At 63.2% G+C, this 57,034-nt stretch carries 53 protein-coding genes and 1 pseudogene (2 of these 54 running past the window's edge); 24 read left to right on the forward strand and 30 right to left on the reverse strand.

All coding sequences use genetic code 11. The annotated features are described in order from the left end of the window. Positions 1-873: the 5' portion of a LysR family transcriptional regulator gene (locus NKI95_RS13525; protein ID WP_352717280.1), read on the reverse strand. The gene continues 36 nt to the left of window position 1, outside the view; 873 of the gene's 909 nt are visible here — the first part of the coding sequence; the start codon lies at positions 871-873; the stop codon falls past the left edge of the window. 95 nt (positions 874-968) lie between these two features. Here NKI95_RS13525 and NKI95_RS13530 point away from each other — a divergent pair, with 95 nt between their 5' ends. From NKI95_RS13530 to NKI95_RS13540, 3 genes and pseudogenes are all read left to right on the forward strand, one after another. After that, positions 969-1,787 carry a class I SAM-dependent methyltransferase gene (locus NKI95_RS13530; protein ID WP_352717281.1) on the forward strand — a complete coding sequence of 273 codons (819 nt, stop codon included), beginning with the start codon at positions 969-971 and terminating at the stop codon, positions 1,785-1,787. 23 nt (positions 1,788-1,810) lie between these two features. Continuing rightward, on the forward strand, positions 1,811-2,305 hold the full coding sequence (locus NKI95_RS13535) for a DUF8737 domain-containing protein (protein ID WP_352717283.1): 495 nt from the start codon (positions 1,811-1,813) through the stop codon (positions 2,303-2,305). A gap of 65 nt (positions 2,306-2,370) precedes the next feature. Continuing rightward, positions 2,371-2,548, forward strand: a pseudogene (locus NKI95_RS13540) (transcriptional regulator); the annotation flags it as partial. A 161-nt stretch (positions 2,549-2,709) separates the two neighbouring features. On the opposite strand, the gene NKI95_RS13545 reads toward NKI95_RS13540, so the two are convergent. From NKI95_RS13545 to puuE, 14 genes are all read right to left on the reverse strand, one after another. Beyond that, positions 2,710-3,147: a YybH family protein gene (locus NKI95_RS13545; protein ID WP_352717284.1), complete on the reverse strand. Its 438-nt coding sequence runs from the start codon at positions 3,145-3,147 to the stop codon at positions 2,710-2,712. A gap of 362 nt (positions 3,148-3,509) precedes the next feature. After that, positions 3,510-4,961 (reverse strand): S8 family serine peptidase, encoded by a 1,452-nt coding sequence (locus NKI95_RS13550; RefSeq protein ID WP_352717285.1) that lies wholly within the window; start codon positions 4,959-4,961, stop codon positions 3,510-3,512. Further along, the gene (locus NKI95_RS13555) at positions 4,951-5,619 is read right to left on the reverse strand and encodes an anti-sigma factor (RefSeq protein WP_352717287.1); all 669 of its coding nucleotides are present in this window, start codon (positions 5,617-5,619) and stop codon (positions 4,951-4,953) included. The genes NKI95_RS13550 and NKI95_RS13555 overlap by 11 nt, the downstream gene beginning before the upstream one ends. Then, complete coding sequence (locus NKI95_RS13560; RefSeq protein ID WP_352452243.1) at positions 5,616-6,179, reverse strand: sigma-70 family RNA polymerase sigma factor; 564 nt, start codon at positions 6,177-6,179, stop codon at positions 5,616-5,618. The genes NKI95_RS13555 and NKI95_RS13560 overlap by 4 nt, the downstream gene beginning before the upstream one ends. Positions 6,180-6,315: 136 nt before the next feature. Further along, positions 6,316-7,155, reverse strand: coding sequence for an alkaline phosphatase family protein (locus tag NKI95_RS13565; RefSeq protein ID WP_352717288.1), 840 nt, complete (start codon positions 7,153-7,155; stop codon positions 6,316-6,318). Positions 7,156-7,257: 102 nt separating this feature from the next. Then, complete coding sequence (locus NKI95_RS13570) at positions 7,258-8,928, reverse strand: ABC transporter ATP-binding protein (protein WP_352717290.1); 1,671 nt, start codon at positions 8,926-8,928, stop codon at positions 7,258-7,260. After that, the gene (locus tag NKI95_RS13575) at positions 8,928-9,755 is read right to left on the reverse strand and encodes an ABC transporter permease (protein ID WP_352717291.1); all 828 of its coding nucleotides are present in this window, start codon (positions 9,753-9,755) and stop codon (positions 8,928-8,930) included. Before NKI95_RS13575 ends, NKI95_RS13570 begins: the two co-directional genes overlap by 1 nt. Positions 9,756-9,766: 11 nt before the next feature. Then, on the reverse strand, positions 9,767-10,726 hold the full coding sequence (locus NKI95_RS13580; protein ID WP_352464556.1) for an ABC transporter permease: 960 nt from the start codon (positions 10,724-10,726) through the stop codon (positions 9,767-9,769). Positions 10,727-10,742: 16 nt separating this feature from the next. Next, positions 10,743-12,329, reverse strand: coding sequence for an ABC transporter substrate-binding protein (locus NKI95_RS13585; protein ID WP_352464554.1), 1,587 nt, complete (start codon positions 12,327-12,329; stop codon positions 10,743-10,745). A 155-nt stretch (positions 12,330-12,484) separates the two neighbouring features. Next, positions 12,485-14,467, reverse strand: a complete 1,983-nt coding sequence (locus tag NKI95_RS13590; RefSeq protein ID WP_352717293.1) for a CocE/NonD family hydrolase — start codon at positions 14,465-14,467, stop codon at positions 12,485-12,487. 85 nt (positions 14,468-14,552) lie between these two features. Beyond that, on the reverse strand, positions 14,553-15,146 hold the full coding sequence (locus NKI95_RS13595) for a nucleoside deaminase (RefSeq protein WP_352717294.1): 594 nt from the start codon (positions 15,144-15,146) through the stop codon (positions 14,553-14,555). Further along, positions 15,146-15,649, reverse strand: a complete 504-nt coding sequence (locus NKI95_RS13600) for an ureidoglycolate lyase (protein WP_352717295.1) — start codon at positions 15,647-15,649, stop codon at positions 15,146-15,148. Before NKI95_RS13600 ends, NKI95_RS13595 begins: the two co-directional genes overlap by 1 nt. Further along, on the reverse strand, positions 15,646-16,494 hold the full coding sequence (locus NKI95_RS13605; RefSeq protein ID WP_502909153.1) for a bifunctional allantoicase/(S)-ureidoglycine aminohydrolase: 849 nt from the start codon (positions 16,492-16,494) through the stop codon (positions 15,646-15,648). Before NKI95_RS13605 ends, NKI95_RS13600 begins: the two co-directional genes overlap by 4 nt. Positions 16,495-16,557: 63 nt before the next feature. Beyond that, positions 16,558-17,991: an allantoinase PuuE gene (puuE, locus tag NKI95_RS13610; protein WP_352717298.1), complete on the reverse strand. Its 1,434-nt coding sequence runs from the start codon at positions 17,989-17,991 to the stop codon at positions 16,558-16,560. A 173-nt stretch (positions 17,992-18,164) separates the two neighbouring features. On the opposite strand from puuE, the gene uraH reads away from it, so the two are divergent. The 5 genes from uraH to NKI95_RS13635 all read left to right on the forward strand — a co-directional run bounded on the left by uraH (position 18,165) and on the right by NKI95_RS13635 (position 24,104). Further along, entirely contained in the window at positions 18,165-18,539 is a 375-nt protein-coding gene (gene uraH, locus NKI95_RS13615; protein WP_352717300.1) for a hydroxyisourate hydrolase, read from the forward strand. A gap of 1 nt (position 18,540) precedes the next feature. Then, entirely contained in the window at positions 18,541-20,022 is a 1,482-nt protein-coding gene (xdhA, locus tag NKI95_RS13620; RefSeq protein ID WP_352717301.1) for a xanthine dehydrogenase small subunit, read from the forward strand. After that, positions 20,022-22,373, forward strand: coding sequence for a xanthine dehydrogenase molybdopterin binding subunit (gene xdhB / locus NKI95_RS13625; protein ID WP_352717302.1), 2,352 nt, complete (start codon positions 20,022-20,024; stop codon positions 22,371-22,373). Before xdhA ends, xdhB begins: the two co-directional genes overlap by 1 nt. A gap of 62 nt (positions 22,374-22,435) precedes the next feature. Beyond that, a complete protein-coding gene (gene xdhC, locus NKI95_RS13630) occupies positions 22,436-23,530 on the forward strand; it encodes a xanthine dehydrogenase accessory protein XdhC (protein WP_352717375.1) in 1,095 nt (364 codons plus the stop codon). A gap of 70 nt (positions 23,531-23,600) precedes the next feature. Further along, entirely contained in the window at positions 23,601-24,104 is a 504-nt protein-coding gene (locus NKI95_RS13635) for a hypothetical protein (protein ID WP_352717304.1), read from the forward strand. 43 nt (positions 24,105-24,147) lie between these two features. Here NKI95_RS13635 and dps read toward each other — a convergent pair whose 3' ends face one another. The 4 genes from dps to NKI95_RS13655 all read right to left on the reverse strand — a co-directional run bounded on the left by dps (position 24,148) and on the right by NKI95_RS13655 (position 28,037). Further along, positions 24,148-24,636 (reverse strand): DNA starvation/stationary phase protection protein Dps, encoded by a 489-nt coding sequence (gene dps / locus NKI95_RS13640; protein ID WP_023676226.1) that lies wholly within the window; start codon positions 24,634-24,636, stop codon positions 24,148-24,150. Between the two features lie 147 nt (positions 24,637-24,783). Then, positions 24,784-26,037, reverse strand: a complete 1,254-nt coding sequence (locus tag NKI95_RS13645) for an LLM class flavin-dependent oxidoreductase (RefSeq protein WP_352717306.1) — start codon at positions 26,035-26,037, stop codon at positions 24,784-24,786. Then, a complete protein-coding gene (locus NKI95_RS13650; RefSeq protein WP_352717307.1) occupies positions 26,034-27,041 on the reverse strand; it encodes an LLM class flavin-dependent oxidoreductase in 1,008 nt (335 codons plus the stop codon). The genes NKI95_RS13645 and NKI95_RS13650 overlap by 4 nt, the downstream gene beginning before the upstream one ends. A gap of 75 nt (positions 27,042-27,116) precedes the next feature. Further along, the gene (locus tag NKI95_RS13655; RefSeq protein ID WP_352464534.1) at positions 27,117-28,037 is read right to left on the reverse strand and encodes a LysR family transcriptional regulator; all 921 of its coding nucleotides are present in this window, start codon (positions 28,035-28,037) and stop codon (positions 27,117-27,119) included. 139 nt (positions 28,038-28,176) lie between these two features. On the opposite strand from NKI95_RS13655, the gene NKI95_RS13660 reads away from it, so the two are divergent. From NKI95_RS13660 to NKI95_RS13675, 4 genes are all read left to right on the forward strand, one after another. Continuing rightward, positions 28,177-29,394 (forward strand): urate hydroxylase PuuD, encoded by a 1,218-nt coding sequence (locus tag NKI95_RS13660; RefSeq protein ID WP_352717309.1) that lies wholly within the window; start codon positions 28,177-28,179, stop codon positions 29,392-29,394. 1 nt (position 29,395) lies between these two features. Further along, complete coding sequence (gene guaD / locus NKI95_RS13665; RefSeq protein ID WP_352717310.1) at positions 29,396-30,709, forward strand: guanine deaminase; 1,314 nt, start codon at positions 29,396-29,398, stop codon at positions 30,707-30,709. 74 nt (positions 30,710-30,783) lie between these two features. Further along, positions 30,784-31,287: a heme-degrading domain-containing protein gene (locus NKI95_RS13670; protein ID WP_352717312.1), complete on the forward strand. Its 504-nt coding sequence runs from the start codon at positions 30,784-30,786 to the stop codon at positions 31,285-31,287. Continuing rightward, entirely contained in the window at positions 31,284-32,549 is a 1,266-nt protein-coding gene (locus NKI95_RS13675; RefSeq protein ID WP_352717314.1) for a glycerate kinase type-2 family protein, read from the forward strand. The genes NKI95_RS13670 and NKI95_RS13675 overlap by 4 nt, the downstream gene beginning before the upstream one ends. A gap of 2 nt (positions 32,550-32,551) precedes the next feature. Here NKI95_RS13675 and NKI95_RS13680 read toward each other — a convergent pair whose 3' ends face one another. The 3 genes from NKI95_RS13680 to NKI95_RS13690 form a co-directional block, all read right to left on the reverse strand. Further along, positions 32,552-33,274, reverse strand: a complete 723-nt coding sequence (locus tag NKI95_RS13680; RefSeq protein ID WP_352717377.1) for a UdgX family uracil-DNA binding protein — start codon at positions 33,272-33,274, stop codon at positions 32,552-32,554. An 87-nt stretch (positions 33,275-33,361) separates the two neighbouring features. Next, positions 33,362-34,783, reverse strand: a complete 1,422-nt coding sequence (locus tag NKI95_RS13685; RefSeq protein WP_352717315.1) for a glutamine synthetase family protein — start codon at positions 34,781-34,783, stop codon at positions 33,362-33,364. 14 nt (positions 34,784-34,797) lie between these two features. Then, the gene (locus tag NKI95_RS13690; protein WP_352717317.1) at positions 34,798-36,180 is read right to left on the reverse strand and encodes an aspartate aminotransferase family protein; all 1,383 of its coding nucleotides are present in this window, start codon (positions 36,178-36,180) and stop codon (positions 34,798-34,800) included. A gap of 154 nt (positions 36,181-36,334) precedes the next feature. Here NKI95_RS13690 and NKI95_RS13695 point away from each other — a divergent pair, with 154 nt between their 5' ends. Next, complete coding sequence (locus tag NKI95_RS13695) at positions 36,335-36,790, forward strand: hypothetical protein (protein WP_352464520.1); 456 nt, start codon at positions 36,335-36,337, stop codon at positions 36,788-36,790. A gap of 8 nt (positions 36,791-36,798) precedes the next feature. On the opposite strand, the gene NKI95_RS13700 is transcribed toward NKI95_RS13695, so the two are convergent. Continuing rightward, positions 36,799-37,773 (reverse strand): WD40 repeat domain-containing protein, encoded by a 975-nt coding sequence (locus NKI95_RS13700; RefSeq protein ID WP_352717318.1) that lies wholly within the window; start codon positions 37,771-37,773, stop codon positions 36,799-36,801. 153 nt (positions 37,774-37,926) lie between these two features. After that, positions 37,927-38,982 carry a CobW family GTP-binding protein gene (locus tag NKI95_RS13705; RefSeq protein ID WP_352717319.1) on the reverse strand — a complete coding sequence of 352 codons (1,056 nt, stop codon included), beginning with the start codon at positions 38,980-38,982 and terminating at the stop codon, positions 37,927-37,929. 200 nt (positions 38,983-39,182) lie between these two features. Here NKI95_RS13705 and NKI95_RS13710 point away from each other — a divergent pair, with 200 nt between their 5' ends. Both NKI95_RS13710 and NKI95_RS13715 read left to right on the forward strand, forming a co-directional pair. Continuing rightward, positions 39,183-39,905, forward strand: coding sequence for an intradiol ring-cleavage dioxygenase (locus NKI95_RS13710; RefSeq protein WP_352717320.1), 723 nt, complete (start codon positions 39,183-39,185; stop codon positions 39,903-39,905). Positions 39,906-40,108: 203 nt separating this feature from the next. Then, positions 40,109-40,591, forward strand: coding sequence for a MarR family winged helix-turn-helix transcriptional regulator (locus NKI95_RS13715; RefSeq protein ID WP_352717321.1), 483 nt, complete (start codon positions 40,109-40,111; stop codon positions 40,589-40,591). A gap of 2 nt (positions 40,592-40,593) precedes the next feature. Here the strand turns inward: NKI95_RS13715 and NKI95_RS13720 are convergent, their stop codons facing one another. Next, complete coding sequence (locus NKI95_RS13720; RefSeq protein WP_352717378.1) at positions 40,594-41,466, reverse strand: AraC family transcriptional regulator; 873 nt, start codon at positions 41,464-41,466, stop codon at positions 40,594-40,596. A gap of 51 nt (positions 41,467-41,517) precedes the next feature. On the opposite strand from NKI95_RS13720, the gene NKI95_RS13725 reads away from it, so the two are divergent. The 5 genes from NKI95_RS13725 (at position 41,518) to NKI95_RS13745 (ending at position 45,611) form a co-directional block, all read left to right on the forward strand. Then, a complete protein-coding gene (locus NKI95_RS13725; protein ID WP_352717323.1) occupies positions 41,518-41,925 on the forward strand; it encodes a DUF2000 family protein in 408 nt (135 codons plus the stop codon). A gap of 187 nt (positions 41,926-42,112) precedes the next feature. Further along, positions 42,113-42,997, forward strand: a complete 885-nt coding sequence (locus NKI95_RS13730; protein WP_352717324.1) for a DMT family transporter — start codon at positions 42,113-42,115, stop codon at positions 42,995-42,997. Positions 42,998-43,065: 68 nt separating this feature from the next. Next, positions 43,066-44,088: a LacI family DNA-binding transcriptional regulator gene (locus tag NKI95_RS13735; protein WP_292658373.1), complete on the forward strand. Its 1,023-nt coding sequence runs from the start codon at positions 43,066-43,068 to the stop codon at positions 44,086-44,088. Then, on the forward strand, positions 44,085-45,065 hold the full coding sequence (locus NKI95_RS13740; protein WP_352717325.1) for a 2-hydroxyacid dehydrogenase: 981 nt from the start codon (positions 44,085-44,087) through the stop codon (positions 45,063-45,065). Before NKI95_RS13735 ends, NKI95_RS13740 begins: the two co-directional genes overlap by 4 nt. Positions 45,066-45,215: 150 nt before the next feature. Beyond that, positions 45,216-45,611, forward strand: coding sequence for a hypothetical protein (locus tag NKI95_RS13745; RefSeq protein WP_352717327.1), 396 nt, complete (start codon positions 45,216-45,218; stop codon positions 45,609-45,611). Positions 45,612-45,625: 14 nt separating this feature from the next. Here NKI95_RS13745 and NKI95_RS13750 read toward each other — a convergent pair whose 3' ends face one another. Beyond that, positions 45,626-46,399, reverse strand: coding sequence for a gamma-glutamyl-gamma-aminobutyrate hydrolase family protein (locus NKI95_RS13750; protein WP_352480083.1), 774 nt, complete (start codon positions 46,397-46,399; stop codon positions 45,626-45,628). A gap of 285 nt (positions 46,400-46,684) precedes the next feature. Between NKI95_RS13750 and NKI95_RS13755 the strand changes: the two genes are divergently transcribed. Next, positions 46,685-47,794 (forward strand): TRAP transporter substrate-binding protein, encoded by a 1,110-nt coding sequence (locus NKI95_RS13755; protein WP_352492671.1) that lies wholly within the window; start codon positions 46,685-46,687, stop codon positions 47,792-47,794. A 390-nt stretch (positions 47,795-48,184) separates the two neighbouring features. Here NKI95_RS13755 and NKI95_RS13760 read toward each other — a convergent pair whose 3' ends face one another. From NKI95_RS13760 to NKI95_RS13775, 4 genes are all read right to left on the reverse strand, one after another. Then, the gene (locus NKI95_RS13760) at positions 48,185-49,210 is read right to left on the reverse strand and encodes a zinc-dependent alcohol dehydrogenase family protein (RefSeq protein WP_352717328.1); all 1,026 of its coding nucleotides are present in this window, start codon (positions 49,208-49,210) and stop codon (positions 48,185-48,187) included. A 16-nt stretch (positions 49,211-49,226) separates the two neighbouring features. Beyond that, positions 49,227-51,005: a TRAP transporter large permease gene (locus NKI95_RS13765; RefSeq protein ID WP_352717379.1), complete on the reverse strand. Its 1,779-nt coding sequence runs from the start codon at positions 51,003-51,005 to the stop codon at positions 49,227-49,229. After that, entirely contained in the window at positions 51,005-51,589 is a 585-nt protein-coding gene (locus tag NKI95_RS13770) for a TRAP transporter small permease subunit (protein ID WP_352717329.1), read from the reverse strand. Before NKI95_RS13770 ends, NKI95_RS13765 begins: the two co-directional genes overlap by 1 nt. Positions 51,590-51,794: 205 nt before the next feature. After that, positions 51,795-52,700 (reverse strand): branched-chain amino acid ABC transporter permease, encoded by a 906-nt coding sequence (locus NKI95_RS13775; protein ID WP_352717331.1) that lies wholly within the window; start codon positions 52,698-52,700, stop codon positions 51,795-51,797. Positions 52,701-52,841: 141 nt separating this feature from the next. On the opposite strand from NKI95_RS13775, the gene NKI95_RS13780 reads away from it, so the two are divergent. From NKI95_RS13780 to NKI95_RS13790, 3 genes are all read left to right on the forward strand, one after another. Continuing rightward, a complete protein-coding gene (locus NKI95_RS13780) occupies positions 52,842-53,450 on the forward strand; it encodes a CGNR zinc finger domain-containing protein (RefSeq protein WP_352717332.1) in 609 nt (202 codons plus the stop codon). Then, positions 53,443-53,973 (forward strand): hypothetical protein, encoded by a 531-nt coding sequence (locus NKI95_RS13785; protein ID WP_352717333.1) that lies wholly within the window; start codon positions 53,443-53,445, stop codon positions 53,971-53,973. Before NKI95_RS13780 ends, NKI95_RS13785 begins: the two co-directional genes overlap by 8 nt. A 224-nt stretch (positions 53,974-54,197) precedes the next feature. Next, positions 54,198-57,034 carry the 5' portion of an indolepyruvate ferredoxin oxidoreductase family protein gene (locus NKI95_RS13790; protein ID WP_352717334.1) on the forward strand. 643 nt of this gene lie beyond the right edge of the window, so 2,837 of the gene's 3,480 nt are visible here — the first part of the coding sequence; its start codon is at positions 54,198-54,200; its stop codon lies beyond the right edge, outside the window.

The following is a 57,034-nucleotide window of genomic DNA, read 5'->3' on the forward strand; positions in this document are numbered from 1 at the left end:
CAGCTTCGGCAGGACTTGGCGCTTGCCAAGATGGTAGAGAAAGACGCCCGGCGTCGTCGCAGCGATGTCGTCCAGCACCGGTCTGAGTTTTCCTTCGGCTATCGGACCTTCGGCGACGGGTCGAGGCGTCTGCGCCAGCCCAACGCCCTTTGTCGCAGCCCCGAGCAACGTTGGATAGTCGTGCGCGATCAGTGGGCCTGAGACGATCGCCTCGATAGCACCGTTGCCGTCGGCGAAGGTCCAGGGCGCGATGGCGCCGTTCGAGCGGCGCAAGCGTAGGCAGGCGTGGTGGCGCAAGTCGTCGACACGTTCGGGGTAGCCGTGGCGCTCGAGATAGTCAGGGCTGCCGACGACCACGAACGTGAACGGCGGCGTAAGCCGCACTGCAACCATGTCGGGCGCGATGAGCTGGCCGAGGCGGATGCCGGCATCGAACCCCCCGATCGCGAGATCGACCATCTCGTCGCTCGCGGCGATCTCCAGTTCGATCTCAGGATAGGCTTGGCAGAACGACGCGATCATCGGCTCCAGGATCAATGGCACGACGGCGCGGGGCACGGACAGGCGCAGCAGCCCGGTCGGCCGTTGGCCGACGTCTCGCGCAGCCTCGCCGGCCGCGGCGATCTCCTCGAAGGCAGGGCCGGCGCGCTCGAGGAAGCGCTGGCCGGCCTCGGTCAGACCGACGCTCCGCGTCGTGCGGGCGAACAGCGCCGCACCCATGCGGGCTTCCAGCGTGCGCACCGCCTGGCTCACGGCGGACGGCGTCACGCCGAGATCGGCGGCGGCACGGCGGAAATTGCGGTGCCTGGCGACAGCCAGGAACACCTCGACGCCCTCCAGTGCACCACGCCGGATTGTGTAGTCCTGCTTCATAGGTTGTTCTGATTACAGCGGATAGTCGGATTATGGAAGCGGGCTTAGGTAAGAGCTGCAAGCCAGGAGACATCTTGCCCAGGAGATATATTGCAATGACCGATGAACTTGATGGCGTGCGCGACCATTATCGCGCGACCGGCCTGACCGAGCGGCTGAAGATGGTACTGGCTGCCCTCGGCCCGGAGGATCAGCTCCTTACGCCCCAGCAATTGGGCACCCTCGACCAGTTTCACACCCGTGGGCTTGCCTCGACCGCCGAGATTGCCCAATTGGCGGGGATCGCGGCCGGCACGTCGGTTCTGGACGTCGGCTCGGGCGTCGGCGGGCCGGCGCGCTTTCTGGCTGCGACCTATGGCTGCCGGGTTACCGGCGTGGACCTCAGCGAGCCTTTCGTGGATGCTGCGCGCTATCTGACCGAGCGCACGGGACAAAGCGGGCAGCTGTCGTTTCAGACCGCCAGCGCATTGGAGCTTCCATTCGATGATAGCCGTTTCGACGTCGTGCTGCTGCAGCATGTGGCGATGAACATCTCCGACCGGGCGCGGCTCTACGGCGAGATCCGGCGCGTGCTGAAACCAGGCGGCAGGTTTGCCACCTTCGACGTCGTCTCGGCCATTGGCGAGCCGCACTATCCGCTGCCTTGGGCGCGAACGCCGGCGACGAGCTTCCTCCTCACAGCCGAAGCGACGGGCGAGGCGATCGAACCGGCCGGCTTCCGCGTGCTGGCGTGGCAAGACGACACCGAGACCGCCAAGGCCTGGTTCGCGCAACTGCGCGCATCCGGGCCGCCGCCTTCACCAAATCTCGGCGTGGTGATGGGACCGGACTTCGCTCAGCTTTCGACCAACCTGGGACGAAATCTCATGCAAGGCCGGCTCGGCGTCCTGACCGCGGTGTTCGAGGCCGTGTGAACCAACTGTTGGGAGGACGTCAGATGTCCACGGAAGTACTGTTTCAAACCCATCTCGTTCTGGGCTATGTCGCGTGGCTGCTCTGCTTCGGGGCGTATGTCTGGCCGTGGCTCAGGTCGATGGACCGGGTCGCGGCGCAACGCGCTATCGCTACGCTGCACAGCTTCCGCTTCTTCGGGCTCGTCTTCATGGTTCCAGGCGTCGTAAGCCCCAATCTGCCTGCCGATTTCGCCGTGTTCGCCGCCTACGGCGATTTCGCGACTGGCGTGCTGGCCATGCTGGCGCTGCTCACGGTGAGGATACGCCCGCTCTTCTGGTCGTTGGTCGTCGCCTTCAACGTCGTAGGGACGGTCGACCTCATCGTCGACTATTATCACGCCATTCAGATCGGCCTTCCTGCCCGCGCGGGGGAACTGGGCGCAACCTACGCGATCCCGATCATCTACGTACCGCTGCTGATGATCACGCACATCGCCGCGTTCTATTTTCTGGCACGTCCTCGGCAAAACGCGACTTGAGCGGGCTATTCTTTGGCCGCCTCGGCCGCCTTGGTGTCCAGCAGGCCAAAGCCGAAATCATTGTCCTGAAGCCGGAAAATTTTTCGGTGCCGCTGTCGACCACACGTCCGTCGATCCGCCTGGCGGGCGCACGCATCGCCGAACGGCTGGCGGCGCGCATTTCCGGCCTGGAGGAGGGGGCTCGCGGAGGTCTGGCCGGTCGACCTGGTGGTCAGGGGATCGGTCGCCGGCGTGCCTGCCTAAAGGTCAAAACTCGATCACTCCGGGCGACCGAGTTCGACCCAGAGCGGCCGTCCGACCCTGCGAGCCCGATGACGCGGGCCGACCCTTAGCAGGGAACGGACTGAAGAACAGCCGCGCTGCAGCAGCAAAGGAGATCGATCGCTTCCCCCATACCACAACCGCTATCGGCGGAGTACCGAATCGGCCGGCTGAGCCGTCGTTATCGGATCGGCATGACGATGCACAATCTTCCACAGACCATCTTCTGGGCGAAAGACGCTCGTCGCGCGTAACGCAAGAGGCGTGACATCGCTCCGACCGCCAACCTTGGACCTGAGCCGCTCCACTTCGACGATGTATGCCAGCTCAGACGTCACACACTTCGCTATGTTCTCGAAGCCGGTAGCGTCGCCGTCCCTGTAGTTCGATGCCGCTTGCTCCATCGTCTCAATGACCTGTTTCCATCCATGCGCGAAAGGGCCAAACGGATTGCCCAGTGTTACATCGTCTCGTTGGGAAAAGAGCTTCTTCGCTGGCGCGGGGTTTCCTTTCATGAACTCATCCAGAGCCAGGTGGTATTCTTCAACTGCTTGATCGAAGTCACTGGCGTCGAGGGACACGTCATCCTCCCTGTCGTTTCTATTTCTGATCAGGACTGGCGACCACAGGTCTACATTCTGTGTGCCCGCGGTGAAGCATTTTCCCTACTGCGGCGTAGTGCAGGTTGGCTTGGTCATTATAGCACGGCGTGAGACAAGTTTCGCGACAGCGTTGTGAGACGGCTCGGTAAATGGCCGCTCTCCACCGAGGCCGGTGGAAACCCGTCGCGATATCCTGAGCGTAGAATTCTGTCCTCGAATAATGCTGCTGCCCTTGAGAGCGTCGGCCAGAGTCGAGTTTTTACACGGCCTCCACCCTTCTCGGCCATTTGCGACAACCAACTGATTGAGCTTTGATAAGGCAGAAGCTTCAAACACGAGACTTAGTTCTTCGCCGCCTCGGCCGCCTTGGTGTCCAGAAGCCCAAAGCCGAAATCATTGTCGCGCCCCTTGGGCCCGAGATCCTTTGCCGTGGCGGCGAGTGCTTTCTCGACCCAGTCGGCGGAGCGGTCGGGCGCGGCATGCAACAGATTGGCGATCGCGCCGGTCACGATCGCCGCTGCAAAGGAGGTCCCGGTCACCACATCCGAGCCGGCGCCGCTCGGCGCCACCATCTCGACGCCGGGAGCGGAGATGAAGACGTAGGCGCCGCGATTGGCCTGCGGCATCAGCCCGTCCTTGGCATCGGTGGCCGTCACCGCGATCACGCCGTCGAAGGCGGCCGGATAACCATAGGGCGCCTTCGGCCCGTTATTGCCGGCGGCCGCGACCAGCACGATGCCAAGCGCGCGCGCATTGCGGCAGGCGATGCCGAGCAGGTCGTTCTTCGGGCCGACGAAGCTCATATTGATGATGCGGACATCCTGCTCCGCCGCCCAGTCGAGCGCCGAAAGGATCACGTCCATGGTCGACTTGCCGCCCTCGAAGGCGCGGGCGTGATAGATCCTGGCGCCCGGCGCCATGCCTTTGAATGCGCCGGTGCCGGCGATCAGGCCGTCCACCGAAGTGCCGTGGTCGCGCGCCTTGATCGGCACGTCGGGCATGGCATCGAACTGCCCGGCAATGACGCCGGAGAGCGCCGGATTGCCGTCGTCGATGCCGGTGTCGATGACGCTAATGCGGACATTCTCGCCGCTGGCCGCGTTGGCGTCGAGTGCGATGCGCTCGAACGCATAATTGACGATGCTGGCCGCCTGCTGCAGCGCATAGACGTGGTTGGCCTCACGCCGCAAAGTACGGCCGTCGGCGGCAAGCTGCGCCAGCACGACGCCGACCGGGCGGCCATCGGGAATGCCGAAGCGCACCAGTGTGTTGCCGAGCAGCCGCGACTGCCGCTGCGAGCGTATTTCGAGGCCGAACGAGGCGGCGATCCGCTGGACCGCGCCGGCATCGCCATTGATCGTGACCAGCACCTCGTCGGGCACGAAATCGCCGATCACGGCGCGCCGCGGCTCGGTTGCGACAAGATCGGTCGGCGCAACCACCGGACCGCCCGGCGCGGCAGCCTGTGTTGCCGGGGCGCCCGAAGGCGGAGCAGACGGCGGGGCCGCAGTATTGCCAGGAGGTATCGGCGCCCCGGTGACTGCGGTAGGATTGGGGAACAGGTCGACAATCAAGCCCGGAAGAAACACCGCGCCCGTCGTTCCAGGAGCCGGCGCTTTGCCGCCATCCTTCACGCCGCCGCCATCCTTGGCGCAGTCGGCGTTGGCAGCACTTCCCCGGTTCAGGCAGTCGATCTCAGCCTGGGTGAGGTTCGGGTCGTTGGTCTGGGCCATTGCGGACGCGGCGAAGATTGTGATCGCCGCCGTCAATCGAATGACCGCCTTAGCCGCCATCAGCCGGTTTCCTTCCCTCCAGGGCAGCTTCGGTGAAAGGCTGGGCGGCAATAAGGCCAAGCAGCTTCTGATAGTCGGCGGCGGTCTTGGCCGGAACGCCAAGGCGGAAGACGCCGTCGGCGGTCGGCCCGCCGGCGATCTTCAACTGGTTCTGGTCGAGAAAAGCGACGATGTCGGACAGCTTCGCATCCGGTTTGAACTTCACCAGTGCAAACGGCATTTTGGCCAGATCGTCCTCCGATCCGGCAATCTCGAAATCGCCACCTCTGTTGCCGGTCTGCACAAAGGATTGCGCGACGACCAGGGCCAGCAGCACCGTGGCCGCCGCCCAGGCGACGCCGGCGGGCACCGCCATGAAGCGGCTCCAGGCCTGCGCCAGCCAGGACGATGCCGCAGGCGCGCGGGCCGGGCCGGCCTCGGCGTCGAGCGCCCTGGCAAAGCGGCTGAGCGCATCGGCCGGCGGGCGGATTGCCTCGTTGGCGGCAGCGGTGCCGGAGAATTCGGCCTCGGCCTCGCCAAGTGCGGCCATCGCCGCCGGATCGCTCGCCAGCCATTCCTCGATGGTTTCGAGCTCGGTGCCCTCCAGCGAGCCGTTCAGATAAAACGGCAGCAGCATTTCCATTTTGTCGCGGCGCGACATTTTTTCAGCGGCGCTCATGGCCACCCCCTGTCGTAACCGGCGGCCTTGAGGGCTTCGCCGAGTTTCTTGCGGGCGTAGAACATCCTGGTCTTGACCGTGGCGACCGGGATGCCGAGTACCTCGCCGATCTCGCTCACCGATTGCCCGTGATAATAGGCAAGGTCGATCACCGTACGGTGCTCTTCCGGCATGGCATCGATGAAGCGTCGCAAGGCAGCGGCCTTGTCTTCCTTCATTGTCACGACTTCCGGCGTGTCGGCGCCGTCGGCGACCTGGGCCGCGTCATCGTCGTCGATCCAGTCTTCCTTCTTCTTGCGTAGCAGGGACAGCGCCTTGAAGCGGGCAATGCCGAGCAGCCATGTCGAGACCTCCGAGCGGCCCTCGAAGGCCGGCGCCTGCCGCCAGAGTTCGAGGAACACCTCGTTCGCGATATCGTCGGCCATCAGTTCCGATCCCGTCTGGCGTGCCACGAAGCGGTAGACCCGCGCGTGGTGGCGCATGAACAGGAGCCGCACGGCGGCACGGTCGCCCTTCGCGACCCGCTCGACGAGCGCGCGATCGGTCTCCGCGGCAGTCATCGCCGGTCGAGCCGCCTGGCTCCTGCCTTCTCTGTCGCTGATCGGCCCAAAAAGGTTCACCGCATCCGCCCGAGGAATTTTGCGGAGGCTAGCCGAAGAGCGGGAACGTTGCCAGAGGGGAGAAGAGGGCGCGCGCTCAGCTCAGAAATGGCTCGGCCTTCATTGTCGCCGGCACCGGCACGCCGAGACGCGCAAGCACCGTCGGCGCGAGTTGCAGCTGATCGAGCAGCGTATTGGCTTCCGGACCCTCGCCGGATCCGAAGTAGTAAAGTGCGAAATCCTGCATCTCCTCGTCGTGGCCGCCATGATGGCCGCGATTGGTCTGGCCATGATCGGCGGTGACGATCACCTCGTAGCCGGCCTCCCGCCAGCGCGGCAGGAAGCCGGCGAGCATGGCGTCCATTGCATAGACGGCATGATCCATCTCGTGGCAGTCATGGCCGAAGCGGTGGCCCATCGAGTCCAGCGTGCAGCTGTGCAGGATGCCGTAGTCGATGCCGTAGCGCCTGGTCAGCATGGTCAACGTCGCGAACAGGTCGACGTCGCTCGGCGTCATCTGGTTGCTGTCATTGTAGCCGGTCATGGTGTGGAACCGGCCATGGCTGATCGGCCCGCCCGGCTCGTCGAACTCCATGTCCTCCACCAGGTCGAACGGATAGCCCCGGAAGAATTCGGACCAGTAGGAATGGGTGACCGCACCCGTCTTGCCGCCGGCCTTCGTGACTTCGGAAAAAACGTCCGGCTGTTCGACGCGAAACCGGTTTTCGTTGGACAGGATGCCGTGCACTTGGGGCGGCACGCCGGTGTGGATTGAGGCATAGCAGGATGCCGAGGTCGACGGCAGCACGGAGCGCATCTTCCACACGCGCGCGTCGCCGGATTGCACCCAGCCTTCGAGATTGCCCATCAGCCGTCGCCAGTTCCGGTAAGGCACGCCGTCGAGAATGATGAGCAACAGTTTTGTGTCGAGCGCCATAGGCGGCTCCATGCGGTTTAGTCGGATAAGTCGGATCGTGCGCCTGGGGCCTGCCGTTCAATCCACGCCCGGACAGGATCGTCACGCGCAATGGCCGGCCCGCTAGTTCCCCGCGCTAGCCATGCGGCGTCCCTTGATCGCCTTTTCCAGCCAGCCGATCTCCATTTCGGGCACCGACGACAGCAAAAGATCGGTATAGGCATCGAAGGGTGGCGTCAGCACGGTGCTCTTGGCGCCGTAGCGCACCACTTCGCCGCGATACATCACGGCGATCGAATCGGCGATCGACTTGACCGTGGCCAGGTCGTGGGTGATGAACAGATAGGCGACGTTTTCCTCTTTCTGCAGCCCGAGCAGCAGCTCCAGTATGCCGTGGGCGACCAGCGGATCGAGCGCCGAGGTCACCTCGTCGCAGATGATCAGCTTCGGCTTGGCGGCGAGCGAGCGGGCGATGCAGACACGCTGTTTCTGGCCGCCGGAAAGCTCGGCCGGGTAGCGGTCGACAAAACCCTTGCCCATCTCGATCTTGTCGAGCAGTTCCGCGACACGGGCGTCACGTTGCCTTCCGCGCAGACCGAAATAGAATTCCAACGGCCGGCCGATGATGGTGCCGACCGTCTGGCGCGGGTTCATCGCCACGTCGGCCATCTGGTAGATCATCTGCAGTTGGCGAAGATCCTCTTTCGGCCGGTCGGCAAGCCGGTTGGCGAGCGGCCGTCCGTCGAAGGTGACGGTGCCTTGTTCGGGCGGCAAGAGGCCGGTGATGGCGCGCGCCAGTGTCGATTTGCCGGAGCCGGACTCGCCGACCACCGCCAGCGTCTGGCCCGGGAAAATATCGACCGAGACGTTCTTCAGCACCTTGATGTGACTGCGGCCATAGGCGGCGGTGATGTTCTTGACCGACAGGAACGGGCTCGTGCCGGGCTTCTGCTCCTGGTGTTCGATCTCATGCACCGAAACCAGCGCGTTGGTGTATTCCTGGCGCGGCTCCTTGATGATCTGGCGGGTGCCGCCCCATTCGACCAGCCGGCCATGGCGCAGCACCATGATCTCGTCCGAGACCTGCGCGACGACAGCAAGGTCATGAGTGATGTAGAGCGCCGCGACATGAGTGTCGCGGATGGCGTCCTTGATCGCCGCCAGCACGTCGATCTGCGTCGTCACGTCGAGCGCCGTGGTCGGCTCGTCGAAGACGATCAGGTCGGGCTCGGAACACAGCGCCATCGCCGTCATCACACGCTGCAGCTGGCCGCCGGACACCTGGTGCGGAAAGCGTTCGCCAATGCTTTCGGGGTTCGGCAGGCTGAGCTTCTTGAACAGCGCGACGGCGCGTTTTTCGGCCGCGGCCCGTGTCGCCCTGCCATGCAGCAGCGTCGCTTCGACCACCTGGTCCATCAGTCTGTGCGCCGGGTTGAAGGCCGCCGCCGCCGATTGCGCGACATAGCAGACCTCGCGACCGCGCAGCTTGCGAAAGCCCTCCTTGCCGCCTTTGAGGATATCCCGGCCGTTGAGAATGACCTCGCCGCCGGTGATGCGCACGCCGCCGCGGCCGTAGCCCATCGACGACAGGCCGATGGTCGATTTGCCGGCGCCGGACTCGCCGATCAATCCGAGCACCTTGCCCTTCTCCAGCGTCAGCGAGACATCGTGCACCAGCACGATGTTCTTCGGCGCCTCGCCCGGCGGATATACGGTGGCCTCGATGCGCAGATTGCGGATGTCGAGCAGCACGCCGGACTTCGGTTGCCCGGGCTTCGGTTGCTTGTCAGCCATTACCCGCGTCCTCCCTTCAGGCTTGTCGTGCGGTTGAGCACCCAGTCGGCGACAAGATTGACGGAAATCGCCAGCGCTGCGATCGCTGCCGCCGGAATGAGGGCGGCGCCTATGCCGAAGACGATGCCATCCTTGTTTTCCTTGACCATGCCGCCCCAATCGGCGTCCGGCGGCTGCACGCCAAGCCCGAGGAAGGACAGCGTCGACAGGAACAGCACGGCATAGATGAAGCGCAGGCCGAGTTCCGAAACCAGCGGCGACAGCGCATTGGGCAGGATTTCGCGGAAGATGATCCAGCCGCTGCCTTCGCCACGCAATTTGGCCGCCTCGACGTAATCCATGACGTTGATGTCGACGGCGACCGCCCTCGACAGGCGGTAGACGCGGGTCGAGTCGAGAATGCCCATGACCAGGATCAGTGTCACCAGATTGGATGGCAGCACCGAAAGCACGACAAGGGCCATGATCAGTGTCGGGATCGACATCAGGAGATCGACAAGCCGTGACAGCAGCGTGTCGAACCAGCCACCGAAAACCGCTGCCGAAAAGCCGAGGATGGCGCCGAGCGAGAACGACAGCGCGGTCGCCAGCACCGCGATGAACAGGGTGATGCGGGCGCCATAGATCATGCGCGACAACAGATCGCGGCCGAGATTGTCGGTGCCCAGCCAATGCGCCGCCGACATCGGTTCCCAAGGGACGTCGCTGACGATCTCTGCATTGCCGTGCGGCGCGATCCACGGCGCGAAGATTGCCGCCAAGACGAACAGTGCCGTCAGCACGATGCCGATCAATGCCGGGATGGGGATGCGTTTGATGACGAGCATGCCCGACCCCTTCATTTCGGATGTCTGAGGCGCGGATTGGCGACAATCGCCGCTATGTCCGCGATGATGTTCAGGCTGATGTAGACGGCGGCGAAGATCAGCCCGACCGCCTGCACAACCGGCACGTCACGCTTGGTGACGTGGTCGACGAGGTATTGGCCCATGCCTGGATAGACGAAGATAACTTCGACCACGACGACGCCGACGATCAGGTAAGCGAGATTGAGCATCACGACGTTGATGATCGGCGCAATGGCATTGGGGAAGGCATGCCTGCGGATGACCGCGAAGGCCGAAAGCCCCTTGAGTTCGGCGGTTTCGACATAGGCCGACTGCATGACATTGAGGATCGCGGCGCGCGTCATGCGCATCATATGGGCGAGCACCACCAGGGTCAGCGCCGCCGCCGGCAGTGCGATGGCCTGAATGCGTTCGCCGAAAGGCATCCCGTCATAGACAGTGGAAATGGCGGGAAACCATTGATGTTGCACCGCGAAGAAAAAGACGAGAACATAGCCGACGAAGAATTCCGGGAAGGACGTCGAGGCCAGCGCCAGTCCCGAGATCAGCTTGTCGACCCAGCCATTGCGGTAGCGCACCGCGATCAGCCCGAGGATGATCGCCAGCGGCACCGCGACGACCGCCGCCCAGAAGGCGAGGAACAGCGTGTTCCACAGCCTTCCCTTGATCGAGGTTGCGATATCCTGACCGCTCGACATAGCCGTACCGAGATCACCGGTCAGGATGCCGCCGAGCCAACGAAAATAACGGATGTAAGCCGGATCATTGAGGCCGAGCTGCTCGCGCAGATTGGCGAGCGACTCCGGTGTCGCCGACTGCCCGAGAATGGCTTGTGCGACGTCGCCGGGCAGGATCTGGGTGCCGGCGAAGATCAGGACCGAAACGGCCAACAGAAGGATGATGCCCAGCGCAATGCGCTGGGCCACCAGTTTCAAGATGGGTGAGGACATATCCGCAAGGCCGGGCTCAGGCTTCGAGCCAGCACTTCGCGAGAGCATATCCGTTCATCAACTCCTGATGCGGATCATCCACCCAGCCGGCAACCTTGGCGCCCGTCGCGTCGATGAACTGATTGAACATCGGCAGGATCAGGCCGCCCTCGTCGCGCACCATCACAGCCATGTCGTGGTACATTGCCTTGCGCTTGGCCTCGTCGAGCTCGGCGCGAGCCGCCAGCACCATCTTGTCGAAATCCGGACGCTTGAACCGTGTGTCGTTCCAGTCGGCCGTCGACAGATAGGCGGTAGAGTACATCTGGTCCTGCGTCGACCGGCCGCCCCAGTAGGAGGCGCAGAAGGGCTGCTTGTTCCAGACTTCCGACCAGTAGCCGTCGCCCGGTTCGCGCTTGATCTCCAGCTTGATGCCGGCCTTGGCCGCGCTTTGCTGGAACAGCTGTGCGGCGTCGACGGCACCGGGGAAGGCGACGTCCGACGTCCGGAGCAGGACGGCACCGTCATGGCCCGATTTCTTGTAGTGGAACTTGGCCTTGTCGGGATCGTATTTGCGCTGCTCGATCTCGGTGAATAGCGGGTACGATGCATTGATCGGGAAGTCGTTGCCGAGCGAGCCATAGCCACGCAGCACCTTGTTCAGCATCTCCTCGCGGTCGATCGCCAGCTTCAACGCCATGCGCAAATCGTTGTTGTCGAACGGCGCGGTGTTGCAGTGCATGATGAAGACGTAGTGGCCGGGTCCCGAATGGTTGCGGATGGTGACGCCGGGCACGCGCTTGATCAGATCGACGATCTTCGGCTCGACGCGGTTGATCATGTGGACCTGGCCGCCCTGCAGGGCCGCCGTACGCGCCGTGGCGTCGTTGATGACGATGATCTCGATCTGGTCGGCATGGCCCATCTTGTCGCCCTGCCAGTAGTTGGCGAAGCGCTCGCCGCCATGGCGCACGCCGGGCTCGTTGGTGGTGACCTTGTAAGGACCCGCCGAGATGCCGGCATCGGCCTTGTCCTTGCCGCCATTCGGCTGAATGATCAGGTGATAGTCGCTAAGCAGGTAGGGCAGGTCGGCATTCGGCTCCTTCAGCGTCAGCACCACTTCCTTGCCGCTGGCCTTGATGCTCTCGATGCCTTTCATGTAACCGAGCGCGCCGGACTTCGACTTCTCGTCCGAATGGCGTTCGAGGGTGGCGGCCACGTCCTCTGCAGTCACTTTCTTGCCGTTGTGGAACTCGACGCCATCGCGGATCTTCAGCGTCCAGGTCTTGGCGTCGTCCGACGAGCCGATCTCCTCGGCAATGCGGTTCTCGAGCTTGCCTTCGGGAGACAGCTCGACGATCAGTTCGCCCCACATCTTGCCGAAGGCGAACGGCACCTGCGTCATGAACAGCGCCGGATCGAGGCTGTTGGTGGATTCGCCACCGACCAGGCCGGCCTTGAGCGTGCCGCCCTTGACCGGACCCGCCGCGCGGGAAGCGCTGGAAAGCAGCGAATTGGCGAAGGTTGCGGTGACGCCGAGCGCTGCCGCCCGGCCGAGAAAATCACGACGGCTCAGTTTGCCGGACGCAACGCGCCGGCTCAGATATTCCAGTTCGTTAGACATGTTGAGTTCCTCACTCTGTTGGTCCGACCTTATGGTCGTTTTTCTCATTTTCAATTGGGAGAATAATGACCGTAAGGGAAAGCGGTAAGCAAGACCGAATGCGACATGCCGTGGCGTAAATCGTGCGTCGCAATTGGACCAATCGTTATAAGCGCTCAAAGCAGTGCGCGCGGGATTTTCTCCACGAAGTTGCGCTCGAAGACCAGTTTCTCGCCTTCATACGCTTCAATTCTGGCGCTAACCATGAAGCTTTGCACGTCGGAGCGCATTTCGGCGAAGGTTTCGGTGCGCACCGACCATCCATTTCGCGACAGCGTCTGGGTCCAATGCGTCTTGCCCGACGCTGACAGCGGATTGTCAGGATGGATCGCCCATGTCTCTCTGGCGATGTTGCCATTGGCAAGGCTGTGTTGCAGATCGCGCACTTCGCCGAAATCGTCGACGATGGAAAGCGTGATCATTCCGGTCTTTTCGTCGCGATCGACATGACGCTCGGAATTGGCGGCGCGGACCGTTTCGGTTGCCCAGGGCGTGGCGCCTTCGGGGGCGGGGAAGGTGACCTCGTCGCCTGTCGCCGGCGGGCGCAGCGGCAGCGTCAATGTCGCGGCCGACAATTCCAGCCGGACCGGCTCCGGCGACGGCCAGATCATCGGCCAATAGCTGTTGGAGATGGCAACACGCAAGCGGTGGCCGGCCGGCACGCTATAGGCGCATTGATCGAGCACCACCCGGGCGCTGACGGTTTCGCCGGGCACCAGCGCTTCGGGAAATTCGTGCGAGTTGCGATGCGTCAGGTTGAGCACGCCGTAGGAAATCAGCTCCGACGCTCCGTCCGGATGGACGTCGCACAGCCGAAGCGCGATGTTCGCCTGGCACCGGTCCGACGAAACCCTGACCAGAACTTCGGGAGCACCGACGATGTCGACCGCTTCGGTCAGCACCGGCTGGTCGAAACACACCGACAGCGCGTCGTCGGGGCGCTGGTCACCCGGCAGTTCCGGGCCGAAGGTGAAGGGGAAATATTCGCCGCCGGCAAGGCCGCAGCTTTGCGGTGAAGCGACGATGGCGTGCTTGCCTTCAGCGATAAGCTCAATCTCTTGCGTCCTGATATTGGGTGACGGCCATTCCGATTCAGCGACCCATCGGCCCGGCCGCTCGGGATGCCAGCGCGCCGGACGCACGCTGTCCATGACATAGGCGCGGTAGGCGGGGTCGGCCTCGACGCCGGTGTCGATGTCCTTCAGCCAGCGGTCCCACCAGCGCAAGGCCTCCTGCAGGAAGCCGATGCGCGGTTCGGGCGCGGCGTAATGCGGGTATTTGTGGATCCACGGGCCGACGATGCCCTTGACCGGCGCCTCGATATTAGCGGCGAGATGGGAAATCGTATTGCGATAGCCATCATGCCAGCCGCCGATCGACAGCACTGCGGCATGGATGGCGGAATAGTCCTCGCAGATCGAGCCGCGCTTCCAATAGGCATCGCGATGCTGGTGCTTCAGCCACAGCGGCGCCAGGAAGGGCTGGTTCTCCAGCCGGGTCAGCCACAGCTCGCGCCATCTGTTGTCGCCGGCCAGCAACGGATCCGGCGGCCGTGACGAATAGGACAGCATGGTCGAGGCCCAGCCGAAATTCTCGATCAGCAAGCAGCCGCCCTTGTAATGGATGTCGTCGGCATAGCGGTCGACCGTCGAGCAGAGACTGATGACCGCTTTCAGCGCCGCCGGCTGCTTGGCTGCTACCTGCAGGCAGTTGAAGCCGCCCCACGAAATGCCCATCATGCCGACATTGCCGTTGCACCAGGGCTGCGCCGCCGCCCAAGCGATGACGTCGCAAGCATCCTGCAATTCCTGCTCGGAATATTCGTCGTCCATCAGCCCTTCGGAATCGCCATTGCCGCGCATGTCGACGCGGATCGAGGCGTAGCCGTTGCCGGCGAAATAAGGATGCGTCAGCTGATCGCGATAGATCGTGCCGTCGCGCTTGCGATAGGGCAGGTGCTCGAGGATTGCCGGCACCGGGTCGTCGACAGCATCGGCCGGCATCCACACCCGCGCCGACAGCCGGCAGCCGTCCGGCATGATGATCCCCATATCCGGAAATTCGACGATCTTTCGTGGGAATTCAGTGACGATTTTCACGCGGGCGGACTCCAGGAGCGCCAGATGATGGAGCCCGTGAGAGCGCGTCATGGGCCAGTCAACGAATTCGGCTGGTCAATCCGCGTCAACTCAGCGGAATGTCGTTTTTGTCCTTGCCGGCCTGATAGGCGCCGGACAGTTCGTCATAGCGGGCGGAAATTGTGCCGATCCGTGCTTCCAGCCGCTTGCGTTGGGTCTCGGGCAGCGATCGTACGAGTCTGCGAATCGAAAAGCTCTTCCAGTAGGCATTCTCGGCATTGTAGCCGCCGGGATCGAGGGTGAAGACCTCCTTCAGGATCTTCAGATCGTGCGGAATGTCGAAGTTGTCGCGCGAGTCCTCATGGCTGAACAGATAGTAGAAATTGTCGAAGCCGGTCCAGGTGATCGCCGACAGGCAGAGCGAGCAGGGTTCGTGCGTGGCAAGAAAGATCGCGTCCCTGGTGTCGACGCGCTCGGCTTTCGGCAGTTCGTAGAAGCGCTTCAGGCAATGCACCTCGCCATGCCAGAGCGGGTTTTCCGTCTCGTTGTTGGTTTCGGCAAGCACCAGCGAGCGGTCGTCCTTGCGCAGGATCGCCGCGCCGAACAGCTTGTTGCCATGCGCGACGCCTTCGGCGGTCTTCGGCACGATGTCGTGCTCGATGACGTCGAGCAGACGGTCGATCAGCGAAATGTCAGCCATCACCGGCTCCCATCGGGAAGATGAATCTCATAGGCGTGCGAGAATTGGCACTCTTCGAGGTTGGAGCCGTCGCCGCCACGGTCGACGACCAGGAAGTCCTGCGGCTCGCCGATCGGCGTCAGCACGCCGTGCCACAAATTGCGCGGATAGTTGACGCCTTGCCCGGGCGCGGTGATGAACGCATGCGGTTCGCCCGGGCCTTCCTCGCCATCATGGCAGACGACGACCAGGAACGGCCGTGGCGACAGCGGGATGAAGGCTTGGCTGCCAAACGGATGGCGCTCCACCATGGTCAGCTTCAACGGCAGCTCATAGGGCGTGCCGCGCACCATCGAGATCAGCACGCGCGCATTCGGCCCTCGTGCTTCAGCGGTGGCGAGATCGTGATAGCGCTCGGCCTTGCCGCCATTGATCGAATAATGATTGTCGCCGCCCATATCGATGACGTCGCCGAATTCGGCGAAATTCTCGCGGGTCAGCGGCCGCGCGACGATGCGGGTCATGGTGTAGGTCTCGCGACGCCGGCGCTGCCAAGCTTGGCGTGGCGGTTGACGTCCTTGTAGAGGAGATAGCGGAATTTGCCTGGCCCGCCGGCATAACAAGCCTGCGGGCAGAAGGCGCGCAGCCACATATAGTCGCCGGCCTCGACTTCGACCCAGTCCTGGTTGAGACGGTAGACCCCCTTGCCCTCCAGCACATAGAGCCCGTGCTCCATGACATGCGTCTCGGCGAAGGGAATGACCGCGCCAGGCTCGAGCGTGACGATGGTGACATGCATGTCGTGGCGCATGTCGGCCGGATCGACGAAGCGCGTCGTCGCCCATCGGCCTTCGGTACCCGGCATCGGCGTCGGCGCGATGTCCTGTTCGTTGGCGAAGAACGCTTGCGGCGTGTCGATGCCGTCAACTGCATCATAAGTCTTGCGGATCCAGTGGAAGCGGACGGCGGCGTCGCTTTCATTGCGCACCGTCCATCCGCTCGCCGGCGGCAGGAAGGCAAAGCCGCCCGGCCTTAGGCTATGTTTCTTGCCGCCAAGCGAAACGCTTAGCTCGCCTTCGACCACGAACAGCGCACCTTCGGCGGCGGCGTCAAGCTCAGGGCGGTCGCTGCCGCCGCCAGGCGCGAGCTCGACGATATATTGCGAAAACGTCTCGGCAAAACCCGACAGCGGCCGCGACAGCACCCAGACGCGTGTCCCGTCCCAGAACGGCAATGCGCTGATGACGATGTCCTGCATCACGCCCTTGGGGATGACGGCATAGGCCTGCGTGAACACGGCGCGGCCGGTCAGCAATTCGCTCTGGCCGGGATGTCCGCCCTGCGGCGCATAATAGGTTCGCTCGGCCATTTTCATCATATCCATAAATTCAAGCCTGTTGCGGAAGCCAGGGCCTATCGCGGCAGCCAAAGCCTATTGCGGAAGCATGTCCTTGAGACGAAGCAGCGCGATGCGCTCGACCTGTCTGCAGGCGGTTTCGAATTCGACATCGCGACTATTGGCGATGCGCGCCTCGAGCTCGGCCAGGATCTCCTCCTTGGCCTTGCCTTTCACCGCGATGATGAAGGGGAAACCGAAACTGGTGACGTAGGCGGCATTGAGTTTTGCGAACAACTCGCGCTCCTTATCGGTCAGCGCGTCGAGCCCGGCCGAAGCCTGTTCCCTCGTCGATTCCGCCGTCAGCCGCTTGGCCTGCGCCAGTTTTCCGGCAAGATCGGGGTGGGCATTGAGCACGGAAAGCCGCTCGGTCTCGCTTGCCGCGCGAAACACGCGGCAAAACGCGTTGTGCAGGCCGCCGGCACTGTCATGCGCCGGGCCGAGCTCCAGCTCATAGGCGCGCTCGGCAATCCACGGCGAATGCTCGAACACGCCGCCGAATGCCTGGACGAAGGCCTCGAATTCCATTTTCGACGGGCGTGGCGCCGGCAACCGGAACGGATGCGTCTCCTGCCAATGTTTTGCAATGTCGATGCGCCGTGCCAGCCAGACCTTGTCGTGTGACTTGACGTAGTCGATGAAGCGCTTCAGTGCCGCGACCCGGCCCGGCCGCCCAACCAGGCGGCAGTGCAGGCCGATATTCATCATGCGCGGCCGCCCTGCCTTGCCCTCGGCATAGAGCGTGTCGAAACTATCCCTGAGATAGGCAAAGAACTGGTCGCCCGAGTTGAAGCCCTGCGGCGTGGCAAAGCGCATGTCGTTGGCGTCGAGCGTATAAGGGATGACCAGCTGCGGCTTCGCCGACCCGTCCGGTGCCACATGCTCGAACCAGTAGGGCAGTTCGTCATCATAGGTGTCCGACACATAGTCGAAGCCACCCTCTTCCGCTGCCAGCCGCACCGTGTTGATCGAGGTGCGGCCGGTGTACCACCCGGTCGGCCGCGCACCTGTGACCTCATAATGCAGCCGGATCGCCGCTTCCATGTCGCGGCGCTCGTCTTCCGGGGCGTGGTCGCGGTAGTCGATCCATTTCAGCCCGTGCGAGGCGATCTCCCAGCCGGCCTCCTGCATCGCCGCAACCTGGTCGGGCGAACGCGCCAGGGCCGTGGCGACGCCGTAGCAGGTGACCGGCACTTGCGCCGCGCTGAACAGGCGCAGCAATCGCCAGAAGCCGGCTCGGGCGCCGTATTCGTAGATCGATTCCATGTTCCAGTGGCGCTGGCCGGGCCAGGGCGCGGCGCCGACGATCTCCGACAGGAAAGCCTCCGAAGCCTTGTCGCCGTGCAGGACGCAATTCTCGCCGCCCTCTTCGTAATTGACGACGAACTGCACCGCGACATGCGCCCCGCCGGGCCATTTCGGATCCGGCGGATTGGCTCCGTAGCCGCGCATGTCTCGTTCGTAACGCATTCTCGCTCCTGCCGGAAAGTGTGATCAGGATAGTCGAAAGGAGTGCCTGCGCATTCCCCCGAAATTTTTGAAAGTGTTTTTGTCGCGCTCCGCTCGACCGGGACTTATGCATCGCCTTTAATTGGCGCACAATTCATGAATAGTGTTCGACTGTGCAGGGAATGGAGCAGCCAGTGGCGGAAACGTCGAAAGCCGAAGGCGGGCGCCTGACGACCCATGTCCTCGACACTGCGGCCGGCAAGCCGGCGGCCGGTCTGTCGATCGAGCTCTATCATCTTGACGGCCAGGCCCGAACGCATCTGAAGACGGTCGTCACCAATGATGACGGCCGCTGCGATGCTCCGCTGCTTGCCGGTGCGGAATTCCGTACCGGCGAATACGAGCTGATCTTTGCGGCCGGCGATTATCTGCGCCGGCAAGGGACAAAACTGCCGGAACCGGCCTTCCTCGACCATGTGCCGATCCGCTTCGGCATGGCCGAGCCGGTGCACTATCATGTGCCGCTGCTCCTATCGCCCTACGGCTATTCGACCTACCGGGGAAGCTGAGATGGCCGGGATCAAGACACGCGACGAAATCCGCTTCATCCTCAATGGCGAGGACGTCGCGCTCGGCACGGTTGCACCCGACCAGACCCTGCTCGATTGGCTGCGGCTCGACCGCTCGCTGCGCGGCACCAAGGAAGGTTGCGCCGAGGGCGACTGCGGCGCCTGCACGGTGCTGGTCGGCAGGCTCTCCGGTGGAACACTGGTCTATGAAAGCGTCAATGCCTGCATCCGCTTCCTTGGCTCGCTAGATGGCACGCATGTCGTGACCGTCGAGCATCTGCGCGGCGACGCAGGAAAACTGCACCCCGTGCAGCAGGCGATGATCGATTTCCACGGCTCGCAATGCGGCTTCTGCACACCGGGTTTCGTCATGTCGCTTTATGCTCTGTGGATGCGGTCGCCGGAGCCGTCGGACGCCGCCATCGAAAAGGCGCTGCAAGGCAATCTCTGCCGCTGCACCGGCTATGAGGCGATCATGCGCGCCGCACGTGCCATCTCCAGCTACGGCAAGGCGGCAAAGGATCCGTTGGCGACGGAGCGCAAGGCAGTCACGGCCAAGCTCGAAGCGATGAAGGACGGTTCGCGCATCGAGATCGGCTCCGGCAACAAGCGGCTGATCGTGCCAGCCAATGCCGATGATCTGGCCAGCGTGCTGGTCAAGGAGCCGGGCGCCACTATCGTCGCGGGTTCGACCGATGTCGGCCTTTGGGTGACCAAGCACATGCGCGATATTGCGCCGGCGGTTTTCATCGGCAATCTCGATGGATTGTGCGAAATGTCCGAGGACAAGGGCATCATCTCGATCGGCGCCGGTGTCACCTATAGCGAAGCCTTCGCGACGCTGGCGAAACGCATCCCGACGCTAGGCCCGCTGTTCGATCGCATCGGCGGCGACCAGGTGCGCAACATGGGCACAATCGGCGGCAATATCGCCAACGGTTCGCCGATCGGCGACACGCCGCCGCCGCTGATCGCACTCGGTGCCCGCCTGACACTGCGCCGCGGCGACAAGCGTCGAACGATCCCGCTCGAGGAGTTTTTCATCGCCTATGGCAAGCAGGACCGGCAGCCCGGCGAATTCGTCGAGGCCGTGCATGTTCCGGTGCCGGGCAGCGAGACGAAATTTGCCGTCTACAAGATCACCAAGCGCCGCGACGAAGACATCACAGCAGCCCTAGGCGCGTTTTTCCTGAAGCTCGCCGGTGATGGCACGGCGGCGGATGTGCGCATCGCTTATGGCGGCATGGCGGCAACGCCGAAGCGAGCCTTTGGCGTCGAAAAGGCATTGCTTGGCAAGCCCTGGACGGAAGCGACGGTCGAGGCGGCGATTGCCGCGTACGCCGGCGATTTCACCCCGCTAACCGACATGCGGGCAAGCGCCGAATACCGGGCGCTGGCGGCACGCAACCTGCTGCTGCGCTTCTTTGCCGAAACCACCGGCACCCGGGCGCCGATCCAGGTATCACGGCACGAGGCGGCATGATGAACAAGCACGCCACCCCAAACCTGAAGGCGCAAAAAATCGCCGGCGGCGTCGCCACCGACCAGCGCCATGATTCCGCGCACAAGCATGTCAGTGGCACGGCCGTCTATATCGACGACATGCCGGAACCGGCCGGCACGCTGCACGGCTGCCTTGGGCTTTCGACGGCGACGAGTGCCACCATCACCAGCATGGACCTTTCGGCGGTGCGCGCCGCACCCGGCGTCATCGATGTGCTGACGGCGAGCGACGTGCCAGGCGAGAACGACATTTCGCCGACCGGCCGTCACGACGAGCCGGTGCTGGCTGACGGCAAGGTGCAATTTTTCGGTCAGCCGATCTTCTGCGTCATCGCAGAAACCCGCGAGCAGGCGCGCCGCGCGACGAGGCTGGCCAAGGTCGAATACAAGGAATTGCCGTTCGTCGCCGATATCGGCGAGCTCGATCCCCGGAAAGACAAGCTGGTCACGCCGCCGCTGACGCTGAAGCGCGGTGATGCAGCGGCTGCGATCAACGCGGCGCCGCGCCGGCTGAAGGGAAAAATGCGCATCGGCGGCCAGGAGCATTTCTATCTCGAAGGCCATATCGCCTTGGCCATCCCTGGCGAGGACAACGACGTCACCATCTATTCCTCGACCCAGCACCCGAGCGAAATCCAGCACATGGTCAGCCATGCGCTCGGTGTTCCGAGCCACGCGGTGACGGTGGAAATCCGCCGGATGGGCGGCGCTTTCGGCGGTAAGGAAACGCAAGGCAATCAGTTTGCGGCATTGGCCGCTATCGCCGCGAAGAAACATCATCGGGCCGTGAAAATCCGGCCCGACCGCGACGACGACATGATCGCCACCGGCAAACGCCACGATTTCCTCGTCGACTACGAGGTCGGCTTCGACGACGAGGGCAATATTCTGGGCGTAGATTTCATGTTCGCGGCGCGCTGCGGCTTCTCGGCCGACCTCTCCGGCCCGGTCACTGACCGCGCGCTGTTCCATTGCGACAACACCTATTTCTGGCCGGCGGTGCACGCGCAATCGGCGCCACTCTACACCAACACGGTATCGAACACCGCCTTTCGCGGCTTCGGCGGCCCGCAAGGCATGGTCGGCGCCGAGCGCGTCATCGACGAAGTCGCGTTTGCCGTCGGCAAGGACCCGCTCGAAATCCGCAAGAAGAATTTCTACGGCACCAGCGACCGCAACATCACGCCCTACCACCAGACGGTCGAGGACAACATCATCTACCGCATCGTCGCCGAGCTGGAGGCGAGTTCCGACTATGCGAGGCGCCGCCGCACCATCGATGCTTTCAATGCCAACAGCCGCTTCATCAAGCGCGGACTGGCGCTGACGCCGGTCAAGTTCGGCATCTCGTTCACCGCCACCCATTACAACCAGGCCGGCGCGCTGGTGCATGTCTATACCGATGGTTCGGTTCATCTGAACCACGGCGGCACCGAGATGGGGCAGGGCCTCTACGTCAAGGTGGCGCAGGTTGTGGCGGAAGAGTTCCAGATCGACCTCGATCAGGTCAAGATCACCGCGACGACGACCGGCAAGGTGCCGAACACCTCGGCCACCGCCGCGTCTTCCGGCTCCGATCTCAACGGCATGGCGGCGCAGAACGCCGCCCGCCAGATCAAGGACCGGCTGACCAATTTCGCCGCCGAGAAATACCAGTTGCCGCGCGACCAGGTGCTGTTCTTGCCCAACCGCGTGCGCATCGGCAACCAGGAGATCGCCTTCGCGGATCTCGTCAGGCAGGCCTATATGGCGCGCATCCAGCTTTCGGCGGCGGGTTTCTACAAGACGCCGAAAATCCATTGGGACCGCGACAAGGGCGAGGGCCACCCCTTCTACTATTTCGCCTATGGCGCCGCGTGCTCGGAAGTCTCGGTCGATACGCTGACCGGCGAATATATCGTCGAGCGCACCGACATCCTGCACGAAACCGGCCGCTCGCTGAACCGCGCCATCGATCTCGGCCAGATCGAGGGCGGCTTCATCCAGGGCATGGGCTGGCTGACGACGGAGGAACTGTGGTGGGACGACAAGGGGCGGCTGCGCACCCATGCGCCATCGACCTACAAGATCCCGCTCGCGTCGGACCGGCCGAAGATCTTTAATGTGACTTTGGCCGACTGGGCGCAAGCAGGCGAGCCGACGGTGCACCGCTCCAAGGCGGTCGGCGAGCCGCCCTTTCCGCTCGCAATGTCGGTGCTGCATGCGCTGTCGGACGCAGTGGCGAGCGTTGCCAGCCACAAAATCTGCCCGCGCCTCGACCCGCCGGCCACGCCGGAGCGTGTGCTGATGGCGATCGAACGGCTGAAGCGGGAAGCCAAGACCGGCACTTGAATCCCGGAAAACGTGCAATTCAGGCCGAAAAACTCTATATTTCCCAATAGGGAACGCGAATGATGAACGCGAAAGTGCAGAGCCTGAAAGCCTTTGTTGCCGGTGCCGGCCTGGTCGCCTTGGTTGAGGTGGCCGGGACAAAAGGTTCGACGCCGCGCGAGACGGGTGCCTTCATGCTCGTCTCAGGATCGGCCACTTTTGGCACGATCGGCGGCGGCCAGCTCGAATATATGGCGATCGACAAAGCGCGGCAGATGCTTTTCTCCCCCCTTGAGGGGGGTGAGGAGCGGCCGGCCAATGGCCGAGAAAAAGCCAACGATTTGACTTTTTCAGCGACGAACGCCCGGAGCCATAGCGAAGGGCAGGCCGCGGAGCGGCCAGAGGGGGTCGTATCAGAAGGCACCGCCAGAGCCTCGAGCACTGCCGCGGCGACCCCACCCGGCGGCTTCGCCGCCACCCTCCCCTCAAGGGGGAGGGATATCCGCGCCACCCTCGACATCGCGCTAGGCCCGGAGATCGGGCAGTGCTGCGGCGGCAGGGTCGAGCTGCTGATCCGGCTGGTCGACGCCGCGCTTGAGGCCAAGCTTGTTGCGGAGGCGGAGGCCGAGGAGGCGCAGCTGCCGCATGTTTACATTTTCGGCGGCGGCCATGTCGGCCAGGCGCTGGCCTCGGCGGTGGCCTTGCTGCCGGTGCATGTCGTCGTTGTCGAGACGCGAGCCGAAGCGCTGGAAGGCATGCCGGAAGCGGTCGAAACCAAGCTGACGCCGATGCCTGAGGCGGTGGTTCGCAAGGCGCCGGCCGGCTCCGCCTTTGTCGTCCTCACCCACGACCACGCGCTGGATTTCCTGATCGTCGCCGAGGCGCTGAAACGCCGCGATGCCGCCTATGTCGGCATGATCGGTTCCAAGACCAAGAAGGCGACGTTTCGGAACTGGTTCCTGAAATCGGCGGACGGAAGCGAGGCGGAATTTGACCGCCTCGTCTCGCCGATCGGCGGTTATGCAATCAATGACAAGCGCCCGCAGGTGATCGCCGCGCTCGCCGCAGCCGAGATCATGACGGCGCTGGCGAGGTGTCATTTACCTGTCAACGGACTAACAGAGTACCCCAAAGCACCAAGCGGCGGTCGGTCGACCGCATCCTCGCAGACTTTTTGATGCTTTTGTACGGAAGACCTTGGCTTATGGAGCAGTTGGCGCCGTAAGACCGAGAAAACACGAGCAGCACATGTTGGTGAAACAGCTTGTCGGAGCGCTTCTGGCCGCTTTTGCGGTTTCTCTGGCGTTTGCCATAGGATCGCGCACGCGCGCTACGCGACACGCCGGCGAGCAAACACTCCGCGCCACCTGGTTTTTGCATGTGTTTGCGGTCCTGCTTGCGGGCTTTGTCGCGATAATTTTGGTTGCCGGATATAGCGAAACAGGGAGCGAGCAACTTCCCTGGGTATATGGCCTGCTGGTTGGCTTTGGTCTGACTCTGATCGGGTGGATTTGGTTCTTCTATCTTCGTGTGGTCTTTTGGAACATCGAGGGCGTAGGGATTCGACAGCCATTCGTGCCCCCACGCTTTATTCCGTGGGAAGACATCGAATGGGCTGGTCGCAAATGGACAGGAGATTTCCAGCTTTGTTCCAAGAAAACCAGCATTAGCTACACCGCGTTCCAGGGCGGACACGATGAGCTAAATCGCCGGGTGAAGCTCGAGGTGCCGAAGTTCGAGAGGAATTTCTAATCGAACCTCGGCGCGCCGAGGAAATAGCGCCGTCCAAAAAGAGCTATTCCTTCTCCTGCGTATGTGCCTCCAGGAACCACAGCAATTTGTCGAGGGAGCGTGAATAGGCGGTGAAGATGTCGGCGGTGTCGGCGTCGCCCGCACCTGCCGCTTCGTCGATTGCCGCGCGTGCCCGCTTGGCGGTTGCGGCATAGCGGTCGATCAGCGCCGCCAGATGATCTCGGGTCTTGTGGATGTCGGTCGGATAGGCCTCGAGCATAGTCGCCTTCGACACCTCCTGCGATGTGCCGAGCGCCGTGCCGCCGAGCTGTACGGCGCGCTCCGCAATGGTGTCGACATGGCCGTCGATCTCCTCGCGGAACGTGTCGAGCATCTCATGGATGGCGATGAATTGCGGTCCCTTGACGTTCCAGTGCGCCTGCTTGGTGATCAGCGCCAGATCGATGGCGTCGGCGAGGCGGGCGTTGAGAAGATCGATACACTCTTTCTTGGCGTTGGATTGCAGGTCGTTGCGGGTGGCGATGGCATCCATGGTCGGCTCCTGTGGCGGTTGCGTCCGCCTGGTTTGAAGAGGGTGAAGTTTGTGGAAGGTCAATCGAACATGCGCGCAGACGCCCATCATCGCCGCGCGGCACAGCATCCCAAACGGCGATCTCCGACTTTCGTTCCGCTCGTCGTTTTACGCCGGCCGTTTCAAGCCCAGGTGGTCGCGCAACGTGCTGCCTTCATAATCCGTACGAAACAGCCCGCGCCGCTGCAACTCCGGCACGACAAGCGTGGCAAAGGCATTGAGTTCGCCGGGAAAATAGGACGGCATGACGTTGAAACCGTCTGCCGCGCCACCCTCGAAGCGTGCCTCGAGCTCGTCGGCGATCTGGGCCGGCGTTCCGACGACGCGCCAATGGCCGCGCGCGCCGGCGAAATGGCGGGCAAGCTGGCGAATGGACAGCTTGTCGCGGCGGGATTGCTCGATGACCAGCGCCTGCCGGCTCTGCATGCCTTCGCTGGCCGGCAGCTCCGGCAGCGGTCCGTCAATGGGATAGCGCGCGAGATCGGATATGCTGAGATAGCTGGAAAGCAGCGCGACACCGACGTCGTCCGGGATCAGTTCCTGCAATTCATCATGTTTTGCCCGGGCTTCCGCTTCGCTTGCCGCGACGACTGGCGCGACGCCGGGCATGATCTTGAGGTCGTCCGGCTTGCGCCCATAGGCAGCCAGCCGTCCCTTGAGGTCGTCGTAGAAGGCCTTCGCTTCCTCGAATGTCTGCGCCGCCGTAAAGACCACGTCGGCGGTCCGGGCGGCGAGGTCACGACCCTCGTCCGACGCTCCCGCCTGTACCATGACCGGTGAACCTTGTGGCGAGCGCGGCAGATCGAGCGGGTCGCGCACCGAAAAACTTCTGCCTTCGTGTCCACCCTGGCCTCGCCAAAGGCCGGCAACCACGGCAGCGAATTCGCGCGCCCGTCCGTAACGGTCCGCATGTGGGCGCAGACCGGTCGAGCCGAAATTGGCGGCCTCGATCTGGCTGGCCGAAGTGACAAGGTTCCAGCCGGCACGCCCGCCGCTCAGATGGTCGAGCGACAGGAAGGTCCGCGCCAGCCCGTAAGGCTCGTTGTAGCTCGTCGACGCCGTGGAGACGAGGCCGATGCGCTCCGTCTGGACGGCGAGCGCGGCAAGCAAGCTGATCGGCTCGAAGCCGATCGAGCGCGACGTTTGGCTGGCGATGTTGACATTGGCCTCGCGCACGCCGGCGGCGTCCTCGCAGAAGATCATGTCGAACTTCGCCGCCTCCGCCGTCCGCGCCAGCTGGATGTAATGGTCGATGTCGATGCCGGCCGTGACATGCGCCTGCGGATGGCGCCAGGCGGCGATGTGGTGGCCTGTCGCCCACAGGAAGGCGCCGAGCTTCATCTGGCCTCGACCGGCGCTCATTGCCGATCCTCCCCGGCAAGCCCGAGGTGGGAGCGCAGTGTCGCCGCGCTGTAGCCGGACCGGACAAGGCCGCGGCGGCGAAGCTCCGGCAGCACGAGGCCGATGAAATCGTCGAGCGCCGACGTGAGCGGCGTGTCGATGCTGAAACCGTCGCAGGCTTTCGAGCGAAAGCACTCTTCGAGCCTGTCCGCAAACATGTCCGGCGCGGCGATTATTTCGGCGCTGACGGTAACATTCATCAGCACTTTCAGCCCCTCCGGCCTGCGCCCGAAGGCAAGCGCACGACGCTTCAGCTCGCCAGCCCAGTCGATCGATCGCTCATCCAGCAGGAGGACATCGGCGGTGCGGGCGGCGATATCCATGTCGGGCTCGGACAGGCCGGACATGACCAGCACCGGCGTGTCCTGCGGCGACCGCGCCACGTTGAGCGGCCCGCGCACGGAAAAATATTCGCCCTTGTGGTCGAGAAGGTGCATCTTCTCGGGATCGAAGAAGCGGCCGCCAACTTTGTCGAACAGCAGCGCGTCTGCGTCCCAACCTTTCCACAAGCCTTGCACGATGCCGATGAATTCCTCGGCGCGCAGGCGGAAATCGTCGCCGGAAAACCCTTCCGGTCGGCTGAAATTGGCCGCCTCGCGCGGTTCGGGCATCATGCTCGCGTTCCAGCCGGCGCGGCCATGGCTGATAATATCGAGCGAAGCGAAACGGCGCGCGAGATTGTAGGGCTGGTGGGCGACCGTCAACGCTGCAGCGACGAGGCCGATCCTGCTTGTCACCGTCGCCAGGGCCGCCACCAAGGTCGTTGCTTCGAAGCGCATTTGCCGGTTCAGCCCGCCTGCAACCGGCGCGGAATCGCCGAGCAACACCATGTCCAGACCGGCCGCTTCGGCTTCTTGCACGAACCGCGTCAGCAGACTGAAGTCCAGGCCGGCGTCGGGCGGATAGGAAGGGGCGGCTTCCGGAGACAGTGAAACGGCGAGACACATGGTGGCGCCGTTGGCCATCGCTTTTCCCTGTTGAGCGAGATTCCTTGGGAATTATCTCGTCGGCTGGACGGAAAGCAACCGGCCAGCCGGCGATCATTTGCCGGCCAGAATATCCCTGATCAGCCGCTGGCAGCGCTCGGCCATGAAGTCGAGCAACAGCCGCACCTTCGGATCCTGCAGCTTTTTGTGCGGGTAGACGGCGGCAAACTGCACCGGCGTCGGCGGCGTATTGCTCAGGATCACCTTCAGCCGCTGGTCGCGGATAAACGGCTCGACCTCGAAGCGCGGCTTGTTGATGATGCCGCGGCCGGACAGCGCCCAGCCGGTCAGCACGTCGCCATCATCGGTATCGTAGGGGCCGTGCACCTCGAACTTTTGTGGCCCGTTCGGCGTCTGCAACGTCCACACATATTCGCGCGCGCCGGAATAGCGCAGCATCAGGCAATCGTGCTTCTTGCCGATCAACTCCTGCGGCTCGGTCGGCTCGCCGCGCACGTCCAGATATTGCGGAGCCGCTACCAGCACGCGCTCGCATTCCATGATGCCGCGCATCCTGAGGCTGGAATCCTCGATAATGCCCAGCCGGAAGGCAACGTCGATGCCTTCTTTCATGATATCGACATTGTGATCGGAAAGCCGGAGCCGCACCTCGATATCTGGATACCTGTCGTGGAAATCCGGGATGCCGGATGCCACCAGCCGCCGCCCGAGGCCGAGCGGCGCTGTCACCTTTATCGTGCCGCGCGGCTGGCCGGATAACGCGCTGACCGCCGCTTCCGCCTCGGTGACCGCCTCCAGCACCTGCTTGGCGCCGGAGTAGAACACCGTGCCGTGCTCGGTCGGCATCAACTGCCGCGTCGTGCGGTTGAACAGCCTGACGCCCAGGTGCTTCTCGAGCTCCTTGATCCGGTTGGAAGCGACCGCCGGCGAAATGCGCATGTCGCGCCCAGCCGCCGACAAATTGCCGAGCTCGACGACGCGGACAAAAACGGCGATGTTGTCGAGATAGGCCATGCGGCTTCCGTGGCTCTCATGTGGCTGCGTATGATCAGCCTAGTATTTTCCAATTTTTTTTGAAAGTCATCGTGCAGCTCGGCCCTTTCCGTTTGCGCTCCAGCCCGTAAAGTCAGCCGATCGGCAGGGACGATTTTTCATGATGGATTTCGCGATATTCTGGGATTGGCTGAGTTTCGCCGTGCGCTGGCTGCACGTCGTTACCGGCATCGCCTGGATTGGATCGTCCTTTTATTTCGTCGCGCTCGACCTCGGGCTGCGCCAGCGTCCGGGCATGCCTGCCGGAGCCTTCGGCGAGGAATGGCAGGTGCATGGTGGCGGCTTCTACCACGTGCAGAAATATCTGGTGGCGCCGGCCGAAATGCCCGAGCACCTGACCTGGTTCAAATGGGAATCCTACGCCACCTGGCTGTCGGGCTTCGCCATGCTGTGCGTCGTCTACTATGCCGGGGCGGACCTGTTCCTGATCGATCCGAATGTCCTTGCCATGTCGGTGCCTACAGGCATCTTGCTGTCGCTGGCGACGATCGGCGTCGGCTGGGTGGTCTACGATCTCTTGTGCCGTTCGCCGCTCGGCAACAGCGACACCGGCCTGATGCTGGTGCTGTATGGGGTGCTGGTATTCATGGCCTGGGGACTGACCCACCTGTTCACCGGTCGCGCCGCCTTCCTGCATCTTGGCGCCATCACCGCGACGATCATGTCGGCCAACGTTTTCATGGTCATTATCCCCAACCAGAAGATCGTCGTCGCCGACCTGATCGCCGGCCGCAAGCCCGATCCGAAATACGGCAAGATCGCCAAGCAGCGCTCGCTGCACAACAATTACCTGACGCTGCCGGTTTTGTTCCTGATGCTGTCGAACCATTATCCGCTGGCGTTCGGGACAGAGTTCAACTGGGTCATCGCCTCGCTGGTGTTCATCATCGGCGTGCTGATCCGGCACTATTTCAACACTAGGCATGCGCGCAAAGGCAATCCGACCTGGACCTGGCTGGCGGCGGCCGTCCTGTTCGTCGTCATCATCTGGCTGTCGACGGTGCCGAAACTGCTGACCGGCGAGGTCAAAACGTCCTCGGCGGCACAGGTCTACGTCGCCTCGGCGCATTTTCCCGCCGTGCGTGATACAGTGCTTGGCCGCTGTTCGATGTGCCACGCGGCCGAGCCGTCCTACGAGGGCATTTACCACGCGCCGAAGGGCGTGATGCTCGATACCGATGCCGGCATCGCCGAGCACGCCGGCGAGATCTACCTGCAGGCCGGGCGCAGCCACGCCATGCCGCCCGCCAACGTCACCCAGATCACCGACAAGGAACGGGCGCTGCTGGTGGCATGGTTCGAAGGCGCGGGGAAATAGCATGACCAGCACGCTGCTGCGCGGCCGCACGCTGTCGTTTTTGCGCTGGCCCGAAACCATCGACGACCATTCCGCCTGGCGTTACGAGCAAGATGGCGGCTTGCTGCTCCGCGACGGCAGGATCGTTGCCGCGGGCGCCTATGCCGAGGTCGAGAAAAAGGCGGGCGAGGGAACAAAAAAGATCGACCACAGGCCGCATCTGCTGCTGCCCGGGTTCATCGATGCGCACGCGCATTTTCCGCAGATGCAGGTCATAGCTTCCTTCGGCGCCGAGCTGCTCGACTGGCTGAACACCTACACTTTTCCGGAAGAGACCAAATTCCAGAACGCTCAGCATGGCCGCCGTATCGCCAGGCTGTTCCTGGATGAAGTATTGCGGCATGGCACGACGACAGTCGCGGCCTATTGCTCGGTACACAAGGAATCTGCCGAAGCGTTCTTTGCCGAGTCGCATGACCGCAACATGCTCAACATCGCCGGCAAGGTGATGATGGACCGCAACGCGCCGGACGGCGTGCTCGACACGCCGCAATCGGCTTATGACGACAGCAAGGCATTGATCGAGGAGTGGCACGGCAAGGGGCGCCAGCACTATGCCATCACCCCGCGCTTCGCCATCACCTCATCGCCCGAGCAATTGGAGATGGCGGGCGCGCTCTGCCGCGAATATCCTGATCTGCACATGCAGACGCATCTGTCGGAAAACCACGCCGAGATCGCCTTCACGCAGCAGCTTCATCCGCAGGCGCGCGACTATACCGATGTCTATGAGCATTACGGGCTGCTCGGGCGCAGAAGCCTGTTCGGCCATTGCATCCATCTGTCGGAACGCGAGGCGGATGCGCTTTCCGATAGCGGCTCGGTGGCGGTGTTCTGCCCGACCTCCAACCTGTTTCTCGGCTCGGGCCTCTTCGATTATCAGCGCTATCGCCGCCGCGAGAAGCCGCTTCGCATCGCCGCCGCCACCGATGTCGGCGGTGGCACCAACTATTCGATGCTGCGCACCATGGACGAGGGCTACAAGGTGGTCGCGCTGAATGGCGAGAAGCTCAATCCGTTCCAGTCTTTCTGGCAGCTGACCCGCGGCAATGCGGAGGCGCTGTCGCTTGCGGAAAAGATCGGCACGCTGGAGGAAGGCAGCGACGCCGATATCGTCGTGCTCGACGCCCGCGCGACGCCGGCGATGCGGCTGCGGGTAGAGACGGCGGACACGCTCGCCGAGGAATTGTTTCTGCTGCAGACGCTCGGCGACGACCGCGCCGTGCGCGAGGTCTATGTCGCCGGCCGGGCGGCCAAGGCAGATATAGCGGTTTAGCCGTCGTATGCGGCCGGCTTGACCGGGCAGCAGCCATCCGGCAAAGCGTGCGGCGAAGTTGACAGGGGAACGACATGGCCGTTGCGGACGACATCGCTCTGATCGAGAAACAGGAAGCCACGCTTGTCTTTTCGGCCTTCGATGAAGCCGTCGCTTTCGAGATCGGCTCGGCGATCCGCGATCGGGCTCTCAAGGAAAACCTGCCGATCATCGTCGATATCAGAACCTTCGACCGGCCGCTGTTCTATGCGGCAATGCCCGGCTCGAACGCTTCCAATCCGGACTGGGCGCGGCGCAAGATCAACGTCGTGCGGCGGTTCCTGAAAAGCACCTACCGCATGGTGCTGGAGCAGCAGCGCCCCGACCGCAGCTTCAAGCCTGGCGAGGGGCTGGACGTTGCCGACTACGTGCTGGCCGGTGGCGGCTTTCCCATCACTGTCAAGGGCGCCGGCGTCATCGGCGTGATCGCCGTCTCCGGTCTACCGGAGCGTGAGGACCATGGCGTGGTCGTCGATACCCTTTGTGAGTATCTCGGCATCAATGCGCGCGAGCTGGCATTGCCGGCGGAAGCAAAATGACAGAGGTAGACCCCAAGCCCTTTCTCATTTCGATCTTCAACGCCGCCGTTGCCGCCGCCGATCCCCAGAGGACAATCAAGGATCATTTGCCGGCAAGGCCGAAGGGCCGCACGATCGTCATCGGTGCAGGAAAAGGCTCGGCGCAGATGGCGGCGGCTTTCGAGAAAGTGTGGGACCGGCCGATCGAGGGGCTGGTCGTCACCCGCTACGGCTATGGCGCGGCCTGCCGGCGCATCGAGATCATCGAGGCGGCGCATCCGGTGCCGGATGCCGCGGGGCTCGAGGCTTCCCGGCGGCTGCTCGAAAAAGTCCAGGGACTGACTGCGGACGACCTCGTCGTGGCGCTCATTTCGGGCGGCGGCTCGGCGCTGCTGCCGTCACCAGCCGAAGGTCTGACGCTGGCCGATGAGATCGCCGTCAACGAGGCGCTGCTCGCCTCCGGCGCGCCGATCGCCGCGATGAACACCATCCGCAAACATCTTTCCTCGATCAAGGGCGGCAGGCTGGCGGCCGCCGCATATCCTGCCAAGGTGGTCTCGCTGGTTGTTTCTGATATTCCGGGCGACGATCCGGCTCTGGTCGCTTCTGGTCCGACCGTGCCGGATATAGGCAGCCGTGAGGACGCATTGGCGTCGATCGCTGCCTATGGCATGAACCTGCCGGCCTCAGTCATGGCGCATATCAATTCGCCGGCGGCCGATGCGCCGCGTCCGGACGACCCGCGTTTTGTCCGCAACGAGGTGCATCTGATCGCTTCCGCCGGCGTCTCGCTGGAAGCCGCAGCGGCCGAAGCGGAGCGCCAAGGCATTCAGGCGGTCATTCTCTCCGATTCCATCGAGGGCGAGGCGCGTGAGGTCGGCGGCGTCCACGCCGCGATCGCGCGCGAAGTGGCGACGCGCAACCGGCCGTTTGCAAAGCCGGTGCTGATCCTGTCGGGCGGCGAGACGACGGTGACCTTGCGCGCGAAAGGCAAAGGCGGCCGCAACTCGGAATTCCTGCTCGCCTTCGCCATTGGGATCAGCGGCATGGCCGGCGTCCACGCACTGGCCGCCGACACCGACGGCATAGACGGTTCGGAAGACAATGCCGGCGCCTTCGCCGACGGCTCGACGGTGTCGCGGATGCGTATGGCGGGCGTCGATGCCAAGGCCATGCTTGCCGGCAACAATGCGTGGACAGCGTTTAACGCCGTCGGCGATCTTTTCGCGCCCGGACCGACTGGGACGAACGTCAATGATTTGAGGGCGATCCTGATCAGATAGGTTCAGGCCGCCATCAGCCTTTTCACCGCTCTCATATCCTGCAGGAACCGCTCGCGTTCGGCCTGCTTGTCCGCCGGCTCGCGAATGCGCAGGATGAAGGACGGGTGGATGGTGACGAAGACACGCAAGCCATCGTCGCGCTCCACGACCGCCCCGCGCATCTTCATGATCGGCACCACCTTGCCGAGCAGCGCCTGCGCCGCCGTTGCGCCGAGCGCTACCGCCAGATTGGGCTTGATCAGATCGATTTCCTTGTCGAGCCACCAGCGGCAAGCCTGCACCTCGCCGGCGTTCGGCTTGGAGTGGATGCGCCGCTTGCCGCGCGGCTCGAATTTGAAATGCTTGACCGCGTTGGTGACGTAGACTTTCAGCCGATCGACGCCGGCATCGTCCAGGATCGCGTCGAACACCTTGCCCGCCGGACCGACGAAGGGCTTGCCCGCCAGGTCCTCCTGGTCGCCCGGCTGTTCGCCGACGAAGATCACCTTAGCTTTATCAGGGCCCTCACCGAACACAGTCTGCGTGGCGTCGTGCCATAGCGGACAGCGGCGGCAGATCTTGGCCGTTTCGCGCAGTTCAGGAATCGTCCTGGCGTCGATTTCTGTCGTTTCCGGGGATTTGCCGGTCGGCAAGCCTCTCGACTCCACCTTGGCATGGTGCGACGTGGGGGTCGTCTGCATCCTGGCGATCATGGCTAAGGCGGCCTTGTCCGCTTCTGTGATCAGAACCGGAATGAGCGAAGCCGCCGGAAGGTTCCTTCAAAACTGGTCCGGTCGGAACTTCGCCGAGCGAAGACTCTGCCGAACAGGGCCCTACACCTCGTGCAGATAGAGGTGATAATCCAGTTCGCTGACCGTGCGCGCCACGCGCAGATATTCCGCCTGCTTGATCGCCACGAACGTCCGGTGCAGGTCTTCGCCCAATGCGCCCTTGAGGAAGGTCGACGCCCTTGCCGCCTCGATCGCGGCACGCCAGTCGACCGGCATCGTCGTGCGCGTGACGGCCGATTCGTAGCCATTGCCGGTGGTTTCGGGACCGGGATCGAGGCCCTCGTCAAGGCCTTTGACGATGCCTGCCAGCACCGTTGCTGCCACCAGGTAAGGATTCGCGTCGACGCCCGATGGCCGGTGCTCGATGCGGCGGTTCTTGGCATCGCCGGCCGGCACACGCAGTGCCACCGAACGGTTGTTGACGCCCCAGGTCGGCGCCACCGGCGCATAGGATTGCGAGACGAAGCGCCGCCATGAGTTGGCGTGCGGCGCAAAGACCAGCATCGATTCCGCCATCGTCTGGATCAGTCCGCCGAGCCCGCGCAGCAGCGGCAGCGACCAGCTTTCGCCGCCGGTTTCGGCAAAGACGTTCTTGCCGGCATCGTCCAGCAGCGAGACATGAAAATGCATGCCAGAGCCGGCATACTTCTCGATCGGCTTGGCCATGAAGCAAGCGGTGACACCATGCCGACGTGCCTGCGCCCGCACCAGACGCTTGAGCATGACGAGATCGTCGGCCGCCCGCATCACGTCCTTGCGGTAGTTGAGCGTCAGCTCGTACTGGCCGGGCGCATATTCCGAGATGACCGTCTCGGCCGGGATGCCTTGCACCTTGGCTGCGGCGTAGATGTCGGAAAACAGCGGCTCCATGCCGTGCAGATGGTCGACGGAATAGACCTCCGTCTTGGCCGAGCGGCGTCCGTCGAGCACCGCGTGCGCCGGCTGCACCTTACCTTCGGCATCGCGCTCGTTGGCGAGCAGGAAGAATTCGAGCTCGAAGGCGCCAGCCGGATGCAGGCCCTTGGCCGCGAGGATGTCTACCTGGCGGGCGAGTGCCAGCCGCGGGTCGGACGACATCGGCTGGCCATCGAGATGGTACATCGCCATCAGCACCTGGCCGCGCGGCGGCTGGGTGCCGAACAGCGGCACCAGTGTGCCGGGGATCGGCCACGCCCGCAGGTCGCCGTCGCCCGTCGTCCAGATCAGCCCGGTCTCGTGAACATCCTCGCCGGTGATGTCGAGGCCGAGGATCGAGATCGGCATGTGCCGGCCACCCTCGAAGATGCTCATCAACTCGTGCCGGCGCACGATCTTGCCGCGCCCGACGCCATTGGCGTCGGTCAGCACGATGTCGAACGCTTCGATCTCGGGATGAGCGTCGAGAAAGGCCTGCGCCTCGGCGGGCGTCGAGCCCGAAGGGGATGCCGTGACCAGGTTCAAACTTTGCTTGGGCGCTTGTTTCATGCCGCAAGCTTGTCTCACGCCGTAAGCTTTGCCGCAACCGCGCCGAAGGCAGTGATCAGCCGGTTCACCTGGGCAACGCTGGTCGCAGGAGAGATCAGCATCATGTTGTGGAAGGGTGCGATCAGCACGCCGCGATTGACCAGCGCAACGTGGACCGCCGCCTCGAGCTCCGGTGCATGCGCAGCTTCCGCCTCGCCGCCATTCCTCAACGGGCCCGGCGCGCAGATGAACTCGACGCGGGCGCCGACGCGAGCAACATGCCAGGGCAGACGATAGCGATCGATGACGGCAGTCAGCCCGGCGTCGAGCCGCCGCGCCAGATGGTCCATATGGCTGTAGTTCTCATCGGTCATGACGTATTCCAGCGTGGCGCGCATCGCTGCGAATTGCAGCGGATTGGCCGACAGCGTTGTCCCCATGCCGGAGTAGCCGGGCTCTTTCCGGCTGATATAAGCGGCATAGCGGGCCGCAACGTCTTCGCTCATCCCCCAGACGCTCGCCGGTACGCCGCCGGCAATCGGCTTGCCCAGCACGAACAGGTCCGGTTCCAGCCCGTATTTGCTTGTATAGCCACCGGGACCGGTCGAGATCGTGTGCGTCTCGTCGATTAGAAGCAGCGTGCCGGTCGCACGGGTGAGACGCCGCAAGCTATCATGAAAGCCGGCTTCGGGCAGCACCATGCAGGAATTGGTCAGCACCGGCTCGGCGATGACACAGGCGACATCGTGGCCCCGGAGTGCCGCGTCGAGCGCCGGCAGATCGTTGAACTCGACGACATCAGTCGCGCGCGTCAGGTCGCGGAACTCGCCGGCCAGTCCCGGTCGATTCACCGCTTTCCCGGCGACCAGCCGCACCATCGTCTCGTCGACCGAGCCATGATAGCAGCCGTTGAAGACCAGTATCTTCTCCCGGCCGGTAACGGCGCGGGCAACGCGCAGCGCGAAGCGGTTGGCATCGGTCGCCGTCGTCGCGATCTGCCACAACGGCAAACCGAAACGCTGCTGCAGCAGCGGCCCGATGGCGAGCGCGTCCTCGGCAGGCAGCATGTAGGTCAGGCCGCGTCCGGCCTGCCGGCGGATGGCGCGTGCGACCGACGGCGGCGAATGACCGAACATCGAACCGGTGTCGCCAAGGCAGAAATCGTCGAGCCGGTTGCCGTCGATATCTCTGATGATGGCGCCCCTGGCACTATCGACGAGGATCGGGAACGGCGTCGGCCAGTCGTTCATCCAATGCATCGGCACGCCGCCGAAGAAGCCGGGCAGGCCATGGCCGATTTTCGCCATCGATTTTGGCCGCGCCCGGCGGAAGACTTCTGCCTCGGTCGCGCGCAACTCGGCGATCCGGGCCGGGCCGATGCCGCCGATGGAAGTCTTTGAATGGTTGATTACGTTCATGGCGGCCCTCTCAGTCGCACTTTAGACAATCGGCATCCGCCACCGCAATTGGCCGGGCGGCTGCCCTGTGTTGGGTCAGCGGTCATTTGAATGAAAACAGGCGCTTGACCGCGAGCCGCCTTCGGGCGCCAATGGTTCGGCTGGAGGGGACAGGATGGTGCGGGCGATCGTCTGCGCAGCAACGCTGCTGTCGTCGGTTGGTGCGGCTCTGGCGTCCGGCGGCATCTGGTGTTCCGCCGAGGATGCAGCCGTCAAATTTCAGGTCGGTGCCGGGGTCACCAGAGGCATGGGCGGGCCGACCTTCAATTTTAGCGGCGAGCTCGAAATTCTGGGCAGGCCGGCTGGCGACAGTCTGCGCAAGACGGTATTCGGGGATCAGAACCTCACGCAATATTGGCTCGACAACAAGGAATTGCGGCTGCTCGTCTACCATGAACGGCAGGTCGAAAACGCCTACGGCTATGTCGAACTGGCGATCCTGACCAAGGCCAGCGATGAAGGCGTCTATGACGGCCGCTATTTGCTCTCAATCTATGATGTCACGGCCGATGCCGAAAAGGACGGCAAACCGGCTGAATTGACCGGCAAAGTATCCTGCGGAGCCGAGTAAGTAACAGGCTACGCCGAAATATCGATGACGCCGCAGTCGCCCGTGGCGCTGCCGAAGGCGACGCGTCGCTCTTCCTTGTCCCACATCATCGAGGTGACGGCGCCCTTGCCCGGCCGGCGCAACAGCACTTCCCTGGCGTCCGCGAAGCGCACCGCCATCACCATGCCGTCATCATAGCCGATGGCAACGACGTCCTGGCTCGGGTGACAGGCGACGGAGGTGACCATCGCATTGCCGCGCGTGCCGAGTTCCAGCGGCGCCTTGCCCATCGGCCCGTCCTTGCCGGAAAACGGCCAGACGATCGCTGCCGGCGCGCCGGAACTCGCCAGCCATTTGCCCTTGGCGCTCCACGACAGGCTTTTGACCTTGCCGGGGTAGCCGGACATCCGCATGTGCTTGCCGTCGGCGAGCTTCCAGCCATGCAGCGCGTTTTCCTGCATGGTGGTGACGACGAAGCCGCCGTCCGGCGAGAAGGTGATGCCGGTGTGGGCGCCGGCCCATTCGAGCTCGACCGGCTTGCCGTCGGCAGCCGGGAAATGCAGCGTCGCGCCATTGTAGCGGGCAACGCCGAAGCGCATGCCCTTGGGCGAGAAGGCAAGCCCCTCGACCGAGCGCGGATGCGAGAATTCCCTGGCTTTGCCATCGGCAAAGCGCACATGGGCAATCTTGCCCGAAGCATAGGCAACAGCGCCTTGCGGCCCGGCGGCGACGCTGGTTATCCATTTTTTGCCTGCGGTCGCCAATTCCGCTGTATTGCCGCCTGCAGTCACGGCAAAGATCCTGCCGTCCTCACCACCGGTGATCAGCCGGTCGTTTACCGCATCATGGAAGGCGGCGAGCATTCCGTCATTGGCCTGCACCGTCTTGTGGCCGTGGTCGAGCCGATGGATTGTGCCGTCAGCCAGCGCAAAATGCGGCACGTCGCCGAGGAATACGGCGGCGAGGCAGTGGCCTTCGAGATCGAGCGGGGCGACTGTCGGCATGAGAGATCATTCCGTTTGAGATTTCTGCTGCCTCACCCTTAAGGGGTTGAGCTGCGGGTCTCAACCCGTGCTTCGGATCGTCGTGAGGATAGACCGCCAGCGTTGCGGACTACCCCTTCTCCCACAAGGGAGAAGGAAGAAAGGGCAGCTAAATCAAGCGGCCTGGCAGGCCTCGAAGCTTGTCTTCAGCCGCTCGGCGTCGAGTTCGCGACCGATGAACACCAGGCGGCTCTCGTGCTTCTCGCCGTCCTTCCAGGCGCGCTGGTGGTCGCCTTCGATGATCATGTGCACGCCCTGGATGACATAGCGCTCGTCATCGCCTTTCAGCGCAATGATCCCTTTCAGCCGCAGGACGTTAGGGCCTTCCATCTGGGTGACCTTCTCGATCCACGGGAAGAACTTTTTCGGGTCCATCTCGCCGCCGCGCAGCGACACCGACTGCACGGTCACGTCATGGATGTCGGAAGGGTGCGCATGATGATGATGCCCGTCATGATCGTGGCCGTCGTGATCATGGGGATGGTGGTCATGATCATGATGGTCGTGATCGTCATGCGCCTCAAGGAAGTGCGGATCATTCTCCAGCGCCCGGGACAGGTCGAACGCACCGCGATCGAGCACCTCGGACAGCGCCACGCCGGCGCGTGTGGTGCGATGGATGCGTGCCGCCGGGTTGATGGCGCGGATCGTCGCCTCCACCTTGCTGAGCTCTTCCGGCGTAACCAGGTCGGTCTTGTTGAGCACGACGACATCGGCAAAGGCGATCTGGTCCTCGGCCTCGCGGGAATCCTTGAGGCGCAGCGGCAGGTGCTTGGCGTCGACCAGCGCCACCACCGCATCGAGCCTGGTCTTGGAACGCACGTCGTCGTCCATGAAGAAGGTTTGTGCTACCGGCACGGGATCGGCGAGGCCGGTGGTCTCGACGACGATGGCGTCGAAGCGGCCGGGCCTGCGCATCAGGCCTTCGACGACGCGGATCAGGTCGCCGCGCACGGTGCAGCAGACGCAGCCATTGTTCATCTCGTAGATTTCCTCGTCGGATTCCACGATCAGCTCGTTGTCGATGCCGATCTCGCCGAATTCATTGACGATGACGGCGTAGCGCTTGCCGTGGTTTTCCGAAAGGATGCGGTTGAGCAGTGTCGTCTTGCCGGCGCCGAGATAGCCGGTGAGGACGGTTACTGGGATCTGCGTCTGTGCGTCGCTCATATTGTGCCTCGAATAGGGATTGTCGGCTCCATATAGGACGTGTGCTCGGCTTTTGCACGAGGCAAACCGGTGGGCCAAAGAGAGGCCGGTATTGCCGAACTTTCCTCACATTGCCGAACTTTCATTGGCGCGGGCTGGCGGTAGGGCCTAGATAGGCCGAGGATCATTTACGGGGGCTGTTCGCACTGAAGAGGCGCCAGATGTCCGACAAGTCCTTGCCACTAAGCCGTCGGCAGGCGCTCGGTCTCGTTGCGGTCACCGCTGGCGGCATATTCCTGCCCGCCGGCGCGAGGGCCGGGCAGGTTTCGCCCTATGCCGGGCTTGCATTGTTCGAAGCCGGTGCCGGCGTCTGCGCCATCACGCCCGAGGTCACCGAAGGGCCGTTCTATTTCGACCCAAAGCTCGAACGCGCCAATATCAACGAGGGCAAGAAGGGCATCGCCCTCAATGTGCGGCTGCAAATCGTCGACGCCGCCTGCCGGCCGCTTCCCGGCGCTCGCGTCGATGTTTGGCATTGCGACGCCCAGGGCGCCTATTCCGGCTATCCCGGACAGGGCGACGGTCAGGATGTCGACACGTCCGGCCAGAGCTTTCTCCGGGGCTGGCAGAGAACCGATGAAAGCGGCATTGCTTCTTTCGCCACCATCTATCCCGGCTGGTATCGCGGCCGCACCACTCACATCCACTTCAAGATCTTTCCCGACGACCGCTCGGTGATGACCGGCCAGATGTTTTTCCCCGACAGCCTCAGCGAGCAGATATTCGCCACCGTCGCGCCCTATAACGACCGTCCCGGCAAACGCGACACATCGAACGCGCGGGATGGCATTGCGCGGCAGGCCGGGCCGCTGTCGCAGGCAGCGCTGCGAGAAATGGCGGACGCCTATCAGGCCTTGATGGTGGTCGCGGTGAAGGCCGGTTGAGAACGCCTCGTCACGTCCCCATCCAGCCATTGCGGAAAGTCGTTTGTCATCTAACTGAAATAAACATCTGGCATTAGCCACGGCGAATACCGCGATGCTTGCCGGCAAAGCTATTTTTCGAGCCGGAATGTTTTCGATCGTCATTGCCAACCGGCGGCATGCTTTTATGCAGTCCGCACCGGTTCGGCCGAGGAGGGATGAGCATGGCCAAGGCGGACAAGACTGCAACAATGAGCCGGCTGCATTCAGCGGCGCGGCTGGCGCGCACGGCGCTCGCCGCCCGGCTTCTGGCGCATGGTTTCTATGCCGGCCAGGACCAGATCATGCTGGCGCTCGACCGCGACGACGGGCAGACGCCCGGCAACCTTGCCGGCCGCCTCGGCGTGCGTCCGCCGACCATCACCAAGACCATCAACCGGCTGCAGGCGCAGGGTTTTCTGGAAAAGCGGGCCTCGTCCGCCGATGCCCGCCAGGCGCATATTTTCCTCACCGACACCGGCCGCGAAATCATCTACGCCATCGAGAAATCGGTGAAGAAGACCGAAAAGCAGGCATTGAAGGGTCTCGACAAGAAGGATCAGAAAGCGCTGTTCAAGCTGCTTGCGCGTGTCGAGGCGAACCTGTCGAACGGCGAAATGGTGCTCCCGGATGACGAACTGGATATCGAGGACAAAATCCTTGAATAAGGTCACGCGTTCGCCGCTGACGGCCGTCGCGTCAGTGCCGACCAGCGTCCCGGCGTGACGCCGAACGCCTTCTTGAAATGTCGATTGAAATGGCTTTGGTCGCTGAAGCCGGCCGCGATGGCGATCTCTGCCAACGGTTCGTTGGCTTCGATCATACGGCGGGCTCGCTGAAGCCGGCGCATCAACAAGAACCGGTGCGGGCTGGTCGAGAAAGTGGCGCGGAAATGCCGCGACAGGGCATAACGGTCCAACCCGGTGATCGCCTCCAATTCATCCGAACGTACAATCCGCGCGACATTTTCCTCGAGATAGTCACGCGCCAGGCTGGCGGCGCGCCACGCAGTTTTCGCTACCGGTTTCGCCGGTTGACCGGCGTGCCGGGCCAGGCTTTGAATAAGCTGCGCCATGAAATCGACGACAAACAGCTCGTCCAGTTCCTGATCCAGCGGCCCGAGCGCCGAAAGTAGCGTCGCGCGGAGATCGCGGTCTGTCACCACGGCATTCCCGACGAATGGCAGTGATCCGCCGCCGAGACAATCGAGCATCAGGGACGGCTCCAAATACAGCATTCTGTATCGCAAGCCGTCTTCGGTGCCAGCACCGCCATCGTGCAGTTCGTCGGGATGAAGGATAATGATCTGGCCAGGCAAGCTCTGATGCGTTTCGCCGCGATAGCGGAAGCGCTGCACGCCATAAAGCGTCACCCCAATCGCATAGGTGTCGTGGCGATGGAGATCGAAGGCATTGCCCTGGAACCGGGCCTCGATGCGTTCCATGCCGGCAGCACGGGGTGCCGGTACGATGCAGTTCTCGGCTGCTTCCACGCACAAACGTCCAAGACCCTGAAAGGCTTCCCGGTCTAGATCGTGCGCCATTGCTTCACTCGCAGCCTCGGATTGGCCCCCTTTCGGATTGGAAACTGTCGCATGTTCGATACGAAATTTGCAATCGTGCTCAAGGATGATCTTCCCGTCTGGCAAAAGCTCAACGTCACCGCCTTTCTGACCAGCGGCATCGTCGCGCAGTTTCCCGACATTATCGGCGACCCCTACCGTGATCGCGCCGGCACTATCTACAACCCGCTATCGATCCAGCCGGTCATCGTGCTTTCGGCGGACGGCCAGACGCTCGGCGCGATCCAGCGGCGGGCGCTGGAGCGTAGTGTGACGGTCTCGCTCTATGTCGAAGAAATGTTTTCGACTGGGTATGATCTGGCCAACCGTGCCGTCTTTGCCGAATTTGCGCCGGAGGATGCCAAGGTGGTCGGCATCGCGCTTCGCGCCGAAAAGAAGCTCGTCGACAAGATCACCAAGGGTGCCCGCATGCACACCTGACTCTTCGGCCACCAGGGACAAAAACTGAGCCTGGTCGGCGGCTGTCGTTGTACCAGCCTGTTTTGGCTTGCCGGCAGGCGACAATTGCCGCATTGGTGAAGGACTGCCTTGCTTCCCGTCCGGCCTGAAATTGAATACTCCCCCAAGACATGACGAAAGCGCGACGTCGCCGGCGGCGATCCTGTGCATGATTTCCGTCTACGTGTTTTTCACCTTTCTCGACACCAGCAGCAAATACCTTGTCCTGGCCGGCGTCTCGGCGCTGATCGTCGCCTGGACCCGCTTCGCGGTCCATGTCCTGATCGTCGGCGTCTTTCTGCGCGGATGGCGTGAGCCGCTGCGCTTTCGTCCCGCCAACCTGCCGGCGCACATCACGCGCGGTCTCCTCCTGTTCGGATCGACGATATGCAACATTCTGGCGCTGCGGACGCTGCAGCTGGCGGAAACCACCTCGATCTACTTCTTCGGCCCGATGGTGATCACCGCGCTTGCCGGTCCGTTGCTAGGGGAATGGGCCGGCTGGCGGCGTTGGCTGGCGATCATGAGCGGCTTTGTCGGCGTCCTCATCATTACCCGGCCGGGCATCGGGGTTGTTGGCGTCGGCCATCTCTTTGCGCTCGGCTCGATGCTATCGAACAGTTTTTACGTCATCATGACGCGCCGCATGTCCGCGACGGAAACCTCGGAAAGCCTGATCCTGTTTTCGGCGTTGGCGCCGGCCGTGCTGCTGCTGCCGACACTGCCGTTTTCGCTTTCGCTGCCGCAGGATGGCTGGCACTGGTTCATATTGCTGATGCTTGGCGTTTTCGGCGCCCTTGGCCATTGGCTTCTTGTGCAGGCCTATCGCCTTGCCACCACCACGGCTCTGGCCCCCTATCCATATTCGCAGATGATCTGGATGATCGTCTCCGGCTTGATCGTCTTCAACCAGTTTCCCGATCGCTGGACGCTGGCCGGTGCCACAGTCATCGTCGCCAGCGGCCTCTACATCGTCCACCGCGAGCACCGGCTTCGCTTGCTCAACCGCGCGACGCTGGACGCGGAGGCGGAAGCGCTGGCAAAAAAACTTTGATTTGCTCGGGATCGATGGCATAAGAGCCGGCCTTTAAACAGTTTAAATTGCTTCAGGAGCGCAGGGCGCTGGCACAGAAGATCAAGCTTTCGACCATCGCGGATGCGCTCGGCGTGTCCACGGCCACGGTCTCGCTGGCCTTGCGCGACAGCCCGCTGGTCGCCGGCGGCACCCGCGACCGCATCAAGGAACATGCCCGCGCCATCGGCTATATCTACAACCGCCGCGCCGCCAGCCTGCGCACCTCGCGCTCGGGCATAGTCGGCGTCGTCGTCCACGACATCATGAACCCGTTCTTTGCCGAAATATTGCGTTCGATCGAGAGCGAGCTCGACCGCAGCCGGCAAACGTTCATCCTGTCGAACCACTACGACCAACTCGAGAAACAACGCACCTTCATCGACACGCTTCTGCAGCTGGGCGCCGACGGCGTCATCATGTCGCCGGCCATCGGCACGCCGCCCGAAGACATAATCATGGCCGAGGAGAACGGTCTCCCGGCAGTGCTGATTGCACGCACCGTCGAAGGTGCCGACGTGCCGGTGTTTCGCGGCGACGATGCCTATGGCACCGGGCTTGCCACCAATCATCTGATCTCGCTTGGCCACAAGCGCATTGCCATGATCGGCGGCACCGACCAGACCTCGACCGGCCGCGATCGCTATCAGGGATATGTCAACGCTATGGAGTCGGCAGGGCTTGAGGTCAGGCCATCCTGGCGCATCGCCGGCCCGCGCACCAAGCAGGCGGGCTTCGAGGCTGCCGGGCAGTTCCTTGCGCTAAAGGACAGGCCGACCGCGGCCTGCTGCTGGAACGACCTCGTCGCCATCGGCCTGATGAACGGCATTGCGCGCGCCGGTCTGGTGCCGGGCATCGACATCTCCGTTACCGGCTATGACGACCTCGAGGAGGCGGCGATCGCGACGCCAGCGCTAACCACGGTCTGGAACGGCCAGCGCGAGGTTGGCCGCCGCGCCGCCAGCGCGCTGCTCGACAAACTCAACGGACAGACGGTGCGGCCGTCGCAGGAACTGATCAAGCCGGAACTGCATGTGCGCCAGTCGACCGGCAAACCGGTGGAACGTGCATGACAAAAACCGAACAGCAAGCTGTCGCCATTCTGGTGCCGGGCCAGTTCAACGATCATGCGGTCGGCCGCATCGACGGGGCGTTCAGCCGCGTCCGGACCGAACGCGCCGATCCGTCGCTGGTCACCGACGAGATGCGCCGTACGGTGCGCGGCATAGCCGCCTTTGGCGGCATAAGCGCCGCGTTGATGGACGCGCTGCCAAAGCTCGAGATTATCGCCAATTTCGGCGTCGGCTATGATTCTGTCGATGTCCGCCACGCCGCACAGCGCGGCATCATGGTCACCAACACACCGGATGTGCTGACCGAAGAGGTCGCCGATACGGCGCTCGGCCTGTTGATCAATACCGTCCGCGAACTGCCGCGCGCCGAAGTCTGGCTGCGCGACGGAAGTTGGCTGCGCAACGGCAATTATCCGCTGAGCCGGCTGACTTTGCGCGGTCGCCATATCGGCATCTTCGGCATGGGCCGCATCGGCCTCGCCATTGCCCGCCGGCTCGATGCTTTCGGGCTGTCCATTGCCTATCACAACCGGCGCCGCGTCGAAGGCCTGTCCTATGACTATCACCCGACGCTGAAAGGTCTCGCCGAGGCGGTCGACACGCTGATCTCGGTGGCGCCCGGCGGGGCTTCGACGGAAAAGGCAGTCAATGCCGAAATCCTCTCGGCCCTTGGGCCGAACGGCGTTTTCGTCAACATCGGCCGGGGCAGCACGGTCGACGAATCAGCCCTTGCCGCCGCACTTGCCAGCGGCAGCATCGCCGCTGCCGGGCTAGACGTCTTTGCCGACGAGCCGAATGTGCCAGCGGCGTTGCTTGCCGCGCCCAACACCTCGCTTTTGCCGCATGTTGGCTCCGCCTCGCAGCACACCCGCCGCGCCATGGCGGACCTGTGCGTCGACAATCTGGTTTCCTGGTTTTCGCAAGGAAAGCCGCTGACGCCGGTCCCCGAGACCGCAAACGTCAAGGCGAGGCCGTGACCGCCATATTTGTTAACTTCAGCTTAACCCTTCGGAATCATTCTGCTTCCTTCGCTAGTGTACGTCCGCTTGACAGCACATGACAGCAAGATGAAGCGCGCCTCCTGATCTCTTCGAACGCGGCGCGCTTGAAATGCGCGGAGAAACAGGATGAAAACGCTTCCTGCATTGATGGCGGTTGCTGTGCTGTTCGGCAGCGTCCAGCTGTTTTACGCCGGTAGCGGTCAAAGCCGCGCAGCCAGTGAGTCAACACCTTCGTCCGGCAACTACAGGCTAGTAGCCAATGGCGACGAGGCCTCTTGTGCAGTCAGCCGCGGCGCCGAGATTTCGCAAGGCTTGTCGCTGTTGACGGTTGCCGCAAATTGCCGCCGGGTGTTGCCCGGTGTCGAGCAGGCGAAGTTCTGGCGAGAGCAGGATGACGGTACGGTCACCTTCAGCGCTAACGGCACCGATCCGATCGTCATGTTCTCAGTCGCCGACGGCGATGGTTACGAATCCTACGCGCCGGCGCTGCCGCTGCTGACGCTCGCGTCGGCCGGCAACTAGCGAGCGCGGCAAGACTATTCTGCCGCGGCGCGCGCGCCCGATTTCGCCGCCTGATGCAGGCGCACCGCATCGCCGAATGCGCGAAATATCTTTACCGAGATGCTGTCCGATTTGACCCAGTATTCGGGATGCCACTGGACGCCGACGGCGAAAGCCCGTGCATCGCGCACCGAAACCGCCTCGACAGTGCCGTCGGCGGCGACCGCTTCGACCTGCAGCTTTGGGCCAAGCCGGTCGACCGCCTGGCGATGCACCGAATTGACCATGATGTCGCCGGCGCCGAAGACCCCGGCCAGGCAGCTGCCGGGTTTTATCGACACGCTCTGGCGGATGGCGAAGCGTTCGTCCTGATTGTCGCTTGCCGGCGCACGATGGTCGAGCGAACCGGCGCGTTCCTGGATTTCGGTGGCCAGCGTGCCACCCAGCGCCACATTCATCTCCTGGATGCCGCGGCAGATGGCGAGCAGCGGTACTCCGCGCTCCACCGCCCGGCGGATCAGCGGCAGCGTGGTGGCGTCTCGGGCGGGGTCGTAGGGACCATTGGCTTCGCTGGCGTCACCGCCATAGAGCGAGGGATGAACGTTGGACTTCGAACCGGTGACCATGACGCCATCGACGGCGGAAAGCAGTTCATCGAAGTCGAGCCGGTCGCCGAAGGACGGTACCAGCAGCGGGAACACGCCTGCACCCGAAAGCGCCGCTTCAAGATATTGCTGCGGCGCGGCATGCCAGGTGTAATTGTCGAACTGGCGGACGTCGGTCGATATGGCGACGAGCGGCTGGTGCATTTGGTCCGGATTCCATCGGGTGCAGTAAATTGTCCTGCATGCAAAATAGGCGATCCGAAGGCGCATTTCCATGGCAAGTTTCGGCGTGTCGCGTAGGCCAGTTAATCGACCTTAGACTATAGTTGCAAGATCTGCCCCAACGCCGTGAATTTCCCCGAAATGCGCCACTCAAACCGGGCTGCCGCGCTGGACTCGACTCCTTGCCTGTGTATTGTCGGCTCGAAGCCGATCCGGGCGCCGAAGCGTCCCGAATGTCGGTCAGTGGATCCAAAAGGGAGGAACTTCATGGATCGTCGTTCGTTCATCCGCAAGGCCGGCACCGCCGGCGTTGGCGCCGCGGCCGCTGCCGCGACACTTGCCGCGCCGGCCATCGCCCAGTCCAATCCGAAAGTGACCTGGCGGCTGGCGTCGTCCTTCCCGAAGTCGCTCGATACGATCTATGGCGGTGCTGAAGTGTTTTCCAAGATGCTGTCGGAGGCGACCGACGGCAACTTCCAGGTTCAGGTCTTTGCCGCCGGCGAACTCGTTCCCGGCCTGCAGGCCGCCGATGCCACCACAGCCGGCACGGTCGAGGCCTGCCATACGGTGGCATACTATTACTGGGGTAAGGACCCGACCTGGGCGCTGGGAGCGGCGGTTCCGTTCTCACTCAACGCGCGCGGCATCAACGCTTGGCACTATCATGGCGGCGGTATCGATCTGTTCAACGAGTTCCTGGCGACGCAGGGTTTGTTCGGACTGCCGGGCGGCAATACCGGCGTGCAGATGGGCGGCTGGTTCCGCAAGGAGATCAAAACGGTCGCCGACCTTTCCGGCCTCAAGATGCGTATCGGTGGTTTTGCCGGCAAAGTGGTGCAAAGGCTCGGCGTGGTTCCGCAGCAGATCGCCGGTGGCGACATTTATCCGGCGCTGGAAAAAGGCACGATCGATGCCGCCGAATGGGTCGGCCCCTACGACGACGAGAAGCTCGGCTTCTACAAGGTTGCGCCCTATTACTACTATCCCGGCTGGTGGGAAGGTGGACCGACCGTCCACCTGATGTTCAACAAGGCGAAATACGACGAACTTTCGCCGGCCTACAAGTCGCTGGTGCATACTGCCGCTCAAGCGGCCGACGCCAACATGCTGCAGAAATACGACTACCTCAATCCGGCGGCGGTTAAGCGGCTGGTTGCCGGCGGGGCCAAGTTGAGCCCGTTCAGCCAAGAGATCATGGCCGCCTGTTTCGAAAAGGCCAACGAAGTCTATGCCGAGATGGAAGCCTCGAACGCGCCGTTCAAGAAGATCTGGGACTCGATCAAGGCGTTCCGCAAGGAGCATTATCTCTGGGCGCAGGTGGCCGAGTACAACTACGACACCTTCATGATGGTCCAGCAGCGCAACAGCAAGCTCTAGACATTCTGCGACGCCGAGTGGCTCCGCTCGGCGTCGCAGAAATGGACTAAAACAAAGCGGATGCCCGGTTTTATTGGCATTCCGCTCCAGGCCGGCGTTTGATCGTCCCTTGTCAAAGGACCCCGGGCCACGCCCCGCGGTCATTCCCCGTCAGCCTTCCGACGCTCTGACTTCCACCAATATCCCACCCGGCGCATGGCAATAGAACGTAATCGACGTGATGCGGCCGGGTATCAGCTGCTGGACCTCACCCGGTTGTTGGCCGGCGTCGGCATAGGTGGAGGGGTCGCCTTTCCCCGGCTTCATCAGCCCGGCTTTATCAGATTGAGGATGAAGCCATCGATGCGACGCAGAACCGCGAAGCCTGCCGGTGGCAACTGGCCCGATGGATCAGCCCTGAGGCACTACCAGGACTTTGACCTCGCCTGGCGCCGGCGGGTTGGCAATGATCGCCACCGCCTCGTCGAGGCTGACTTGTCGCGATATCAGCCGATCTACTTCGATCGCCCCCGAGGCGATAAGATCGGCGGCCCGGCGATGGGTAAAGGGGTTGAGGAAGGAGCCCAGGACCTTCAACTCGCGGAACAGCAGGTCGAACGGTTCGAACGCCGCTTTCATGCCTTGCGGCATCACGCCGACGACGACAATTGTGCCGCCCGCTTTGGCCAGCCGCATCGACTGCTCGACGGTGTCTTTCACGCCGGCGCATTCGAACACCACGTCGACGCCGCCCGGCATCAAACCCGACCGGCCGACGATCGCGTCGGTGACGTCGGAAGCACTGGGATCGACCGTCGCCGTTGCGCCCAGTTCCTCGGCGAGAGCCCGCCGCGAGGCCTGACGCGTCGACAGGATGATCGTCGTCGCACCGGCGAGCTTTGCCAGCTGAACGGTGAGCAGGCCGATCACGCCGCCGCCGAGTACCGCGACCGACGAGCCCGGTTTGATCGCGGCAAGGTCCACGCCATGCAGGCAGCAGCCGAGCGGCTCGCAGAACGCGCCATGCGTCGGCGCCAGATTGCCTGGCAAAACGAAGGCCTGTTTCTGCGGCAGGACAAGATATTCGGCAAAGCCGCCATCGCGATGGATACCGATGGCGCGCAAATTGCTGCAGAGATTGACCCGGCCGGTCTGGCAATGCGCGCACCGGCCGCAGGCGATGTTAGGATCGCCGGTAACGCGGTCGCCGACGGAAAAGCCGGATACGGCAGGTCCGATCGCCTCGACGATGCCGGAGAACTCATGCCCGAGCGTCACCGGCGGCGTGCACGGGAATTCACCATGGAAAAGATGCCGGTCGGTGCCGCAGACGCCGCACGCCTCGATCCGCACCAGCAGCTCGCCCGGCCCGGCGGTCGGTTTCTCGACCTCGCACACGGCGAGGCTCCCCACTCGCTCCAGTCGCACCGCCTTCATGGCTGCCGGGCCTTCTTCAATTGAAACTCGGTGGTTGCGACAGATCGATTGCCGGGGCCGCCGGTTTCGCGGGCGGTTTTTCGTCGAAGCTCGGCGGCTGCGACAAATCCGGTGTGGAAGGTGAGGCCGGGGCAGTGCCGCCGTTGGCCGGCGGCGTGCCAAGCGGCGACAAGCCGATGCCAGGCGTTTCCGGCACCTGGTAGTTGATGGTGCCCGGATCGACGACGGTGCCTTTATAGTGCATCACCATCTGCGGGAAGGCGATGGTCAGGCCGATCATGATCACCTGGATGCAGACGAACGGCACCGCGCCCCAATAGATCTGCCCTGTGGTGACCGGCGCGATCTGCTTGCCGCTGAGCCGGTCGAGATAGGGCACGCGCGCGGCGACCGAGCGCAGATAAAACAGAGCGAAGCCGAAGGGTGGATGCATGAAGGAGGTCTGCATGTTGACGCCTAAAAGCACGCCGAACCAGATCAGATCGATGCCGAGCTTGTCAGCCGCTGGCGCCAAAAGCGGCACGATGATGAAGGCAAGCTCGAAAAAGTCGAGGAAGAAGGCGAGCACGAAGACGAGGATGTTGACGCCAATCAGGAAACCGACTTCGCCGCCCGGCAGCGACGTCAATAGGTGCTCGACCCAGATGTGGCCATTGACGCCGTAGAAGGTCAGCGAGAACACCCGCGCGCCGATCAGGATGAACAGAACGAAGGACGACAGCCTGGTCGTCGAGGCCAGCGCCTGCTTGACCACGTCGAGCGACAGCCGCCCCTTCATCGCCGCCATTGCCAGCGCGCCGACGGCGCCCATGGCGCCGCCTTCCGTCGGCGTGGCGATGCCAAGGAAGATGGTGCCCAGCACCAGGAAGATCAGCGCCAGTGGCGGGATCAGCACGATGATCACCTGCTGTGCCAGTCTGGACATCAGGTTGATCTTCATGCGCTGGTCGACGATCGCCACGACATAGATGAAGATGACGCCAATACTGGCGCCGAAGATATCGGCGTTGCCGCCATGGTTCGGCGCAAGGTAGCGATACGCCGCATAGGAAACCACCACCGCCGCCAGCAGCGCCGCCAGCAGCGACAGCACGCCGTGGCCGAGCGTGCGGGCCTCCAGCGGCAGGGCCGGCATCGACTTCGGCCGGAAGATCGACATGAGCAGGATGTAGAGCATGTAGATGCCGGTCAAAATGAGCCCGGGGATCAGCGCTCCCTTGTACATATCGCCGACCGAGCGGCCGAGCTGGTCGGCCAGGACGATCAGCACCAGTGACGGCGGGATGATCTGGGCAAGCGTCCCGGACGCGGCAATGACGCCGGATGCCAGCCGGCGGTCGTAGCCGTAGCGCAGCATGATCGGCAGCGAAATCAGACCCATGGCGATGACGGAAGCTGCCACCACGCCGGTCGTCGCGGCCAGCAGCGCGCCGACGAAAATCACGGCATAGGCCAGGCCACCACGGATCGGTCCGAACAACTGGCCGATCGTGTCGAGCAGGTCTTCGGCCATGCCGGATCGTTCGAGCACGATGCCCATGAAGGTGAAGAACGGGATCGCCAGCAGCGTATCGTTCGACATCACCCGGCTGCCGTAGAAATTGTCCGGCAATGCGTGCAGCAACGGCCAGGCGAGATTGATCGAGCCGCCCGAATAGGGCGACAGCAGCACGCCGATGAAGAAGAACATCAGGCCGTTGGCGGCAAGCGAGAAGGCGACGGGATAGCCGATCAGCAGGAAGACGATCAGCGAGGCGAACATGATCGGCGCCATGTTCTGGGCGATGAACTCGATCACGAGCGCACCTCTTCGACGAGCGCCTTTGCTTCGAGTTCAGCCTGTTCATGCACCGATATGAATGGAGTGGGATCGTCCATATGACCGCGCATGATGGCGATTTTCTTGATGATTTCGGAAATGCCCTGCAGCGCGAGCAGAAAGAAGCCGACCAGCAGGATCGCCTTCGCCGGCCAGATGATCAGCCCGCCGGAATTGTTCGACATCTCGCCGCTGCGATACGACAGCGACACATAGGGAACGAAATAGACCACCATCAACGTCACGAACGGCATCAGGAAGAAGACGTGACCGAAAAGGTCAATCCAGTGCTGCACGCGGCGCGAGAACATGCCGTAGACGATATCGATGCGGATATGGTCGTTCTGCTTCAGCGTGTAGGCGGCGGCCAGCATGAAGGCGGCGCCGAACAGATACCATTGCAATTCCAGCCAGGCGTTCGAGGACATGTCGAACATCTTGCGGATGACAGCGTTGGCGGCGCTTACCAGGATTGCCAGCAGGATCAGCCACGAAACCCATTTGCCGATGAATTCGTTCAAACGGTCAATGGTTCTGGAAAGAGCGAGAAGCCCTGCCATGCATTCCTCCCTTGTGTCAGAGCACGCCGGTTCCCTGTCCGTCGCGTCGCTGTGGACCAACGGTATGCAGTGCGTGGTCCGGCGGGTCAACACGGGACAGCCCGCATAAACACAGTTGTGAGGTGACGGCCGGCAAAAATGCTGCTGCGTCCTTGGCATGTCCAGGGACATGCGGCGCTTTCACCCAAGCAAAGTCGGGTGCGGCTCAGGCGATCTTCTGTTGGTCGCGGCCGGCGCCGATCAGCACAAGCATGGCGACGAGGAACAGGTACATCCAGCCGTCCCGCCATTCGAGCGGAAAATAGCCGGCCCATAGCGATTCGGCCATGCCGAAGGCGGCTGCGCCCAGTGCCGCCCGCAGCGGCGAGAGATAGCCGCCCACTGCGGTCACGAACAGGATCTTCAACCCGTAGACCAACCCTGTGCCGAAGCTGATGTTTCCGTAGTAGAAGGCGGCGAGCACGCCAGCCAGTGCCGCGCAAAGGCCGCCGAAAAGCACCGCACGCCGAAACACCACGCGGACATCGACACCGCACATCGCAGCGGCCTTTGGATCGTCGGATACGGCACGCCAGCTTCGGCCGAAGCTGGAATGTGTGAACCCCCACGCAGCCAGCGCAATAGCCGCCAGCACGGCGGCGCAATCGAGCAATTGGATCAGCGTCAACGTCGCCTTGAAGCTGGCATTCTGCGCGAAGACGATGGTCTGGGCCAGCATTGGCGGCAACCATAGGTCATGGGTATCGGCGGCGATGCGGCTGGCTTCCGACAAGACCAGCAATATGCCGAGCGTCGTCACCACGATGGCGTTAGGCGAGCGGTCGGCCAGCGGTTCGAAGATGCTTCGCGACAGGACATGGCTGAGCAGCGCCGCATAAAGGAATGCCGCCGCTACGCCGAGCGCGACCGATGCAAACAGCGTCAGCCACAGGGCCTGATAGCCGAACGCCGCGGTGAGGATCATCGTATGCCCGCAAAAGGCGAACAGCGCGCCATAGGCAAGATTGGTGCGGTGCAGGATGCCGTTGGTCAGCACGTAGCCGAAGGCAAGCAATGCATAGAGCGCGCCCGAATGCAGCCCGTTCAGAACCTGCTGGAAGAAATAGAGCATGCAAGACCCTCGATGCATGCCCCGCAATCGGGGCAGAGGTTTGGGACGAACGACATTCTCAATACGGCGATCGCCTCAGTGAGGAGCGTTGCACCCGGAATCTAACTTGTCAAACGCGATTTATCGGTTAGATTTCGCCGTATGACAGTATCCTGGACTCCGCACCGCTTCACCGGTGGCATGCTTGCGCTCGACACGGCGAACACCGTCGTTTTGCGGAACGATCCGGAGAAAACCTTCGACCGTTTCGACGATCCGGCCGAGATCGCCCGCTTTGCAGAAGCGGCGAGCGGCTTTCGCGCCGCCGAGCTCGGCGGCAGGCGGCTCGTTGCGCCGGCGCCTGAAAAAATCGCACCGGTGGTGCTGTCGATTCGCGAGACGACCGATCGGCTGTTTCGCGGCGCGGTGTCGAAAGATGCGATCGCGACCGGCGATATGCCAAAATTCCTGGAAGCCTGCGCCGATGGCCTCGCCCATAGCCGCACCGAAATCGGCACGCCTGGAAAACCGTTCGGTGATCCGGCGACGCCGATTGCCTTCGAGGCGGCGCTCGCGGTCTCGGCGCTGTCGCTGCTGCGCGGCGACACAATCGCCAAGCTGCGGATATGTCCCAACTGCAGCTGGCTGTTTGTCGATAAAAGCCGCAATTCCAGCCGCCTCTGGTGCGACATGGCGGTGTGCGGCAACCGACAGAAGGCAAACCGATACTATCGCCGCCGGACCGCGGCCAGGGAGGTCACCAATGTCTAAAAGATTCTCGCGCGCGATGATTGTCGTCGCGGCGTTGTTCGCGGCGGCCGCGCTCGGCGCCTGCCGTGATTCCGGCAAGGACCAGCTGTTCGCCATTTCCGGGAAGCTGTTCGAGTTCAATTACCGGCTGGGTATCGCCACCTATGTCATCACCCTCAATCCGCTGCGGCCGGTGGGTGAGGGGCAGGTCGCTGTGGTCTCCTTCCAGAACCCGGCCGGTGGTGATCCGATCATCGTCACCCAGAAAATATGGCCGAAGCTGCCGCATGTGACGCTCACCAGTCCGCCACTCACTTGTGTCGTCAAGGACAAGCCCTATGCGGTGTCGATCCGCATCGAGGATTCCAGCGGCAAGTTGCTGCAGAGTTTCGAGACCACTCTGACGTCCTCGCTCGACCAGTCGGTCTTGCCCGACCGGCCTCTGGTGGTCGGGCCAGTCTACGAGCTCAACAAGGACTTGGCCGGCCATGTCGACGGCAAGCTGCCCGGCGAACCGAAGCCCAGTTGCCCAAAGGCTGCATGATGCGACACCAGCGGCACCGACCGCCGCCGGAATTTTCGTGCTCGGCCATCCTGCCCGACAGGCGTTTCGTGGCGCCACACGGCCGCGCACGGATCGTTTGTTGCGGACCGCCTGGCACCTTCGATTTTGTTTGACCTCCCCGGCAAGGGAAGAAAGACTGTGGGCACTCGACTCCGACGTTGGCCGCGCACCTCCAGGCGCGGCCTCCGCACAGGAAATGCCTGATGACGCTGCACAATGTCGCGCTCGACGACAAGTTCGACCTGGCAAAGGAGCGCATCTTCCTGTCGGGTGCCCAGGCAGTCATCCGCATGCTTCTGATGCAGCGCGAGCGCGACCGCCGGGCTGGCCTGAACACCGCCGGTTTCGTCTCCGGTTATCGCGGCTCGCCGCTCGGCGGCCTCGACATGCAGCTGTGGAAGGCCAGGAACCAGCTCGCTCAGTCGGACATCGTCTTCCAGCCCGGTCTCAACGAGGAGCTCGCCGCCACCGCCTGCTGGGGCTCGCAGCAGGCCGAATTGCTGGGCGAGGGCACCCATGACGGCGTTTTTTCGGTCTGGTACGGCAAGGGTCCGGGCGTCGACCGCTCCGGCGACGTGTTCCGCCACGCCAATCTCGCCGGTTCGTCGAAACATGGCGGCGTGTTAGCCCTGATGGGTGACGACCACATGGCCGAATCCTCAACCAACGCGCATGCCACCGAGTTTCTGTTCGTCGACACCATGGTGCCGATCCTCAATCCGGCCGGCGTCCAGGAGATAATCGACTACGGCCTCTACGGCTTTGCCATGTCCCGCTTTGCCGGCACCTGGGCGGCGATCAAATGCGTCAAGGACAACATCGAATCGACGGCCTCGGTCGATGCCGCGCTCGACCGGCTAGATATCGTCATCCCGGACTTCGACATGCCGCCCGGCGGCCTCAACATCCGTAATGAGATCGACATGCTCGGTCAGGAAGAGCGGTTGCATGAATACAAGCGCGCCGCGGCTTCGGGCTTCATCCACGCCAATGGGCTGAACCGGATCGTCTATTCGGGCGGCAGCAGCCCGAAGCTTGGCATCGTCACCATCGGCAAAAGTTATCTCGACGTTCGCCAGGCACTGGAAGACATCGGCATCGATGAAGCGGCCGCCAATCGTATCGGTATCAGGCTGTTCAAGGTCGGCTGTCCGTGGCCGCTCGACCTGCAGCACATCGCCGACTTTGCTCGCGGCCTCGACACCATCGTCGTCGTCGAGGAGAAACGCTCGCTGATCGAGCTGCAACTGCGCGAGAACCTTTACGGCACCGCGACGCAGCCGGTCATCGTCGGCAAGCGAGACGAACGCGGCGACTGGCTGTTCCCGGCCAAAGGCGCGCTCGACCCCAACGATATTGCCATCGCGCTCGGCGAGAGGATCTTGCGAACGATCGGCCCGTCGGAAGAAATCGCTGCGCGGGTGGCGAAGTTGCGCCAGTTCCAGGCGATGCTGGCCGACACGTCAGACATCGCCTCGCGCACGCCCTTCTTCTGCTCCGGCTGCCCACACAATTCCTCGACCAAGGTGCCGGACGGCTCGCTCGCCGCCGCCGGAATCGGCTGTCATTTCATGGCGCTGTGGATGGACCGCAACACCGTCGGCTTCACCGCCATGGGCGGCGAGGGCGCGCAGTGGGTCGGCCAGGCGCCGTTCTCGAAGCGCGAGCACATCTTCCAGAATCTGGGCGATGGCACCTACAACCACTCGGGTGTGCTGGCGATCCGCTTCGCGCTGTCGACCGACGCCAACATCACCTACAAGATCCTTTACAATGACGCCGTTGCGATGACGGGCGGGCAGCCGCACGAGGGCGGCCTGACGGTGGACATGATCGCCAGGCAGGTGTGCGCCGAGGGCGTCGAGCGCATCGCCATCGTCACCGACGAGCCGGACAAATATACCGGCAAGGTGGAATTTCCGGCCGGCGCCACCATCCACCACCGCGACGATCTCGATCTCGTCCAGCGCGAGTTGCGTTCGGTCAAGGGCGTCTCGGTGCTGCTCTACGACCAGACCTGTGCCGCCGAGAAGCGTCGCCGCCGCAAGCGCGGCACCTTCCCCGATCCCGACAAGCGCATCTTCATCAACGAACTGGTCTGCGAAGGCTGCGGCGATTGCGGCGTGCAGTCGAATTGCGTCTCGATCCAGCCGGTCGAGACCGAATTCGGCCGCAAGCGCAAGATCGACCAGTCGAGCTGCAACAAGGACTTCTCTTGCGTCAACGGTTTCTGCCCCTCCTTCGTCACTGTCCACGGCGCCAAAATCAGGAAAGCTGAAGGCATAGCCGGCGCGGCCGACCCGCTCGCGGGGGTGCCGGCGCCGGCGCAATTTACGCTCGGTGAACAAGGCTGGGCGGCGATCATAGACGGTGTCGGCGGCACCGGCGTCGTCACCATAGGTGCAGTGCTCGGCATGGCCGCGCACCTGGAAGGCAAGGGCTGCGGCATGATCGACATGGCCGGCCTCGCCCAGAAGGGCGGCTCCGTGTTCACCCATGTCCGCATTGCCCGCACGCCGGACGACATCCACGCCATTCGCGTATCGGCCGGCAAGGCCGACCTCGTGCTCGGCTGCGATCTCGTCGTTTCGGGTGCCAAGAAGGTGCTAGCCGCGGTGCGCGAAGGCCATACCATCTTCCTCGCCAACACCGCCGAGATCATGCCGGGCGAGTTCGCCCGTTCGGCCGATTTCACGCTGCCCGTCGAGCGGCTGAAGAAAGCGATAAGAACTGCCGCGGGCGACGACAGGGCTCATTTCTTCGACGCCACCCGCACCGCCACCGCGCTGTTCGGCAGCTCGCTTGGCGCCAACATGTTCATGCTCGGCTTCGCCTTCCAGCACGGCGGCTTGCCGCTGTCGGCGGAGGCGGTCGAGAAGGCGATCGAGCTCAACGGCGAGGCGGTAGCGATGAATGTCGCGGCATTTCGCTGGGGCCGCCGCGCCGCCCACCAGCCGGATTTCGTCCGCAGCCTTCTCGCCCAGCCGGGCAAGGCCACGCAGCATGCCGCCACCGCCGAGACGCTGGACGATATGATTGC

Origin of the sequence: Mesorhizobium sp. M0306 (assembly GCF_040321655.1) — a bacterium.
Classification (GTDB): domain Bacteria; phylum Pseudomonadota; class Alphaproteobacteria; order Rhizobiales; family Rhizobiaceae; genus Mesorhizobium.

Coding starts and splice junctions, on each gene's coding strand:
- NKI95_RS13530 (WP_352717281.1), top strand. CDS start 969: ATGACCGATGAACTTGATGGCGTGCGCGACCATTATCGCGCGACCGGC.
- NKI95_RS13535 (WP_352717283.1), top strand. CDS start 1,811: ATGTCCACGGAAGTACTGTTTCAAACCCATCTCGTTCTGGGCTATGTC.
- NKI95_RS13550 (WP_352717285.1), bottom strand. CDS start 4,961: ATGGCGGCTAAGGCGGTCATTCGATTGACGGCGGCGATCACAATCTTC.
- NKI95_RS13555 (WP_352717287.1), bottom strand. CDS start 5,619: ATGAGCGCCGCTGAAAAAATGTCGCGCCGCGACAAAATGGAAATGCTG.
- NKI95_RS13560 (WP_352452243.1), bottom strand. CDS start 6,179: ATGACTGCCGCGGAGACCGATCGCGCGCTCGTCGAGCGGGTCGCGAAG.
- NKI95_RS13565 (WP_352717288.1), bottom strand. CDS start 7,155: ATGGCGCTCGACACAAAACTGTTGCTCATCATTCTCGACGGCGTGCCT.
- NKI95_RS13570 (WP_352717290.1), bottom strand. CDS start 8,928: ATGGCTGACAAGCAACCGAAGCCCGGGCAACCGAAGTCCGGCGTGCTG.
- NKI95_RS13575 (WP_352717291.1), bottom strand. CDS start 9,755: ATGCTCGTCATCAAACGCATCCCCATCCCGGCATTGATCGGCATCGTG.
- NKI95_RS13580 (WP_352464556.1), bottom strand. CDS start 10,726: ATGTCCTCACCCATCTTGAAACTGGTGGCCCAGCGCATTGCGCTGGGC.
- NKI95_RS13585 (WP_352464554.1), bottom strand. CDS start 12,329: ATGTCTAACGAACTGGAATATCTGAGCCGGCGCGTTGCGTCCGGCAAA.
- NKI95_RS13595 (WP_352717294.1), bottom strand. CDS start 15,146: ATGGCTGACATTTCGCTGATCGACCGTCTGCTCGACGTCATCGAGCAC.
- NKI95_RS13600 (WP_352717295.1), bottom strand. CDS start 15,649: ATGACCCGCATCGTCGCGCGGCCGCTGACCCGCGAGAATTTCGCCGAA.
- NKI95_RS13605 (WP_502909153.1), bottom strand. CDS start 16,494: ATGGCCGAGCGAACCTATTATGCGCCGCAGGGCGGACATCCCGGCCAG.
- puuE (WP_352717298.1), bottom strand. CDS start 17,991: ATGCGTTACGAACGAGACATGCGCGGCTACGGAGCCAATCCGCCGGAT.
- xdhA (WP_352717301.1), top strand. CDS start 18,541: ATGGCCGGGATCAAGACACGCGACGAAATCCGCTTCATCCTCAATGGC.
- xdhB (WP_352717302.1), top strand. CDS start 20,022: ATGAACAAGCACGCCACCCCAAACCTGAAGGCGCAAAAAATCGCCGGC.
- xdhC (WP_352717375.1), top strand. CDS start 22,436: ATGAACGCGAAAGTGCAGAGCCTGAAAGCCTTTGTTGCCGGTGCCGGC.
- NKI95_RS13635 (WP_352717304.1), top strand. CDS start 23,601: ATGTTGGTGAAACAGCTTGTCGGAGCGCTTCTGGCCGCTTTTGCGGTT.
- dps (WP_023676226.1), bottom strand. CDS start 24,636: ATGGATGCCATCGCCACCCGCAACGACCTGCAATCCAACGCCAAGAAA.
- NKI95_RS13645 (WP_352717306.1), bottom strand. CDS start 26,037: ATGAGCGCCGGTCGAGGCCAGATGAAGCTCGGCGCCTTCCTGTGGGCG.
- NKI95_RS13650 (WP_352717307.1), bottom strand. CDS start 27,041: ATGGCCAACGGCGCCACCATGTGTCTCGCCGTTTCACTGTCTCCGGAA.
- NKI95_RS13655 (WP_352464534.1), bottom strand. CDS start 28,037: ATGGCCTATCTCGACAACATCGCCGTTTTTGTCCGCGTCGTCGAGCTC.
- NKI95_RS13660 (WP_352717309.1), top strand. CDS start 28,177: ATGATGGATTTCGCGATATTCTGGGATTGGCTGAGTTTCGCCGTGCGC.
- guaD (WP_352717310.1), top strand. CDS start 29,396: ATGACCAGCACGCTGCTGCGCGGCCGCACGCTGTCGTTTTTGCGCTGG.
- NKI95_RS13670 (WP_352717312.1), top strand. CDS start 30,784: ATGGCCGTTGCGGACGACATCGCTCTGATCGAGAAACAGGAAGCCACG.
- NKI95_RS13675 (WP_352717314.1), top strand. CDS start 31,284: ATGACAGAGGTAGACCCCAAGCCCTTTCTCATTTCGATCTTCAACGCC.
- NKI95_RS13685 (WP_352717315.1), bottom strand. CDS start 34,783: ATGAAACAAGCGCCCAAGCAAAGTTTGAACCTGGTCACGGCATCCCCT.
- NKI95_RS13690 (WP_352717317.1), bottom strand. CDS start 36,180: ATGAACGTAATCAACCATTCAAAGACTTCCATCGGCGGCATCGGCCCG.
- NKI95_RS13695 (WP_352464520.1), top strand. CDS start 36,335: ATGGTGCGGGCGATCGTCTGCGCAGCAACGCTGCTGTCGTCGGTTGGT.
- NKI95_RS13700 (WP_352717318.1), bottom strand. CDS start 37,773: ATGCCGACAGTCGCCCCGCTCGATCTCGAAGGCCACTGCCTCGCCGCC.
- NKI95_RS13705 (WP_352717319.1), bottom strand. CDS start 38,982: ATGAGCGACGCACAGACGCAGATCCCAGTAACCGTCCTCACCGGCTAT.
- NKI95_RS13710 (WP_352717320.1), top strand. CDS start 39,183: ATGTCCGACAAGTCCTTGCCACTAAGCCGTCGGCAGGCGCTCGGTCTC.
- NKI95_RS13715 (WP_352717321.1), top strand. CDS start 40,109: ATGGCCAAGGCGGACAAGACTGCAACAATGAGCCGGCTGCATTCAGCG.
- NKI95_RS13720 (WP_352717378.1), bottom strand. CDS start 41,466: ATGGCGCACGATCTAGACCGGGAAGCCTTTCAGGGTCTTGGACGTTTG.
- NKI95_RS13725 (WP_352717323.1), top strand. CDS start 41,518: ATGTTCGATACGAAATTTGCAATCGTGCTCAAGGATGATCTTCCCGTC.
- NKI95_RS13730 (WP_352717324.1), top strand. CDS start 42,113: ATGATTTCCGTCTACGTGTTTTTCACCTTTCTCGACACCAGCAGCAAA.
- NKI95_RS13740 (WP_352717325.1), top strand. CDS start 44,085: ATGACAAAAACCGAACAGCAAGCTGTCGCCATTCTGGTGCCGGGCCAG.
- NKI95_RS13745 (WP_352717327.1), top strand. CDS start 45,216: ATGAAAACGCTTCCTGCATTGATGGCGGTTGCTGTGCTGTTCGGCAGC.
- NKI95_RS13750 (WP_352480083.1), bottom strand. CDS start 46,399: ATGCACCAGCCGCTCGTCGCCATATCGACCGACGTCCGCCAGTTCGAC.
- NKI95_RS13755 (WP_352492671.1), top strand. CDS start 46,685: ATGGATCGTCGTTCGTTCATCCGCAAGGCCGGCACCGCCGGCGTTGGC.
- NKI95_RS13760 (WP_352717328.1), bottom strand. CDS start 49,210: ATGAAGGCGGTGCGACTGGAGCGAGTGGGGAGCCTCGCCGTGTGCGAG.
- NKI95_RS13770 (WP_352717329.1), bottom strand. CDS start 51,589: ATGGCAGGGCTTCTCGCTCTTTCCAGAACCATTGACCGTTTGAACGAA.
- NKI95_RS13775 (WP_352717331.1), bottom strand. CDS start 52,700: ATGCTCTATTTCTTCCAGCAGGTTCTGAACGGGCTGCATTCGGGCGCG.
- NKI95_RS13780 (WP_352717332.1), top strand. CDS start 52,842: ATGACAGTATCCTGGACTCCGCACCGCTTCACCGGTGGCATGCTTGCG.
- NKI95_RS13785 (WP_352717333.1), top strand. CDS start 53,443: ATGTCTAAAAGATTCTCGCGCGCGATGATTGTCGTCGCGGCGTTGTTC.